Raw genomic sequence first — 56,834 nt, forward strand, 5'->3', positions numbered from 1 at the left:
TGATCACTGCCCAAGGCACAGAGTTCATCGCCAAAACCGAAAAACCACCACACCAAGCCAAAGGCGAAACCATCGGCTTCACAATCAAACCAAACCTCGCACACGCCTTCGATAAAGCAACAGGGTTAAGAATTACGGGGTGATCCGGTTTGGGGCCGGACGACACCGGCCCCTACGCTCTTGCGCGTTCCCTGCGTGGATCAACAAAGGGGACGTCGCACACGGTGCCGGTCAACCGTTTCATATGACCGCCCATTTGACCAATCTCGAGAAGCGTGCCGTTTTCTGCGTGCCCAGTGGAAATGCGGACCATTGCGATACCGGCTTCTAGCGTCGGGGACTGGGTCGCCGATGTGACGACGCCGATCTGGCGTTCGCCCGCATATATCGGTGCGCCATGTGGCGGCACATCGCGGCTATCTAGGATCATGCCTTTCAGGACACGGCGCGGATTTTCGGCATTTCGGGCTAGCACGTCCTTACCGATGAAACCGTCTTTCTTCAGATCAACAGCGAATCCCAATCCGGCCTCAAACGCATCGACATCTGGTGCAAATTCCGCACCTGCGGCCGCAAGACCCGCTTCAACCCGGATGATTTCAAGCGCATCACCGCCCATCGGTTTGATCCCATGTGTCTGTCCAGCCGCCATCACGGCATCCCACAAGGCGGGCGCATCCTTGGCGTCGCAGAACATTTCGTATCCCAATTCACCGGTGTAGCCAGAGCGCGACAGCATAAACGGTATCCCTTCGCGATCATGCAAACGGGCCATCGTCACGCCGAACCATTTCACGTCGTCGAGCGCAGGAACTTGGGGTTGGGTAAAGACGATGTCGCGTAACACATCGCGGGACTTTGGTCCTTGCAGCGCGAGGTTGGGTAGCGATGACTGCATATCGTGAATACGCACATCAAGGTCTTTGGCTTGTTCCAGCAAATGCCGCGCAGATTCTTCGTGGCCGCAACACCACCTGAAGGTTTGCGGTCCGATCCGGAACAGCGTGCCGTCATCAATCACCGCACCCTGTGCGTCACACATCAACGCGTAAGTGCCGCGCCAAAGTGCCAGCTTTGCGATGTTGCGGGTCATGCAGCGTTGCAAAAGCAGTTCCGCATCGGGCCCGAGGATATCGTATTTGCGCAGCCCGCTCATGTCTTGCAGCGTGCAGGCCTCGCGGCAGGCCCAATATTCGCCAATGGTGCCAATGCTCGGATAGCTTTGCGGCAGCCACAGGTTACGTGCAGGCGCATAGTTCTGGGTCAGTTTCGAGGTCGCCGGATGAAAAGCCGAATTCTGGCTTAGGGACATGCGTGCGTCTTCCTTTTCGCGGTGGGCAATGGCGCGTGGGATGGGCGCGTCGGGTTCGTAAATGCGGACATGGATATCCGTCGGGTTCCAGCCGTTGATGGGATCGACGTCATCGGGGCAGGCTGTCGTGACGCAAACCAGATTGTCCATCGCCTGCATCGCGACATAATCACCGGGACGCGACCACGATTCTTCTGACTGAAACAGGTTGTCGCCGTGGTCGATCCACGAATTGAAGAAGAAATTGATCGCAGGCCAGGCGCTACGCCGTTCGACACCATAAGGGTCCATGGCATCCGCGATATTGTCGCTGCAATTGACATGACCGGGGAACCCGCGTTCCTCGTATCCACGTGCGGTGCAGGCCAGCCCAAATGTATCGTGCCGCCCAACGGTATCTTGGACGACATTCAACAGCGGCCGCATGTCGCTATCGTAGAATTTGTCGAACAGGCCGGGGCCGGGGTAGGCGCTATGCACCATCGACCGCGTGACTGTGCTGTCGATCCGCTGCTCCGTCCCGCGATCCAGACCCGCTGTCCGGAAAGCCATGAAATCGGAACATTGCTGGCCATCCACGTCGATGATTTGTACGGTTTCGCCCTTGTTGAGGCGGTACGCTTGGGCGGTGGCGCGCGAGACGGTGAATTCATCACGAATTTTGCCAAGCGGGTCCGGCAGCAACATATTCGGCGCGGCGGCCTGTTTCAGGTTCACACGAAACGCGCCGGTGCCCGCGCCTGTGACATGGTCATCGCTGGTCGTCGGGTTGATCAGCCACAGGGTGCAAGCCGCGCGGGCAGATAACACGAGCAGCGGTTCATCGGATTGTATGGTGCAGGCGGGCAGGTCTTCGGCGTGTCCACCGTGTGATGCGGCCCAACCCACAAACGGGGCAGAGGCGAAATCGGCCAAACCAACCGACCCGTTTTTCAAAAGCCCGAGCGCTTGTAGCGCGTCGTCGCCTGCGTCATCCACCGCTACCAGCCGCACGATAGATGCGTTTTGCACCGATATTGTGTCACCAGCTTTGACTGTAATTTTTGTGGCACCGCGCGGATGAACCGTCCAATTCAGCGCAGGGTGCGGTGCGGACATGCCCGGAAATCGGCGCCCTTTTGGGGTCGATATTCCGTTCTGAAAAGACGTGAGAAGGTTCACCAGAAACCCTGCCTCTTGGTCTGTTGCGCATTATGTGCGTAAGGCAAATGTAAGCGGCAGCAACTGGCCTTAGTCAAGTCACATTGATGGGGCCAGTTTGTGAACGCGGCTCGGTCATGCGGATTTCGCCGCCCATGTTCTAAGAAAATGCGCGTCATACAGCGGCATCGGCATGACTTCGTCGCCGATGATCGTCGTCGCAGGTGACAAATGTCGCACGTTGCTCATTCGCGTGGCACATTTTTCACCCACGGCCAGTCCACCCGTGACAGGGCAACGCGCAATGATGTCGTCTGCAATCATCTGTTCGGTCAGCGGATCAAAGGTCGAATTCCGGCCGGACCCCGCGCAATTGATCACAAACCCCGTGTCATAGCTGGACACGTTGCCAGCGCGGTCTGTTGTCAAAACGCGCGCGCCATTTTCCGTCGTCTCGATCGCGCTGACGCGTCCGCTGATCGTGCGCGTAACGCCTTGATCCAGAAGGCGCTGAAAATCGAGGATGGTATCGCGCGTCCCACCTCTGAACCAATGAAACAAGGTGCGCGGCACGAGGCGGGCTTCGTCGATGTCGGGTAGGAAAGTCGATAACGGATTGTCGATGAAATAGGCGCGGAACCCCGCCCGAATTTCGCGCATCTGATCACCTGCGGCGCGGGCCGTTTGCATCGCTTGCCAAACGTCATCCAAGAAATCCTGCGCGGTTTTGTGTCCCGACTTTAGTTTCGGTTGCGTCAAATAACGCGGCATGCGGGGGATCAAGGGGGCGGGAATAGAACCGTCTGATGAACAGGCGACAAACCGCAATTTATCTTCAGCGACAACGGATTGGCACAACCGTAACGCATCCAGCATCGTGGCATTTGACCCAACGCAGAAAATCTCGGCACCTGCTTTGATGTGCTCTGCAATGCGAGCTTCGTTCCCGAAAAGGCGAGGGGCGCTGAACGGCCCGTCGTCCCCTTGCAACCGCTGTGTTGATGGGCCGCCGGGGGCGATATCGACATAATCGGCTGTATATTCTGCGCCAGAATCGGTTGTGATGGTGATCACGCCATCCAACTCCGCAATCGACACAGCCGTTTGGGCGACGAAATTGATCGTCACATCTTTGGCGCGCAAATCGGCAAAAACACGCGCCACGCGCTGTTCCATGTAATCGCCGTAAAACGCCCGGGGAATGTTCAAGCCAAAGGTGTCCCCGCTTGCCAACAGCGGCGACGCGGCTGCGATCCAATCGGGCTGACGTCCCTCCATTTTGCTGCGGATCACGTCCCAATTCTGCGTAATCCATTCGGCAAAATCGGGATCGATGTCGTCTGCAGGGGAATTCAGAAGGTAGGCATAGCGCCACGGCGTCTCTGCATCGTCGGCAGCATAGGCTACACCGCGTCCAAAGGCATGCACGTTTGGGCTGATGATGGTCAGGATCGATCCGTTGGGAAGGTCACTCGATTCAACAAACGCAGCTGCCGTAATACCATCACCCACAACAATCCGGTGAGAGGGACGGGTCAAAGGCGCAGCGTCGTTCATGTGGTGATGTCTCCGGTAAGCAGGCCGTGTATGTGCACGAATATGGGCCGAAAGACCACCCAAAAGACGCGATTTGGTCGCGCACACCGCCAATCACATCCACGTCATGCAGCCCTTGCATGCGCGGGGGGATGGCATAGGTTTCACAGCACACCGATACAGGCCACAAACCCAAGGATCACCATGACCCGATTGTTCGCCACTGCACTTGCGCTTTTGCTACCACTTGCCGCGACGGCCGAAGAAGCCGTCACCACGTTTACACTTGGTAACGGGATGGATGTTGTTGTGATCGAAGATCACCGCGCCCCTGTTGTCACCCATATGGTGTGGTACAAAACCGGATCGGCAGATGAACCCGTCGGCGCATCGGGCGTGGCGCATTTCTTGGAACATCTGCTGTTCAAAGGCACAGACGTGCTGGAACCGGGTGAGTTTTCGGCAACTGTTGCGGCGAATGGCGGCACGGATAATGCTTTCACCAGCTATGACTACACCGCCTATTTCCAACGCATCGCCGCTGATCGGTTAGAGTTGATGATGCAGATGGAAAGCAACCGGATGAATAATCTGGCGATAACCGAAGCCGATATTGAAACCGAACGGCAGGTGGTGCTGGAAGAACGGAACCAGCGGACTGAAAACAGTGCGGGTGCCTTGGCCCGCGAACAATTCACCGCTGCTTTGTATCAAAACCACCGGTACGGCGTGCCGATCATCGGGTGGAAACACGAAATGGAAGACTTGTCGCTGCAAGACGCGCTCGACTTTTATGACCTCTATTATTCCCCGAACAACGCGATCCTGATCGTCGCTGGCGACGTTTATCCGGACGACGTCCGCGTATTGGCCGAAACCTATTACGGTGTGATCCCGGCTGAACCTGAACTGCCGGAACGCATCCGCCCCGAAGAACCACCGCAGCGCGCCGAGCGTCGCATCACCTATGTCGATCCGCGTGTTTCGCAGCCCTATCTCGCACGCAGCTATCTGGCCCCCGAACGCGACGCGGGCGCACAAGAAGAAGCCGCCGCCTTGGTCTATCTGTCTGAATTGCTTGGCGGATCGTCATTTACATCCGTGCTGGGCACAGCCCTGCAGTTTGAAACGCAAAAAGCCGTTTACACAGGCACAGGTTACAGCGGATCGTCGCTGGACGACACGTCGTTCGGCATTTCAGTCGCCCCTGCAGAGGGCGTCAGCCTGTCGGAAGTCGAAGCCGCAATGGACGACGCCATCGCTGCATTCCTTGACGCCCCGATTAGTGAAGACCGCATGGAAAGCATCCGCACACAGTTGCGCGCGTCAGAGATTTACGCGCTTGATGACGTTGGCGGCATTGCACGGCGCTACGGCGCGGGTCTGACACAAGGCCTTACGGTCCAAGACATCCAAGACTGGCCCGAAATCCTGCAAAACGTGACCGCCGAAGACGTCAAAGCGGTCGCTGCAAAAGTCCTGAACCGTGACCAAGCCGTGACCGGTTGGGTCGTGTCCAGCCAAGAGGAGGCGCGCTAATGTTCCGCTTTATTATCACCGCGGTCTTTGCCGTCACTGCGTCTGTCGCCACCGCCGCCGTGGATATCAAAACCATCACGTCAGACGGCGGGATCAATGCGTGGGTTGTCGAAGAACCGTCAATCCCGTTTGTCGCGCTGGAAATCCGTATCCGTGGTGGTGCATCGCTCGACGTCGAAGGGAAACGCGGCGCTGTGAACCTGATGATGGGCCTGCTGGAAGAAGGGTCTGGCGACATGACCGCGCAGGAATTCCAAGCCAAACGCGAAAGCCTCGCGGCATCGTTTGGCTACCGCGCCTATGACGACACGATTTCATTGTCGGCAAAGTTTCTGACCGAAAATCAGGACGACGCACTGGCCCTGTTCAAGCAATCATTGGTCAGCCCGACTTTTGACCAAGACGCCATTGATCGTGTGCGCGCACAGGTCATTTCCGGCATCAACAGCGATGCCAAAAACCCGAACCGGATCGCGGGGGCTTTCTTTGACGAAGCAGCTTTTGGCGACCACCCCTATGGCAGCAGCATGGACGGGACTATTGAAAGCGTGACCGCGCTGACCCGTGACGACATGTTCGACGCCCACCGCAATGTCCTGACACGTGACCGGTTGTTCGTATCTGTCGTGGGCGATGTGACAGCAGACGCGGTGGGTCCAATGCTCGACGATTTGCTGGGGTCTCTGCCTGACGAAGGGCCCGCGTTACCCGACGACGTTGATTTTGGTCTCGCGGGTGGTGTCACTGTGATCGACTATGAAACGCCGCAATCCGTGGCCCTGTTTGGTCATGCAGGTATCGAACGTGACGACGACGATTTCTTTGCCGCATACATTATGAACCAGATCCTTGGGGCAGGCGGTTTTGAATCGCGCCTGATGAACGAAGTCCGCGAAAAGCGTGGCCTGACCTACGGGATCAGCACGTTCCTCGTGCCGAAATTCCACACCGAAATGATGCTGGGGCAGGTGGCTTCTGCAAATGAAACCATCGCCGAGGCAATCGAAGTCACGCGCAATGAATGGGCGCGCATGGCGAACGAAGGCGTCACAGCCGAGGAACTGGAAACCGCGAAAACCTTTCTGACGGGCGAATACCCGCTGCGGTTCGACGGTAATGGTGAAATCGCTGACATCATGGTCGGAATGCAAATGATCGGCCTGCCGCCCGAGTATGTCATCAACCGCAACGATTATATCGAAGCCGTGACGTTGGACGACATTAACCGTGTCGCGGGCGAATTGCTCGATCCAGAGGGGCTTCATTTTGTCGTTGTGGGCCAACCCGAAGGCCTAACAACAACTGAATAAACGCCATTTACCTTCACGGATTTTTCCGTGGATAACTCTGGCGGGCACCTCGCAGAATCAACGTGGGTCATGCTACACCTTGTGGCATGGCCCATATTGACCCCCAGATAAAGCCGCAGCCTGTTATCCGACAGCTGGATGATGCTGCAATCAACCGCATCGCGGCAGGCGAGGTGCTGGAACGTCCGGCCTCTGCCGTGAAAGAACTGGTTGAAAACGCTGTTGATGCGGGTGCCACGCGCATTGAGGTCGTGATCGCCGATGGTGGGAAAACCCTGATCCGCGTCACCGACGACGGCTGCGGGATCGCGGCACATGATCTACCGCTTGCTTTATCGCGTCATGCCACGTCGAAAATCGACGGCTCCGATCTGCTGAACATTCATTCTTTCGGGTTTCGGGGCGAGGCGTTGCCGTCGCTTGGCGCGGTTGGCCGCCTAACCATCACATCCCGCGTGCCGCCTGAAACCGCCGCCCGTATCGCGGTGGCTGGCGGCGTGACAGAACCGGTCGCACCCGCCGCGCTGAACAACGGCACCGTCGTCGAATTGCGCGACATGTTCTACGCGACACCTGCCCGCCTGAAATTCCTTCGGACCGATAGGGCAGAGGCGCAAGCCGTCGGCGACGTCATCAAACGTCTCGCGATGTCCGAACCGTTTATCACCTTTATCCTGCGGGATGCGTCCGGCGGTGATCAACGCACCACATTCCGCGCTGACGCGGAAACCGGTGATCTGTTCGGCGCGCTGCATGGGCGGCTACGGTCCGTCCTCGGCCGCGAGTTTGCCGAAAACGCTATCGCGATTGATGCGGAACGCGACGGTTTTCACCTGACGGGTTACGCCGCGCTGCCGACCTATTCGCGTGGTGCGGCCATCGCGCAATTCTTGTTCGTCAACGGGCGGCCAGTGCGGGATAAAATGCTGCTCGGCGCGTTGCGCGCCGCCTATATGGACGTGCTATCGCGTGACCGTCATCCGGTCGCCGCGTTGTTCGTCGATTGCGACCCGACGCTCGTCGACGTCAACGTGCACCCCGCGAAATCAGAGGTCCGTTTCCGCGATCCGGGCGCAGTACGTGGCTTGATTGTGTCTGGCCTACGTCACGCGCTCGCGGGGGCAGGGCATCGCGCATCAACAACGGTGGCAGGGGCCACCTTGGGCGCGATGCAACCCGAACAGGTCGAACCCCGCGTCTACCAAATGGACCGCCCGTCTTTCAGCGCACGGTCCATGACTTTCCAAGCGCAAGCGCCCCAACCGATGGCGGGGTTCGCCGAACCATCCGCGCGGTTCGAACCGGTGGAAGAGGTCGCGACACCAGTTCGCCAAGACCTACCGCTTGGCGCGGCGCGCGCACAGGTCCACGAAAACTACATCATTGCACAGACTGAAACCGGCATGGTCATTGTCGATCAACATGCTGCGCACGAACGGTTGGTCTATGAAAAACTGAAGACGCAAATGGCGGAAAACGGGGTCGCGGCGCAGGCGCTTTTGATCCCCGAGATTATCGAATTTTCAGATAACGAAGTCGCGACCCTGCTGGGCTTTGCCGAAGAGCTAACAAAAATGGGCCTCACTATTGAGGCCTTCGGCGGCAACGCCATCGCCGTGCGCGAAACGCCGGCAATCCTAGGCGAAATCAACGCGGGCAAACTGCTGCGCGATATTCTTGACGAACTTACCGATCAAGGCGACAGCACGCAGCTCAAATCGCGTATTGATGCCATACTGTCCCGTGTGTCATGTCACGGGTCTATCCGGTCGGGCCGCCGTATGCAGGCCGATGAAATGAACGCCCTGCTGCGCGAAATGGAAGCGACGCCCATGTCGGGGCAATGCAACCACGGCAGGCCGACCTATGTGGAGTTAAAGCTCAGTGATATTGAACGTCTGTTTGGCCGCACATGATTGAAATCGCAGGACAAAGTTACGCATTTGATGACCCACGGGTGATCGCTGCGATCATTGGTGTATTGATCATCGTTGCCGTGCTGTGGTTGCTGATTTCCTCAGCGCGTAAGGCCACGCAATCCACGTTGCTTGTGCAAGATGTGGCGGCCCACATCGGGCGTTTGTCCTACGATGTGAACGCGCTGGCGCAGGGGCAAAGCCAGCTGTCCGGCAATATCCAAACCGTCAGCGATGCACAGGCGAACGCGCAGGTCCGTGTGATCCAAACAATGGAAACACGGTTGGCAGAGGTACAAACGCAGGTCGCTGATCGGTTGGCCGAAAATGCACGACGCTCCGCGATGAGCCTCACCGAAATGCAAGAACGGATGAAAGAATCCCTTGCCGGATCGTCCGAGAAAACAACCGAAAACCTCGCCAAACTCCAAGAACGGCTCGCGACCATCGACAAGGCCCAGACCAACATCGAAAAACTGTCCGGCGACGTTTTGTCATTGCAAGATATCCTGTCCAACAAACAACGACGCGGCATGTTTGGCGAAATCCAACTGACCGACATCGTGTCAAAGGCCCTGCCGTCCGACGCCTACGCCCTCCAAGCGACCCTATCCAACGGGAAACGCGCGGATTGCCTTGTGCATCTGCCGAACCCACCGGGCCCCATCGTCATCGACGCGAAATTCCCGTTTGAAGCCTACGAAGCCTATGCCGCCGCCGAAACCAAACCGCAGCAGGAAGCAGCGCTGCGTGACCTCGGCAACGCGGTGAAGGTGCATATCAAAGCGATCTCGGAAAAGTATATCATCGAAGGCGAAACCGCTGACGGCGCGATTATGTTTCTCCCGTCAGAGGCGGTCTATGCAGAACTGCACGCCCGTCTGCCGCAGGTCGTGCGCGAAGGGTTCAACGCCCGCGTATGGATCGTATCGCCGACGACCTGCATGGCGACGCTGAACACGATGCGAGCGATCCTGAAAGATGCGCGGATGCGCGAACAGGCAGGCGAAATCCGCAAGGCGTTGCGTCACCTGCACCGTGATGTGGAAATCATCGGCGAAAAGGCAAGCAAGCTGGAAACCCATCTGCGGCAAGCGGGCGACGACGTGGCTGGCGTGCTGACGGCCGCGACCCGTGCTGGTAAACGCGCGGACAGGTTGGACAACTTTGACTTCGAAGAATTGGCACCAGACGCTGATCCAAAGGTGGTTCCTCTTGCGCCGCCTGATCCCTAGGGCCATTGTGCACGTAACGCTTGTAAAGGAACAGCCGCTATGATCCGTTTGATGCCCGCCGCATTGGCAACCGCGACGCTTGTTGCATGTACAGATGGACAGGCTTTGCCAGAACGAATTGATGTGCCGGCCCAAGCCAGCCGCACCTACGCAAAGCTTTTCCAAGACCAGCCGTTTGACACCGCATCTATCAGTGTAGTCGGGACCGAACGGGGCCGGTTTGGCCGCGATATCCTGCGGACGTTCGAATTGCGGCCTTGCCAGAACGGCGCGCACATCTGCGGCACAAGCACGGGATCGGTGCAACAAACGCCGGATTACTACGTGGTCACAGGGGCTTATCCTGGCCGCACATTCCACCTGTCACCGGGCGGTGACGGTTACATGCAATCAGCGGCAGGCACTGCTGTTGTTGCTTGGAACTAAGGCTTAAATACCGACGAAACGCTGGGCCAGCCGCGGCAAGAACCCGTTGAATTTCAACGGTGCGTCGCTTGCGGCAAGGCAGATACAGTCCATTCCGTCTTCGGCAACAGGCGTGTGATGCAGGTCTTCGTTCGCGACCTCGATATCACCTTTGCCAAAGCGGTCATGTTCGTCCTTGAACGCGCCCTGCAAAACAAGCGTCAGCTCCGTGCCGCGATGCCCGTGATCCGGAACAGCGGTGCCCGCAGGAATGCGCAGCAACCGGACCGATGCGTCTTTTGATGTCTTCAAAACAGCCTGACTGACGCCGCCGCCAATTTTGCGCCATTTCACGTCGTCGATATTGCCCGATATGTATTCTTGCAGCGGCGTTGGGAAAATGCTGCTGGTCCGCGGGGTAGGCACGTTGACAGGCGCGTCTGGTTTCGCGCTGATCTTTGCCATGACCGCAGCGAGGCTGTCTTCGGCCATGTCCACCGCATCCACGCTTTCCACCACAGCGCCACCCACAGCGTCAAAGCTGGCAAGACGCGCGCGGCATTCGTCGCAAAGTGAGATATGCGTCGCCACAACCACGTTGAAGGCTTCTGGCAAAGCACCAGCAGAATAACCCATCAACAGGTCATCCGTCAGGTGATGTTTAATCGTCGTCGTCATTACGTGTCCGTTCATCCTATGGCGTGGCGCAGGCGGTCCAGCGCTAGCCGTATACGTGATTTGATAGTGCCCAAAGGCAAGCCGGTTTGGGCGGCAATTTCGCTGTGCGTCAATTCGCCATAGTAAGCTTTTTCGATCAAAAGCCGTTGTTTGTCTGGCAGGTCCGCGATGGCCTTGCCCAAAATCTCTGTTTCTTGCTGAAGTGCTATGGCGTCAGCCTGATCAGGGTCCGCTTCGGGACCCCATGGGAGGTCTTCTGGTTCAACCCGCCGCTGTTTGCGTAACAGGTCGATCTTGCGGTTCCGCGCAATCGTAAAGATCCACGTCGACACGCTGGCCTTGGCTGGATCGAACAAATGCGCTTTGCGCCAAAGTGTGACCATGACTTCCTGTGCGCATTCTTCGGCCATGTCCGCACTGGCGCCAGACTTCATCAAGAACGATTTCACCCGCGGGCCAAAATGGGCAAACAATTCGGCGAATGCCGCTTTGTCCTGTTGATCACGCACTGCGATCAATTGCGGCACCCAAGCTGCGCGTTTTACGGCCTTTTCGTCTTGCACGTGTCTCGCTTTCGTCCTGATCGTCCGCGCAGAAACGACAGGCGTCGCCGCCGCAATAACTGCATCGTCAGGTTTGGCCGAGGGGGTGATCGTGGTCAACATATGATTATTACGACGGCGCGTTCAGTTTGGATCACAGGTCGGGACAATTTTTTCGCAGTCTCCTTTGGACAGTATAATCGGACCGTCTTTGCGCTATGGTCATCCGAAGTCGCACGAAAATCTGCGGGTCAACTGAAACTCATCCAGTTGCGCATTCGTGTCGTACTAAGACAAAGAAAACCCGCCGGGAGCACTATACACCAATGCCATTTGCAACTTCGACGACCACGCCACGGAAAATTGCCGTCATCGGCGCTGGCATTTCCGGAATGGGCGCGGCCCATGCGCTTGCGAAAAATCATCAAGTTGTCTTGTTCGAAGCAGAAAACCGGCTTGGCGGGCATGCGCGATCGAAAATGGCTGGCAGGCAGGGGGATCAGGCCGTTGATACGGGCTTCATCGTGTTCAACTACGCGAATTACCCAAATCTGACCGCGCTGTTTGACTATCTCGAAGTGCCGGTTGTGAAGAGCAACATGAGCTTCGGCGCGTCCTTCGGTGGCGGTCGCATGGAATACGGGCTGGCCAGCGCCAACGCGTTGTTCGCCACGCGATCCAACATCGTGAACCCAAAATTCCTACGCATGGTGCGCGATATCCTGAAGTTCAACAAAGACGGACTTGAGGCATCAAAAGAAGAAGGCCTAACAATCGGCGGTCTTCTCGTGAAACTTGGTTTGTCCGACTATTTCGCCGACCATTATCTGCTGCCGTTTTCGGGTGCGATTTGGTCGACACCCAAAGAAAAGATCATGGATTTCCCTGCGAAAACGATGATCCAGTTTTTCGACAACCACGCATTGATGTCCGCCAACGGGCAGCATCAATGGTACACGGTTGAAGGCGGCAGTCAGGAATACGTGCGTCGTTTGGGGGCATCTATGTTCTCGCGCGGGGTGGAAGTCCGCCTTGCATCGCCGATGCATGCTGTTCGCCGTACGCCCGTAGGCGTCGATGTGAAGGTCGTGGGTGGCGACTGGGAACACTTTGACGAAGTCGTCTTTGCCACGCATTCCGACGATACGCTCGCCATGCTGTCAGACGCGACAGAGATGGAACAAAAGACACTTGGCGCGGTGAAGTACCAGCCGAACAAGGTCGTTTTGCATTCAGACACCACCATCATGCCAAAGCGCCGCCAGACGTGGTCGTCGTGGATTTATTCCGAAGAAGCCGGCAAAACATCCGACCAGATCGACCTGACGTATTGGATGAATTCGCTGCAGCCGTGGCTGACCGAAGATCCGCTGATGGTGACGTTGAACACAACCCGTCAGATTGACGAAAGCCTGATCTGGGACGAGGTCACATTGCGTCATCCGGTCTATGATCTGGCTGCAATCGAAGCACAGAAACAAGCAGCCGCAATGAATGGATCAAACCGCACATGGTTCTGTGGGGCATGGATGAAAAACGGGTTCCACGAAGACGGGCTTGCCTCTGCCTATGATGTGGTCACGGCGCTGAACGCGATTGACCGCGCTCAGATCGCAGCAGAGTGACACGTATCGATCATATCGCAGGCGAAACCTACCATGGCAGGCGGGGCGCGGTGAAAAATGCGTTCCGTTATTCCATCGAATACGTGCTGGTGGATGCCGACGCGGCGATAAAGGGCCCTGCGCTGTTTGCGCGCAATGGCGCGAACCTGATGTCGCTGCAAGACAGCGACCATGGCGGGAAACCCAAGGCAGGCATTGGCGCAGATTGGGTGCGCGATGTGTTGGCGGCGCATAAGATTGACCTGACCGGACGCATCGACCTGCTCGCGCAGCCACGGCTGCTGGGGCATGTGTTCAATCCGGTGTCATTCTGGCTGTGCCACGATACGACAGGCGCCTTGCGGGTCGTGATCGCGGAAGTGTCCAACACCTTTGGTCAACGCCATTCCTACCTGTGCCATCACGACGACATGCGTGAAATCACGAAGGACGAAACGCTGTCAGCGACCAAGATTTTTCACGTGTCCCCGTTTCAGCCAATTGAAGGCGGCTACACCTTCCGGTTCGATATCACCGATGATCACGTCCATATCGTCATCGACTATACGCGGGGCAACGGCGGGCTGATCGCAACGCTCAAAGGGGATCGCAAACCGCTGACCAATGCATCCATCCTGAAATCTGCCATCCGTCGCCCGTTTGGATCGCGCCGCGTGCTGGCGCTAATCCATTGGCAAGCGATCAAACTGTGGTGGAAAAAAGCGACGTTTCGATCTTGCCCCGAACCGCTCGACCACGACATCAGCCAATGAACCGTCTGCCCGCCTACAGCCTGTTTGCTGCCGTAATCAACGCGGCTGGGTTACCGATCTATATCTACGCACCGAAGCTTTACGTCGATAACTACGGGGTGACGCTGGCTGCCCTTGGCACGATGTTATTCGCGCTGCGGCTGTTCGACGTGATCCAAGATCCGGTGCTGGGCTGGATCAGCGAACGCCTTGGCCGTGCCCGCCCCATCGCTGTCGCCTTTGCAGGGGCGGTCCTTGCGATTTCGATGATCGGGCTGTTCGCTGTCACACCACCGATTGCGCCGCTCTATTGGTTCGGCCTCACACTGCTTGGGCTGTTCTCGGCCTTCTCTTTCCTCACCATCAATTTCTACGCGCAAGGCATCGCGAAGGCAGGCAATGATCCCAAAGGTCACGTCAAACTCGCGGCTTGGCGGGAAACGGGGGCGCTCCTTGGTATCTGCGTCGCTGCCGTCGCTCCAACGGTTCTGATGGGCTACAGCTTCGATGCCTTCACGGCATTTGCATGGGGTTTCGCTGCTGCGACGGTCGCCGCGATCTTGTGGATGTGGCCCGAATGGTCGGGACGTGTGCAAACAGAACCCACACCGATCCGTACGATCTGGAACGATGCACAGGCACGGCGCCTGTTGTTGTTGGCGCTCGTAAACGCAACGCCGCTTGCGGTCTCGTCCACGCTCTTTCTGTTCTATGTAGAAAGCGCGCTGGGCGCTGTCGGCTGGGAAGGCGCGCTGCTTGTGCTATTCTTTCTTGCTGCCGCGTGTTCATCGCCGCTGTGGTCAAAACTGGCGGGGCGATACGGTGAAAAGCCCGTTCTACTGGCGGCAATGACCCTCGCAATCATTTCTTTTGGATATACTTACACTTTAAGCACCGGCGATGTGATCCCATTCGCGATTGTCTGCGTACTATCAGGAGCGACCATAGGTGCGGACCTCACATTGCTCCCTGCCATGTTCGCAAAACGAATGAGTGTGATCGCCCCGAACGGCGGCCAGGGCTTTGGGCTGTGGTCGTTGGTCAGCAAATTTACGTTGGCTTTTGCGGCAGTGGTTCTGCTGCCGTTGTTGGAAGGTGCGGGGTTCCAATCGGGTGGGCAAAACCAACCTGACGCGGCGATCAAGACGCTAGTAGTGCTCTATGCGCTGGTGCCGTCTACATTGAAACTGGTGGCAATCGCCTTGTTGGCGGCTACCAAACTGGAGGATTAAACGATGTCGTTTCTTCCCTACGTTCTAATCGGTGCGGGCCTCGTGTTGGCGGCCATGGTCCTGAAATCGCGGTACGTTTCATTTTGGGCGCAAAAGCCCGAAGACTATGCTGGTCATGGACCTCAGTTCGACATTCGCGAAACCCTGAACGGGCCAATTGTCTGCGAAGGCATGATTTACGGGCCAACGGGCAAGGTCACATCGCGCTTCACAGCTGACTTTGTGGCGTCTTGGGACGGCAATGTGGGCGTGATGAAAGAGGTGTTTCATTACGACAGCGGCAACGTCCAGAACCGTGAATGGAAACTGACCTTGGGCAACGACGGCGCGATCAAGGCGGAAGCCCCTGATCTTGTAGGTGCCGGACACGGGCAACAAAAGGGATCGGCGGTTTTGCTCAACTACCGGATCAAACTGTCCGAAGAGGCTGGCGGTCATGTTTTAGATACGACAGACTGGATGTATCTGATGGCGAACGGATCAATAATGAACCGGTCCCAGTTTCGTAAGTTTGGCATAAAGGTCGCGGAACTTGTCGCGACGATGCGTCCCGCAGATGGCGCACGACCAATGATTGCAGGAGAATAAGACGTGAGTGAGTGGCAGGGAAAACGGTATTGGCTGGTTGGCGCAAGCGAAGGGCTCGGGCGGGCCGTCGCACATAAATTAAGTGCAGCGGGCGCCGAGGTCATCGTCTCTGCCAGATCCGAAGATCGGCTAAAGTCACTTGTCGAAGAACTGCCTAGCAAAGCGTCCTATGTCACCGTCGACGTGTCAGACCGCGATGCCGTTGAAGCGGCGGCAAATCAGATCGGCGATATCGACGGCGTTGTCTATTTGGCTGGCGTTTATTGGCCGATGAAATCCGGCGAATGGGACAACGAAAAAGCCGACATGATGGGCGAAATCAACTACCTCGGCGCATCACGCGTCGTGGGCTCGGTCGTGAAAAACATGATGGCACGTGGTGCAGGCCATATTGTGCTGACGGGGTCTTTGTCAGGCTTTCGTGGTCAAGCAGGTGCAATCGGTTATTCCGCGTCAAAAGCGGGCGTTATGGCGTTGGCTGAAAGCATGCACGCCGATCTGCACAAAACGGGTGTGCGGGTCCAGCTTGTGAACCCCGGTTTCATCAAAACGCGCCTGACGGAAAAGAACGACTTCCACATGCCGTTTATCATGACGCCGGAAGAAGCCGCCGACGAAGTCTTCGATCACATGAATACTGATGGGTTCAAGAAAAGCTTCCCACTCCTGTTTTCATGGATCTTCCGCGGGTCACAGTTCCTACCCGATTGGATGTATTATCGTCTCTTTGGAGCGAAATAGGGCAAAAGATCACGAAACTAGCCATAATCGCGTCTCATTTACGGATCATTAACTAAGGGTGACGATTCTCGTCGCTGCATTGGGGAATGATGACATGACGCTACTTCGCAAGATTTCGAACGCCATTGGTTGTGCTGCAATTGCTTTGGCTTTGCCGATGTATGCAGGTGCAACCGGGCCGGTTGATGCGATTGTGGCTACAGACTTCGTAAGCTCTGGACGTGTCGTAAACCACGTGCCTGACATGTCAAAAGCAGATCAAGCGCAAGGGCGCGCCGCGATTTGGGCGCTGACAACGCAAAGCCATGCGCCTGCATGTGCAGACGACGATGCGTGTTTCGGCACATTCCAGACGGGCGCGCAGTAACGCGCGACACCGTCGGCGGTCACCTCAGCTTAACTGATGTTTTCGTCAAACGTGGCTTTCGCACGTCCCCAAACACCCTGACCCAGATCATCCAATCCCAACAGGTGCGGCAACAGCTGCCCCGCAAAATCTTCGCTACTTTCGCGCGGTAGCAGCGACGGCAGGTTATCAATCGCCATAACATCCAACGGTGGTTCGTCGTGCACGCGCAGGTTTGGCGCAGCCCAGGTCGTCGCTTGGTCGTAGACCTTGATCGGTGAAAAATCGCTGTCCGGATCGCAGGCAATATCGCCAATCACCGTCAGTTTACGTTCATCGGTCGGCGTTGTTGCTGGCACAAACACGGGTGTGCCGGGACGGGCCAGAATGCAATTCAGGAAAATGTCGTGCTGCAGGACTTCTGGGAACGGTCCGCCGCTTGCCGTTTCGGCCATGTCCCAACCGACAACGCGCAGGCCCAACGCATGACACAAATCGGCAGCGCCTGTCCCGACACGCCCCAGTGCCCCAATGATCAACGTCGATGGGGTGTGACCCGCAAGGGCCGGTTTGATCCGGTCCTGTAAATCTTGCGCATCCTTGACGCCCTGCACATCAACCTGAACGCCGCCATCTTGTTGCGCGGCCCATGCCAGCAACGACATCGCAGCACCCGCATAGCCTGCCCAATACCCAAACGCGGCAATCCGGCGACCGTCGGGATCAACAAGATACTCCAGATCAAAAAGCGTACCGCCACCCGCCTGAAACCGATCAAGCAGAACGCGACCGCTTGGCTGGCCCTTATAGGCATGACCAAACATGATGTGGCGATGACGCAGCGGCGTGCCGTCTTCGGGTAATTCTTTCAGGCCAAAGATGATCGCGTCATCAGGCGCGTCAGGCCAACTGCCTGCGGCGGCGGTTGCGCATCCTGCGGTCACATATTCAGCGGTAGGGATGCAGCGATCATCGCTGTCCTCGACCGTAATTTTATATCCCGCCGCAATCATCCGGGCAGCACCATCAGGCGTCAGACCAACGCGCGTTTCATGTGCGCGTGGTTCTGCGCGCAGCCAAATATGGGTCATAACATGCCTTTCGCGATGACGGCCTGAACGGACGGGCGGGTTTTCATCATATCGACGAAGGCAGACAGCTTTGGATAGGCCGCAAGGTCAACACCATCACCGGGCACCCAAGACAGCACCATAAACAGATACGGATCAGCAAGGCTAAAGTCCTTGGTCACAAACGGATCAAGCGTCAGCATCTCTTCAAGATATGCGCATGACGCGGCCATCGTTTCAGCCACCTTCGCGGTCATATCATCAAAACTGGACTGCTGATCGGCCCAACGGTGGCCCCGCATTTTATGGGCGTGGTTCACATGCATCGTCGACGCGAGATAGAACATCACTTCGCGCATTCGCGCTGTCGCCATCGGTGTATCAGGGATTAACTGACCGCTTGTTTCCGCGATGAATTCGAGGATCGCACCGGTTTCGGTCAACGTACCTGCACCGGTAACCAAGGCCGGCACACGGCCTTTAGGGTTCACGCTGAGGTACGGTTCTTTTGCCTGCGCGCCGCTTGCGAAATCGACGGCAACTGCGTCGTAGGCAAGACCCACTTCCTCAAGCGTAATTGCCACAGCGATTGATATCGTTTTGGGGGCGTAGTGTAGCGTCAACATGGGCGGTCCAATCAATAATGGGTGCGGGCAGTCAATCGGTCAGCGTGATCCAGATGCGGTGAACTGTTAAAGGTGGATACCAACGGCCCATGATCCGTCACATGAATGCGGTGCACAGATGTGTTCAGGATCGGCAATGCGATGCGGGCCATTTGCGGAATATCCAGACCCAGAATGCGGGACACCGACTGGGCAATGATCCCGCCAGATGTGACGCACAAAATACGACGACCGGGTTGTGCAGCCATATCCATTACGGCCTGCACGCGATCGGTAAAGTCTTGATAAGTCTCGGTTCCCTTGATGTGGCCGTCTTTCCAAGCGGACAGTGTCGCAGGGAAATGGGTCACGAAATCTTCGGGCGATGTACGGGTGGTTTCGGGTTGGTGGGCGGCCATTTCGTCGGTCAGATCGTAATAGGCGATCTCGTTCAGCCGCTCGTCTACAGTAACGTCAGTAAACCCCATACCGGCGGCCGTTTCTTTCTGACGGCGCAGCGATCCGCTGAAGATGGCGTCAAAGGGACCATCATGCGCGTGGATCCATTCACCCAGCCATTTGGCCTGCTGGTGACCCAATTCCGACAGTTTATCGTAGTCGATTTCATTGTCCGCAGCAGAGTTCGCCTGCCCGTGACGCACCAGTGTAATTTCGCCCATAACAATCCCTCTTTGTCGCAAGGCCAGAGGTAGGGGGTCTGACCTAACTTGGCAATGTGTGTGGTGACCTTAGGCTTTGGTGTCAGGGTAGGGGCGCACGAAAACCCATTTATCGCCTTCAGACAGGTCCGGATCAAAGGCATATCCGCCCGTCGTGAAATCCTTCACTTGTTCGGCGTCGGTGGCGCGTTCTTCGGTCAGAAAACGGGCCATGGCTCCGCGTGCGCGTTTGGCAAAGAAAGACACGATGCGGGGCTTGTCGTCTTTCACTTCCATGAATTGAGGGGTGATCACCCGCAGCTTCAGCGCCTTGCGGTCGGCAGCCCCGAAATATTCCTGCGATGCGCAATTGACCAACGTGTCTGTGTCCAACGCATCCGCCTGCGCATTCAGCGCCTTTGCGATGTCGTCACCCCAGTAGTCGTACAAAGACTTGCCGCGCCGCGTTTTCAAACGGCTACCCATTTCCAGACGGTACGGTTGGATCGCATCCAGTGGGCGCAACAACCCGTACAGACCGGACAAAATCCGCAAATGATCTTGGGCCCAATTCAGATCGTCGGGTTCAAGCGTTTTCGCCTCTAACCCCTGATATGTATCGCCGTTGAACGCCAATGCAGCAGGCTTTGTCATGTCCGGCGTAGGCTCTGCTGCGAAGGCGCGAAAACGGTCGCGATTCAGGCGGGCCAGGTCGTCAGAGATGCTCATCAGATCGCGCAAACCGCCCAATGTCAGGTTCTTGGCGGTCCTGGACAACCGCACGGCGTCCGCCTGAAAATCCGGTTGCGTGGCCGTAATGTCGACGGGATCCATGTCCAATGACTTGGCGGGCGAAATGACGGTCAACATGGCGCATGATCCTTTGGCAGCGGGCGTTGGCGTAGATGTATCACGCAGGTTCGCGTTGACCAGTCCAGCGGTTCAATTCGGCCAGCGTTGCAATTTACGTTTAGGTCACATTTGTTAATGCGGGTGCGACAGAACTGCGGTATCCCTAAGGTCTGTACCCTGCAGCCGAAGCGACCAAAGGCCCGCAACCCTATGAACCGATTAGAAATTGAAACCCTGATCAGCAGCGTCGCCCTTGGCGACCGTAAAGCATTTAATGCGCTTTATGATGCCACCAGCGCGAAACTTTTGGGGGTGTGCCTGCGTATCTTACATGACCGCGCCGCAGCAGAGGACGCCATGCAGGACACGTTTATCAAAGTCTGGAAAAATGCCGACCGCTTTGCGGTGAACGGCTATAGCCCGATGACGTGGTTGATCACGATTGCGCGCAATACGGCCATTGACCGGTTGCGGGCGAACAAACCATCTGTCGACATCGAAGATTATACAGACACGATCGCATCATCTGGCCCCACCGCGGAAGGACAAGTAATCGCATCGGCAGAGGCACGGCGCATCACGAAATGCTTTGGCGAATTGGAACCAACACGCAGCGCTGCTATCAAAGCAGCCTACCTAGACGGTTTGCCATATGCCGACCTTGCCACGAAATTTAACGTACCTCTGAACACCATGCGCACATGGTTACGGCGCGGCCTCATCGCACTGCGGGAGTGTATGTCACAATGAGCAAACAAGCAGACATGACCCCCAACGACACCGAATTTGCAGCCGAATACGTTTTGCGCGTGTTGCCTGACGACGCCCATCGGGCGGCGGCGGCCCGCGCGGCGTCTGATCCCGAATTCGCCGCACAAGTGCGCGAATGGGAAGACAGGCTTGCACCGCTGACCGACGAAATCATGCCCGTGACGCCGTCCGGCATCGCAAAATCCGACCTGATGGAGCGCCTGTTTGGTGTCGATCCGGCACCGGGCCTTCTGGGTCGGGTCGGGTTCTGGAAAGGTCTGACCGTCGTCTTGTCGGGTGCGGCAATCGCGTCATCACTGATCTTGTTTGGGCCAACGGAACCGGTTGTCGTAGGGCCGACCTATGTGTCCGAACTTGCGACTGAAAACGACGATCTGCGTATCTTGGCGGTGTACGATGTTGGCGCTGAAAATATTCAGATCACACGGACATCTGGTGCCGCAAATGATGGTCGTAGCCTGCAGCTTTGGTGTCTTGTCGACGGTGTCGAACCGCGCCCTGTGGGTGTTTTGACCGATGATCCGACGGCAACGATCGGCTTGCCCGCTGCGTGGCTCGATGGTGTCGATAGCTGGAGCCTTGCCGTCAGTGACGAACCACTAGGTGGGTCGCCGACCGGTTTGCCAACTGGTGACGTCTTGGCTGTCGCGGAAATGACGCGTCTTTAACGCTTAAGCGCTTTCGAGCACTTCAAGGAACGCATCGCCAAAGCGTTCGGCGTATTTTTCGCCGATTAGCTTTTCGATCATCGTACTATCCGCGCCTCGCAGTTGTGCGACTTTGGCCAGCAACGACGCATTCAGGCTCATCGGTTTATCCGCACCATGCGGGCCACGTTGCAGGTCAGTCTGGACAGCCAGCAACCGATCATAAACGTCGCCTTCATTGCGACCAGCCAGCTTGCGACGTTGGGGATGCAGTTGTTCAGCCTCGCCCGCGATCACTTCAAGAAACGCATTGCCGTAACTTTCCAGTTTCTTCGCGCCCACACCGCCGATACGGGCCATATCGTCTAGCGTCATGGGACGCTTTTCAGCCATTTCGATCAACGTGCGATCGTTGAAAATGATATAGGCGGGGGCATTTGCCTGTTCGGCCAGATAACGGCGCTTTGCTTTCAACGCGGACAACAACGGCGCATCCTCTTCGCTGACCATCTGGCGGACTTTCGGGCCCGTACCTTTTGCCGCGCGGATCGTATCACGGCGTAGTTCAATCGACGCTTCGCCCTTCAAAATCGGGATCGCACCGTCGGTCATCCGCAACGCACCATGCCGCGCGGGATCAGGCCGCATCAGATCATGACCCATCATTTGCCGGAAAATCGCTTGCCATTGGCGGCGGTCGAATTCCTTCCCGACACCATAAGTCGGCAGACTGTCATGACCACGCTGGCGTATTTTGTCCGTATTTGCGCCAAGCAGAATGTCGATCAGATGACCCGACCCGAACCATTCTTCTGTCCGCAAAGCGGCTGACAGGGCCATGCGCACAGGCGTGGTCGCATCGAAAATCTCGGCGGGTTTATCGCACAGATCACATTTGCCGCAGGGCTCTGGATTTTCGCCAAAGTAACGCAGCAGATTCACCCGCCGACACCGCAGCGCCTCTGCCAACCCAAGCAACGCATTCAACCGCCCATGATCCGCAGCACGGCGTTCGGGCGGCGCAATCCCTTCGTCGATCTGCTGGCGGCGATAACGGATATCGTCGGGGCCAAACAACGTCAGCGTTTCAGCTGGATCACCATCCCGACCGGCACGACCGATTTCTTGGTAATACGCCTCAATGGATTTCGGCAGATCAGCATGGGCGACCCAGCGGATATCAGGCTTATCAATCCCCATTCCGAAGGCGACGGTCGCAACCACAATTAACCCGTCTTCTTGCTGAAAACGGCGTTCCACATCGCGGCGTTCTTCGGCGTCCATCCCGCCATGGTAATAACAGGCGGAATGTCCGACCTCGCGCAGCGCACCCGCCAGCGTTTCGGTTTTCGCACGGGTGCCACAATAGACGATGCCTGACTGTCCATTGCGCGCACTCGCAAAGTTCAGGATCTGGGCGCGGGGCCCGTCCTTCACTTGAAACGCGAGGTGGATATTCGGGCGGTCAAAACCATACAAAAACGTCGCGGGTTTTTCGCCGTCGAACAGTTTGCGAATGATCTCTTCTTGGGTCTCGGCATCTGCCGTGGCGGTAAAGGCGGCCAATGGCACATCCAGCGTCGCCCGCAGTTCGCCAATCCGCAGGTAATCAGGGCGGAAATCGTGCCCCCACTGGGAAACACAATGCGCCTCGTCGACCGCAATCATACTGACACCCGCACGGCGCAGCATATTAATCGTCCCGCTCGATGACAGACGTTCAGGGGCCATATACAGCAGCTTCAGCGTACCGGCCTCAAGCCCGCGCCAGACGGCGTCGGTCTCTTCATCCGTATTGCCGGACGTCAGCGCACCGGCCTCAACCCCCGCTTCGCGAAGGCCCCGCACCTGATCGCGCATCAACGCAATCAGCGGAGAAATCACAACAGTGACACCATCGCGGACCAATGCCGGCAATTGAAAACATAAGGATTTGCCGCCACCCGTTGGCATGATCGCCAGGGTATTGCGCCCATCAACAACAGCTTCGACAATGTCTTGTTGGCCGGGCCGGAAGGCATCGAATCCAAACACATCACGAAGTAGCGTGGCAGCGCCCATCGGGGAAATCCTGTTGTTTTTTGTTATCTGCTCGTTTGCCTAACAGTCTCATATGAATGCCCTCTAAACAAGGGCGAAGGATGCAGTGATACGCCGCCGCACCGCTTCTTTTGGCCTTAAATATCCTCGCCGAAGGCATCGCATTTTGCAAAAATGCGACACCGCATGCGCCAACCCCCGAACGAGACATTTACGGGGCTACCCCCCAAACGCCCAGAGTTTTTACGGTCAGATGAAATTCAGAGCCGCTCAATTGCGAGCGCAATGCCCTGACCGCCACCGATGCACATCGTAATCAAAGCGCGTTTGCCTTGGATGCGTTCCAGTTCGTACATCGCCTTCACCGTGATGATCGCACCTGTCGCGCCAACTGGATGGCCAAGCGCAATCGCACCACCATTCGGGTTGACCTTCGTGGGGTCCAGTTCAAGGGCGCGATTAACCGCGATGGCCTGCGCGGCAAAGGCTTCGTTGGATTCAATCACATCGAAATCGGACGCCTTTAGGCCGATTTTCTTCAGCAGGTTTTGCACAGCAGGCACCGGACCGATGCCCATAACCTCTGGTCGCACACCTGCGTGGGCGTAGCCCAAAACGCGGAACGCCGGCGTCAGGCCAGCCGCGGCGGCTGCCGCTTCTGTCGCCATAACAACCGCAGCCGCACCGTCGTTCAGGCCAGATGCGTTGCCAGCCGTGACGCTGCCGTCTTTCTGGAACGCAGGACGCAAGCCTGCGAGTGCATCCAGTGTTGTGGCCTTCGGATGCTCATCCGTCGCAAATTCAACCGTGTCGCGGCGTTTGCGCACCTCGACCGGAACGATCTGGTCGTCAAAACGGCCTGCTGCAATCGCGGCGGCCGCACGTGTCTGGCTTTCCATCGCAAAGGCGTCTTGATCTTCGCGTGTGATGCTGTGTTCACCCGCCACGTTCTCTGCCGTCACGCCCATATGGCCTGTCCCGAACGGGCAGTTCAACGCGCCGAGCATCATGTCCTGGGACTTGATATCACCCATCTTCGCGCCCCAGCGGGCATCGGTCATGATGTAGGGTGACCGCGACATGTTTTCAGTCCCGCCCGCCAACGCGAAATCGGCGTCACCCAATGAAAGCGCTTGGAACATCGACACAATCGCCTGCACACCGGACCCGCATAGACGGTTCACGTTCATCGCAGGTACGGTATCCGGCACGCCCGCTTGAATCGCGGCGACGCGGCTGACGTACATGTCTTTGGGTTCTGTGTTGATCACGTGCCCGAATGCGACTTGGCCGATTTGATCCGCTGCAATACCCGCACGGCTGATCGCCGCCTGTGCGACGGTCGTGCCAAGCGTGATCGGCGTCGTTCCCGCCAATGACCCGCCAAAGCCGCCGATCGCTGTCCGTGCGCCGCCCAAAATTACGATATCTGTCATGGTAATTCCTCCCGTTTGGTCCTGCTTATCGCAAACACAGGCCAGCGCGAGGTGGGACGTTGGGTCATAAATCTGCACAACGCCCGCGACCTGCGCTTTCCTCTCGCCTCTGGCGTGTTAGGTCTGGACCAAAGGAAGATGCCGATGCTGCTGAACGCGACCAATATTCACAAGACATTTCATACCGCTGATGGGCCGTTCGCGGTGCTGCGCGGTGTCGATCTGACATTAGACGCTGGCGAAAGCCTCGCGTTAACTGGTGAAAGTGGCAGCGGGAAAAGCACGCTGCTCCATCTGATTGGCGGTCTTGATACGCCTGATCAGGGGCAGATCATGATTGACGGCGCGGACATTGCCGCGATGGATGACACGGGGCGTGCGACGTTGCGGCGTGGCACCGTTGGCGTCGTCTTTCAGCAGTTCAACCTGATCCCAAGCCTGCGGGTCGCGGACAATATCGCGTTTCAGGCCCGTCTTGCCGGAACGAACGACACCGCATGGAACGCGCATCTCGCTGATAGCATGGGCCTGACCCCGCATCTGCGTAAATACCCCGAACAACTGTCCGGTGGGCAGCAACAGCGGGTGGCCATCGCTCGCACGCTGGCCCCACGGCCCAAACTGGTGCTGGCGGATGAACCTACTGGTAATCTGGACGAGGCAACAGCGGACGACGTCATGTCCCTGATGCTGGCGCTGGTTGCCGATACGGGCGCGGGTCTGCTGATGGTCACGCATTCCGACGCGCTAGCGGGGCGTCTCGCGCGGCGCGTTCATCTGCGGGCAGGGCAGGTCGCGTGACGCGGGCCGCCCTTTCTGCACTCCTGTCGCACTGGCGGCGCAATCCCTTGCAATTGTTCACTTTGCTGGCGGGACTGGCGCTGGCCACCGCACTGTGGTCCGGCGTGCAGGCCGTGAACGCAGAGGCGCGCGCAAGCTACGACAATGCCGCCGCGACCTTGGGTGAAGCCAGTTTTGATCAACTCGTGTCCAGCGACGACGCACCGATTACCCAAACCGATTATGTCGCACTGCGCCGCGCGGGCTGGCTGGTCAGTCCCGTTGTCGAAGGGCAGATCAACGGCGTCCGTTTGATCGGGATCGACCCGCTGACTGCACCTGGTGGTCTTGGTCCCGTTGATCTTGCGGCGGGCGCGGACATTGGCGCATTTCTATTGGGCAACGGCCAAATCTTCGGCACAGCTGACACGATTGCGGCCTTGGGCGCGTTGGACGTCGACGGCGTCATCACACCGGAAACCGCCCCGAATGTTGCCTATACCGACATCGGCGTTGCGCAGCGTCTTCTCAACCGGCCCGATCAAATTGATCTGCTTGTCGTCGAAGCTGACCAGCCCATCGTGCAAACACCACTGCCAGAGATCGCCCCAAACCTGATCCGTCGGACCGCCCAAGCCGGATCTGATGTGGCGAAGCTGACCGATAGCTTCCATCTTAACCTCACCGCATTTGGGCTGCTGTCCTTTGCCGTCGGCATTTTCATCGTGAACGGGGCGATTGGCCTTGCGTTTGAACAGCGCAGACCCGTTGTCCGCACGTTGCGGGCGCTGGGCGTGCCGTTGAACCGTTTGATCGGGCTGATTGCGGTCGAACTGATGCTCATGGCGCTGGTCGCGGGCATCATCGGGGTGGCACTTGGCTATGTAATCGCGGGGCTTCTGTTGCCAGGGGTCGCCGCGACGTTGAACGGACTTTACGGGGCTGAAGTGGCAGGCACCCTGCAACTGCGCCCCAGTTGGTGGCTGTCAGGTCTGGCGATTGCGCTGGGCGGCACAGCCATCGCAGCGGCAGGGGCACTATGGAAACTCAGCCGGATGCCATTGCTCGCCGCGGCACAACCCCGCGCCATGGCGATGGCGGCAGGACGCCGCGCGCAGGTGCAAGGCATATTGGCGGCGGTTCTAATCGGCACGGCAGTCATCTTGGCACTGACTGCACAGGGACTGGTCGCAGGTTTCGCCATGCTCGCGGCCCTTTTGATCGGCGCGGCGCTTGGTCTGCCAGTGATCCTCAGCGGTTGTCTGGCCGTCGGGGCTAACCGCGCCAAAGGCGTCATCGCGCAATGGTTCTGGGCAGATACGCGGCAGCAATTGCCGGGCTTATCGCTCGCTCTCATGGCCTTGTTGCTTGCGATGGCGGCAAATGTGGGCGTGTCGACGATGGTCAGCAGTTTCCGCCTGACATTCGTCGGTTTCCTTGATCAACGCCTCGCGTCGGAACTGTACGTCACGGCCATCGACACCGCACAAGCTGATGCCATAATCGACAGGATCGCACCCGAGGTGGACATCATCCTGCCCATCATGGCGGCCACGATCCCGCTGGAAGGCATCCAGACCGAAGTCTACGGCACCCGCATTCACAGCACCTATCGCGACAACTGGATTTTATTGGAAAGCGGCGACGCGCCGTGGGACCGCGTTGAGGCGGGCGAGGCAATCTTGATCAACGAACAATTGTTCCGGCGGGCGGATTTGCGGGTCGGCGATACGCTTGACGTCGACGGCGAACCGCTGGTGATCACGGGTGTGTATGGGGATTACGGCAACCCGATCGGGCAGGCTGTGATTGGCGAAGATATCTTCGAACGGATGTACCCCGACATCAGCCCGCTGCGGTTTGGCCTACGGATCACCGACGGCGATGTGGGTCGCGTACGAACGGTCCTAAATGAAGAGGTCGGCATCCCAGAGGCGAACATGATCAACCAAGCGGGAATCAAAGCGTTTTCGCTCGACGTCTTTGACCGGACCTTCATCGTCACAACAGCATTGAATGTGCTGACGCTCGCCGTCGCTGGTTTCGCGATCCTGATGAGCTTGCTGACATTGGCCACCATGCGCGTCCCACAGCTTGCCCCTGCTTGGGCGGTGGGCGTGACGCGCAAACAACTGGGAAGGCTCGAATTATTGCGTGCAATCTTGCTTGCGTTGCTTACTGCAGTCATCGCCTTGCCGCTGGGCCTTGGGCTAGCGTGGGCACTACTAGCGGTCGTGAACGTCGCGGCCTTCGGGTGGGAACTGCCGATGTATTTCTTCCCGTGGGATTACGTGCGGCTGTTCGGCTTTGCAGTCCTCGCAGCTGCCGTCGCAGCCCTTTGGCCCGCCATCAGGCTGGCCCGCACCCCGCCTGCTGCTCTGCTGAAGGTGTTTTCCCATGAACGTTAAAACCATCCTATTCGCGCTATGCCCGATCATGGCGCAGGCCCAAGGGTTTGCCGGCCTCGGCGGTGACGCGGACGGGTTCAGCGTACCGACGCCGGATCCTGTGTTTGATTTCCCCACAGACCACGGCCCGCACAACGACTACCGCATCGAATGGTGGTATCTGACGGCGAACTTGCAAGCCGAAGGCGGCACCAATTATGGCCTGCAATGGACGTTGTTCCGGTCCGCTTTGGCCCCCGAAGCAGGCGCAGGCTGGACCGCGCCGCAACTGTGGATGGGCCACGCGGCTGTCACCACGCCAACCGACCACTACGTCACCGAACGGATCGGGCGCGGCGGGATCGGGCAGGCGGGTGTGACGGCGGACCCGTTTGAAGCATGGATCGACGATTGGACACTGGCGGGGGACTGGACGACGCTGGACATGACCGCCAGCGGCCCTGATTTCGCCTACGACATGGACCTGACCGCGCAAGGCCCGCTGATCTTTCACGGCGACGGGGGCTATTCGGTTAAATCGGCGGGCGGGCAGGCGTCTTATTACTATTCTCAACCCTATTTCGACATCGCAGGTACGCTAATCCTGCCTGACGGGCAGGTCGCGGTCACGGGCAGCGCATGGCTCGACCGCGAATGGTCATCGCAACCGTTGGCCGCGGATCAAACTGGCTGGGACTGGTTTTCGCTTTCGTTCGATGACGGGACCAAGATGATGGGCTTCCTGCTGCGCCAATCCGATGGCAGCGCCTATTCGTCGGCCACTTGGATCGGCAGCGACGGGACAACAACCGCCTACCCAGACGGTGCGTTTCAGGCCGAACCGCTGGTTATCTCAGACACCAGCGGCGCAACAGTTCCGACGACATGGCGGGTCCAATTGGCGGACAAGGGCGTCGATGCAACGGTGACGGCGATCAATACAGACGCATGGATGACAACGTCGGTGCCCTATTGGGAAGGACCGGTGCGGATCACAGGTAGCCACACAGGTCGCGGATATTTGGAGATGACAGGATATGAATAACTGGTGGGAAACGCTCGACGGGACACAGGCGCAGGTCTGGGATCGGCTAACGCAAGGGGCGGACAAGCGGACGCATGTGGCATTAGGGACCGTCAGCATCGACGGCCAGCCAGAGGTGCGGACCGTGGTGCTGCGTGACGTCGATCCGAAAACACGCAGGTTGGAGCTCTACACCGATCTGCAGTCCGACAAAATCACCAGCCTGCGTAACAATCCAAAGGCGGCGATCCACCTTTGGGACGCTGACCTCGCGCTGCAAATCCGCGTGCAAGCCGACGTCACGATTCTAACCGGTGATGCGGTCATGGATCGTTGGAACGCCGTGCCGGATCATTCCAGAAACAGCTACGGGATCACGCCGGCACCCGGCCTGCCAATCCTTGAAAGCACCGCCTACACCAAGAAACCCGATCCCGCTGTCTTTGCCGTTCTGTCCTGTCAGGCGACCCATATTGACGCGGTATATCTCGGTGACATCCATCGTCGTGCGGCTTTCTCACAGGTCGGTGACTGGACCGGAAAGTGGCTAGCGCCGTAACAATCGCGCCGCTATCAAACGAGGCATGAATACACAGCTCCCCCAAACCCGTGATCTTGTTCTTGTTGGCGGTGGCCACACCCATGCGCTTGTGCTGCGATCATGGGCGATGAAACCGCTACCCGGCGTGCGTCTAACGGTCATCAATCCGGGGCCAACGGCACCCTATTCCGGCATGCTACCGGGGTTCGTTGCAGGGCATTACACGCGGGACGAACTGGACATTGATCTGGTGCAGCTTGGCCGCTTTGCGGGCGCGCGGGTTATCCTTGGGGCGGTTGATCATATCGACGTTGCAGCCAAAACCATCAGCGTGCCGGGGCGTCCGTCGATTGCCTATGACGTGACCGCCGTTGATGTGGGGATCACATCGACAATGCCGTCGCTGAAAGGCTTCACCGACCACGCCATTCCAGCCAAGCCCTTGGGCGTATTCGCAAGCCGCTGGGACGCCTTCCGTGCAACAGCAAAGAACCCGCATATCGCGATCATCGGTGGCGGCGTTGCGGGGGCAGAGCTTGCGATGGCGATGGCGCATGCCCTACGCCGCGACGGGTCTGACGCCGCCGTGGTCCAGCTTGTGGATCGGGGCAGCGTTTTGAAAGACCTTGGGTCCGTGGCCAAAGGTAAGGTGCTTGCCGCGTTGGAAACCCAAGGCGTCACGCTCATTGAAAACGCAGACGTTGCTGAAATTGCAGCGCATGGCGTGATCCTGACGGACGGCACGCTGATCAAATCCGACTTCACCACCGGTGCGGCGGGCGCAAAACCGCATGACTGGGTGGCGGGGCTTGATCTGGACATTCACGAAGGCTTCATCACCGTTAATGACAAGCTGCAATCCAGCAATCCGGACGTTTTTGCGGTCGGCGATTGTGCGCACCTTAGCTTCGATCCGCGTCCAAAGGCGGGCGTCTATGCAGTCCGCGAAGCACCGGTTTTGTTCGATAACCTTCAGGCGCATTTGTCTGGTCGTGATCTGCGGGCCTATAAACCGCAAAAGGATTACCTAAAACTGGTCTCGCTTGGCGGGAAATCAGCGCTCGCTGAAAAGTTCGGAACGGCACGACAGGGGCCGCTGTTGTGGAAGCTTAAGAACCACATCGACCGGACCTTTATGAACCAGTTCGACGGGCTCAACCCGATGGCATTGCCTGATGTGCCGGAAACGGTCGCGCTGGGCGTGCGTGAAACGCTGGGTGACAAACCCATGTGTGGCGGCTGCGGGTCAAAGGTCGGGCGCGGGGCGTTGCGAAACGTGCTGTCTGACCTGCCACGCACGCAAAGGGACGACATCCAATCCGTCGCGGGCGATGATGCTGCAATTCTGCAAACAGGTGACGCGACCCAAGTCATGTCGACGGACCACCTGCGCGCCATGATCGACGATCCGGTCATGATGACGCGTATCGCAGCCGTTCACGCGCTGGGCGATATCTGGGCGATGGGGGCGCAGCCACAAGCCGCGACCGCAACGATCATCCTACCGCGCACGTCAGAGATATTGCAGGAACGCGCCTTGGCCGAAATCATGACCACCGCGCATGACGTTTTCACCGATGCAGGTGCCGCCATCGTCGGCGGGCACACGTCGCAAGGTGACGCGCTGACCATCGGTTTCACGGTCACGGGGCTGGTGGACGGACAGCCGATCACGCTGAAAGGTGCCAAAAAGGGCGACGCGCTGATCATAACAAAACCCATCGGGTCCGGCGTGATCATGGCGGCAGAAATGCAATGCAAAGCGGCAGGCGCAGACGTCGCAGCCGCATTGCAACAGATGGTGCAAGGGCAGGCGGACGCGGCGGCAGTGTTACACGACGCACATGCGATGACCGACGTCACAGGCTTCGGGCTCGCGGGGCATTTGGCGGGTATCTGCGAGGCGTCTGGCGTTGGTGCAGATGTCACCCTAACGGATGTGCCGCTTATGCAGGGCGCGCGCACATTGGCAGAGGCGGGACAGCGGTCCTCATTGTTCGATTCCAACAAAGCGGGTGTGGCAGGTGTCGAATGCACGAACTCCGCGCTGTCTGACCTGATGTTCGACCCGCAAACCGCAGGTGGATTGCTCGCAGTTGTTGATCCGTCACAAGCTGCTGATGTCATCGCAAAGCTGGAACAAGCCGGATATCCAGCCGCGCAGATCGGGACGATCACAGATCAGGTCGGGCGGATCATTCTGCGCGATTAATCAACGCGGCGATTTGATCTGCGGTGCGCCGTAATCCGTCGAAATCAAGCGTTTCGGCGGTGACATGCCCCAGCAATTGATGCTCTTGCAGCGCGCGCGCCTTGTCATAGGCGGGGTCGTAATGCGTTTCCATCAGCGACGCCGCGAAGTTTTGCAGATCACCAGACACCAGTGCCGCCTGCCAAGCATCTACAACGGCGTGCCCACGAATATAGCGCATCGGTTGCAGGCGATCAGACAGCGCTGTCAAATCCGTTGATACATCCGCGTATGCCTTGGCCAAGTATGCCGCACGCGTCGCAACAGAGGCTGCGATCATCACACGCGGGGCGGCGCACATGGCTGACCAAACAGACGGAGGCAGGTTAATCCGACCAATCTTGCTGCTTTCGGCCTCGATCACGACGGGCATTGATGGATCACAGGCGACAAACGCCTGCGCTAGTGCGGTTTCAAATGCTTTCTGGGCTGGTTGCGGGGCATTAATAGCCCCTAAAAGCGACCCGCGATGGGCGGCAAGGGCTTCCAGATCAATCGTCTGTATGCCGCGGTCCCTGAGATGGGCCAGCACAGCGGTTTTGCCAGTGCCGGTGTTCCCGTCCAGCAGAACAATCCGGTGCGGCAACGGCGCCTCATACAGATAGTCATGCACCAACCGGCGGTAGCTTTGATACCCACCTGCAATCGTTTCGGCACGCCACCCGATTTGCTGCAGGATCGACGCAAACGACCCTGACCGCTGACCACCCCGCCAGCAATAGACCAACGGCTGCCAACCGCCGTCGTGATTGCGCAAAGATCCGTCAAGATGATCGGCAACATTGCGGGCCACCATCGCAGCCCCACGTTTGCGGGCGCGAAAGGCACTGTCACGGACATACATTGTGCCAATCTCGGCACGTTGATCGTTGCTGAGGGCGGGCAGATTGATCGCGCCAGGGACATGATCTTGCGCGAATTCCGCAGGTGAACGGACATCAATAATCGTGTCCGCATTGTGGGCTGCAATATCGTGAAGGGTCGCGAATTTGACGGGCATGGTGGCCTTAATCGGCTGGGATCAATGGCACCCTGCCAGTCTCGGTTAAGATATAACAGTCCCGACCGACAAACACGGCGGGGATCAACGGGCGGCCATAACCTGCGCCTGCGTCCAGATCGACGCGATTGCCGAAATGGGTCGGTGCCTCTAGCGCTGTGTGGCCGTGCACGACAAGTTTGCCGTGATCGGTGGCGTCATCCAAGAACCCTTCGCGGATCCAAAGCAGGTCTTCGGGGTCTTGATCGGCCAGTGCGACGCCCGGCATGATGCCTGCGTGCACGAAAAGCAGATCGTCCGTTTCAACGGTCAGCGGCAACGCATTGATGAAATCGATATGGGCCTGCGGAACAGCCTTTGCTGCGGCCTGCTGAACCTGATCAGGTGTCAACGCACCAGCATCGGTTTGATAATGCAGCAGTATTTCCTGTTCGCCACGGGTATGTGCCGCAAAAATGGCTTCGCCTTTAACACCGTAGGACGCGATCGTATTGGTCCCGCCCAGACGTGGGTTCAGCCAGTTGATGCCAGACGCGACACGTGGATCGTGCTGTTTGCCCATCGTGACAAAGTTGGCAAAGAACCTGTCGTGATTGCCCATGATGAAGCGCCAGTTTTTACCAGCCTTTTGACCTGCAATCAGGCGGTCAATAACTGCGCAAGAATTCAGGCCACGGTCAGTATAATCACCCAAGAACACGATTTCCGCGTCCGGACCACCATCCTGTTCTATAAGGTCAAGCGCATGGTCGAGCATTTCGATCTGACCGTGAATGTCACCAATTGCGTAGATCATAAGGTGTGTCCTGAAATTGTAAGTTACACGCGCGGATAGTGCGGGAGCCTCCGGCGGGGATTTGGAAGACGTCAAAGAAGCAAAAGGGCCGCTCAATCAATGAGCGGCCCGCTTGGCTTACACCTCGAATTTGAGGGTTTTGATTTTCTGGAACAATCCGGTGTCTGCTAACGCCTTCAGCGCATCGGCTGGCACAGGTTCGTCGACGTAAAGCATCGCGATGGCCTGCTCTTTGGCGGCGGACCGGCCAAGGGTAAAGTTCGCGATGTTGACGTCATGCGCACCAAGCGTTTGACCCAAGGACCCGATGATGCCCGGCACGTCTTTGTTGGTCGTGTAGAGCATATGTTCACCGATCTCGGCGTCGATGTTGATGCCTTTGATCTGGATAAAGCGCGGCTTACCGTCGCTAAACACGGTGCCCGCGATGGACCGTTCCATTTCGTCAGTCACAACGGTCACCTTCACGTAGCCGTCGAATGTGCCGGACTGATCCTGCTTTGTTGTAGACACCTGAATGCCGCGTTCTTTTGCGATCACAGGGGCGGAGACCATGTTCGTGTCCGGGTTCACCTTTTTCATGATGCCCGCGATGACAGCAGCTGTCAGCGCTTTGAGGTTCATGTCGGAGGCTTCACCGTCGAACAGGATGTTGATCGCTTTGATCGGCTCGTCAGTGACCTGACCGGCAAAGTTACCAAGGTGGCCGGACAATTTGATCCATGGGCCCATGATCTTAGCTTCTTCTGCCGTGACGGATGGCATGTTCAGCGCGTTGGACACCGCACCTGTCAGCAGGTAGTCGGACATCTGTTCTGCGACCTGCAGGGCCACGTTTTCTTGGGCTTCGGTTGTTGCAGCACCAAGGTGCGGCGTGCAGACAACGTTCGGCAGGTTGAACAGCGGGCTGTCTGTGGCAGGCTCTACCGCGAATACGTCAAAGGCCGCACCAGCAACGTGGCCGGATTTCAATGCTTCAGCCAGTGCTTCTTCATCGACCAGACCACCACGGGCACAGTTGACGATGCGCACGCCTTTTTTGGTCTTGGCGATGTTTTCTTTCGACAGGATGTTCGCCGTCTGATCTGTGAATGGCACGTGCAGCGTGATGAAATCAGCGTTTGCCAGCAGTTCGTCGAGTTCGACCTTTTTCACGCCCATTTCAGCGGCTTTTTCTTCGCCAAGGAACGGATCGTAGGCCATGACTTTCATGGACAGACCTTTCGCGCGATCACACACGATCCCGCCGATGTTGCCTGCGCCGATGACGCCAAGCGTTTTGCCTGTCAGCTCAACACCCATAAACTTGGACTTTTCCCATTTACCCGCGTGGGTAGATGCGGATGCCTCCGGGATTTGACGCGCAACAGCGAACATCATTGCAATAGCATGTTCAGCCGTTGTGATCATGTTGCCGAATGGCGTGTTCATCACGATGATACCGGCCTTAGACGCGGCTTCTTTGTCGATATTGTCGGTGCCGATACCCGCGCGCCCGATGACCTTCAGGTTCGTTGCGGCTTCGATGATTTTTTGCGTTGCTTTGGTGGCGGAGCGGATCGCAAGACCGTCGTAATGCGGGATCGCAGCCAGCAGCAGGTCCTTGTCTTTGCCAAGGTCAGGCTGGAAATCAACGTCGATGCCACGGTCTTTGAAAATCTGAACAGCGGCAGCAGAGAGTTTGTCGGAAATCAGTACTTTAGGAGCGGCCATTGGAATGGTCCTTCAACTTAAGGGGAATGTGCCACCCCATCAGCGGGGTGGCGAATTTTCTGGAAAATTCGGGCTTTACGCCGCGATTTCAGCTTCGAACGCCCACGCGAGCCATGGCAGCATGGCTGCGATGTCGGATGTTTCCACAGTCGCACCACACCAGATCCGCAGACCAGCAGGGGCATCGCGATACGCACCGATGTCCAAAGCGACGTCTTCGTCAGCCAGACGTTTTGCGACGGCTTTGGCGAATGCTGCCCCGTCTGTGATCCGGTCATCCGTGAACTTCAGGCAAACAGATGTGTTCGACCGTGTCGCATCATCTTCGGCGAGGTTCGCGATCCAGTCGTTCGCATCGCAGAAATCAAAGATCGCCTGCGCGTTGGCGTTGGCGCGATCTTGCAGGGCTTTCAGACCACCGATGTCTTGCGCCCACTTCAGCGCAACAAGGTAATCCTCAACAGCCAGCATGGATGGCGTGTTGATGGTTTCACCGCGGAAGATGCCTTCGATCAGTTTGCCACCTTTGGTCAGGCGGAAAATTTTCGGCAGTGGCCACGCAGGTGTGTAGTTTTCCAAACGCTCAACAGCGCGTGGGGACAGGATCAGCATGCCGTGTGCCGCTTCGCCGCCCATGACTTTCTGCCAAGAGAACGTCGTCACATCCAGCTTGTCCCATGGCAGGTCTTGGGCAAACGCAGCAGATGTCGCGTCGCACAATGTCAGACCCGCGCGGTCCGCAGGGATCGCGTCGCCGTTTGGCATCCGCACGCCGGATGTTGTGCCGTTCCACGTAAAGCAGACGTCGTTGTCATAGTTCAACGCAGCCATATCAACGATGTGACCGTAGTCTGCGGTATGTGTTTTGGCTTCGATCTTCAGCTGCTTGACCACGTCAGTGACCCAGCCAGCGCCGAATGATTCCCAGGCGACCATTTCAGCCGGACGTTCGCCCAGCATAGACCACATCGCCATTTCAAAAGCGCCAGTGTCGGATGCAGGCACGATCCCGATGCGGTAATCGGCAGGAATGCCAAGAATCTCGCGTGTCAGGTCAATGGCTTCTGCCAGTTTGGATTTGCCAATAGCGGCACGGTGCGAGCGACCCAAAGGCGCGTCAGCAAGCTTGTCCAATGAAAAAACGGGGGGTTTGGCACATGGGCCAGAAGAAAAACGTGCGTTCGCCGGGCGCACAGCCGGTGGTGTCGTGACCATTACTGGTATCCTCACAGATATATGCCCTTCGTTGGGGAAGGGTGTCCCGCTGACCGAGATAGGGCCAAGCCGCCGCCACGACAACAGGGAAAATGACGCGGCTGCCGATTCTTTTGTCGGTTTTGATCGATAACTGGTGCGGATCGGAAACTTGGTGCTTGGCGTTGCTGGTCGTGCTGTTTGCGTTTATTTGGCGAAGGGAAGCAGGCAGACCGCACTGTAGAATAGACGGCGTAAGGACTTTGAAATGTTTGTAGCAACCTTTTTGTGCAACCCGGCGCGCCCGACATTGGACCCCGCATTGGTCGAAAGCTTACGGAACGCTTGGGGCGGCGGTGATGTAGTCTGGTTGGCCGCTGATGAAGCCGCTGAATTTTCGCTGCAAACGATGCCGGAAAACGCAGATGAGGTCTGGCAGGTGTGTCAGGATCAATCCGTTGACCTGATCATTCAAACCGCTGATGGTCGCCGCAAAAAGATGCTGATCGCAGACATGGACAGCACGATGATCCAGCAGGAATGTATCGACGAATTGGCGGCAGAGGCTGGTGTCGGCGACCGTGTTGCGGGGATTACCGCGCGCGCGATGAATGGCGAGTTGGATTTTGAAGAAGCGATCGATGAACGCGTCGGACTACTGGCTGATCTGCCCGAAACGATCATTGACCACGTCCTGAACACCCGCATCACATACATGCCCGGTGGTGCGACACTGCTGAAAACGATGCGCGGGCAGGGGGCCTATGCGGCGCTTGTGTCCGGCGGGTTCACGGCGTTTACCGCGCGCGTCGCATCTGAATTAGGCTTTAACGAAAACCGTGCCAATACGCTCGAATTCGCGGATGGTAAGCTGACTGGTAAAGTCGTGCGTCCGATCCTTGGTCAGGATGCGAAGTTAGAGGCGCTGAACGGGATTACCGCCACGCTCGGGATCACGCCTGCTGATGCAATTGCTGTGGGCGACGGGATGAACGACCTGCTGATGCTTGAAAACGCGGGCACAGGTGTCGCATTACATGGCAAACCTGCGCTGCAGGAAAAGGTGTCGGTCCGCGTAAATCACGGTGATCTGACGGCCCTGCTCTACATGCAAGGCTACGCCAAATCGGAATTTGTCACATGAAACGTGATCTGAAACCCGCCACCATTGCCGCGCATGCTGCGGGTGCCGTCGATAAGCAAAGCGCAGGTGTCGTGCCACCGATCCAGACGTCCACGACCTTCATGCGCGATGAAACCTACGCGCTGATCCGCCCCGACAACATCTATTCCCGCGATGACAGCGACACGGTCCGAACCGCAGAGCAGGTGATCACGAAGCTGGAACAGGCCGAGGACACGCTTTTGTTCCCCGCAGGGATGGCCGCGATTGCGGGTGTCTTCCGGACGCTTTTGGCAGGCGATACTGCGCTAGTGCAATCCGGTATCTACTGGGGCACAACAAAGTGGATCCGCGATTTTTGCGCCCGTCGTGACGTGACATTGCACGAAGTCGAGGCAAGCGATGCCGCGGCTCTGAAAACAGCCTGCCAGGCGCATCGCCCCACATTAGTGTTCATTGAAACGCCATCAAATCCGTGGCTACGGACCGTTGATGTGGCGGCTGCGGCACAGGCAACCCATGCCGTTGCTGGGACCTTGGTCGTGGACGCGACAGCAGCGACGCCCATCTTGATGAAGCCGCTCGCGCTGGGCGCGGACATCGTCATGCATTCCGCGACAAAGGCTATCAACGGACACTCGGATGTCTTGGCGGGTGTTCTCTCCACGAACGCCCCAACTGATCCGATCTGGGAAGCGATCAAAATGGATCGCCACGATGCGGGCGCGGTTTTGGGACCGTTCGAAGCATGGCTGTTGATCCGCGCAATGCGAACGCTGCCGCTGCGGGTGGAACGCATGACCGAAAACGCGGTGACGCTGGCGCAGTACCTGCACAACCACCCACAGGTCGAAGACGTCTTCTACCCCGGTCTGCCCCATCATCCGGGACATGAGGTCGCGAAGCAGCAGATGAGCGGCTACGGCAGCCTGCTATCCGTTCTGGTCAAAGGTGGACGGGCCGAGGCGCTAAAGGTGGTCGGCAAGCTGCAGCTATTCCTGCGGGCCACGTCTTTAGGCGGGGTCGAAAGCCTTGTGGAACATCGCCACACAATCGAACCGCACACAGGCATCCCCGAAAACCTGATCCGTGTTTCTGTGGGGATCGAACATATCGACGACCTGAAAGACGACTGGGAACAGGCGCTGTCATAAATGGAAGTTGCCGTTGAACTGGTCATCTTGTTGGTGGCCGCAGCCTTTGCCGCGGGCATTGTGGATGCGATTGCGGGGGGCGGCGGGCTGATCACGCTTCCTGCGCTCGTCTTGGCAGGGGCACCTCCGGTAACAGCAATCGCAACAAACAAAGTGCAGGGCGTGTTCGGCGCTGGCATGGCCGCATGGACCTACGGGCGGGCAGGGCATGTCGATCTGCGCGCGCAATTGGGGCCAGCGGTCATCGCCTTTGTCGCGGCCATCATCGGTGCGTTTCTGACCGCACAACTGCCGACAGATGTGATCCGCTACGGCCTACCCGTGCTTTTGATCGCCATCGCTTTGTTCTTCGCATTGAAACCCGGACTGGACGATCTGGACCGGACCCGCAAAATCAGCGCAGGCGTGTTTGTTGTGACCATCGTGCCGCTTGTCGCGTTCTACGACGGGCTGATCGGGCCGGGGGCTGGGGCGTTCTACATGATCGGCTTTGTGGCCTTCGCGGGCTTCGGCGTCTTGAAAGCAACGGCGCATACAAAATTGCTGAACTTTGCGTCAAACGCAGGTGGCATCGCGGCTTATGCGCTTGTGGCGGAACCATGGTGGATGGTCGGGCTGGCAATGGCTGCGGCGCAAATTGCGGGTGCGGCTGTAGGGGCGCGACTGGCGATGCGTGTGGGGGCCAAACTGATCAAACCCGTTGTGGTGATCGCGGCAACGGCGCTGGCGCTGCGTCTGCTCTGGGACATGATCTAGAAAAAAGCCCGGACCAAAAGGCCCGGGCAAGTCCAACAGGGAGGTGGTGATATAACCCGATCACCAGCGGGCTTCGGTATAGGAACCAGTGAACGTCACAATGGTTCCCACATTTTTCAAACTTTATGCGACGAGGCGATAACCACCTGATTCCGTAACCAAAAGACGGGCATTGGATGGATCAGGTTCGATCTTCTGACGCAAGCGGTAGATGTGCGTTTCCAGCGTATGCGTGGTCACACCGGCGTTGTAACCCCAGACTTCGTGCAGCAGCACGTCGCGGGCGACCACGCCTTCGGTGGCACGGTACAGGAACTTCAGGATGTTGGTTTCTTTCTCGGTCAGACGTACTTTTTTGTCGTCCTCCGTGACCAACAATTTCTGCGCAGGCTGGAACGTATATGGCCCAAGCTGGAAAACAGCGTCTTCGGATTGTTCATGTGTGCGCAACTGGGACCGGATGCGGGCCAGCAGAACGGGAAACTTGAACGGCTTGGATACATAGTCATTTGCGCCAGCATCCAGACCGTAGATCGTGTCGGCATCGCTATCTTGGGCGGTCAGCATCACAATCGGGCACTTCACGCCTTGCTTGCGCATCAGGCGGCACAATTCACGACCATCTGTGTCTGGCAGACCAACATCAAGGATCACCAGATCGTAGATGCTTTCCTTCGCCTTCACCATCGCGCTTGCGCCGTCGTCGGCTTCAAACACGTCGAAATCTTCAGTCATAATCAACTGCTCACCCAGCGCTTCGCGCAGGTCGTCATCATCGTCGACAAGCAGGATTTTCTTCAATTGGGCCATCGGGACTTTCCTTCGTTGTTACGCTAGAAGTGATCGCAAATTGATCATCAGGCAAGAACGAGAGGGTGCGCCTCACACGGACGTGTGCTTTGATACAGCTAATGTTTCACTTTCGCCCTAAAACGGCTATCGGCTGAAACAATTGAAAGGGATTTCGGCGTGAGCTTCATACCAACTATTACAGAACGACTGGCGCGCGCGCGGGCGGATTTACGCATGGGTGTGCCTGTTGTGGTGACAGATGGCAGCGAATCCGGCGGACTTTTGGTGCTGGCGGCGGAAACACTGGACAAGGCACGGCTAGACGATTTGCGCGGATTGGGCGGAACGCCGGTGATCGCCGTGACGGGACGACGGGCCGAAACGCTGAAAGCGCGCGCATATGATGGCGACATCGCACGGGTGTTATTGCCTGCAGATGCGACCCTGAAATGGGTGCAATCCATCGCTGATCCCGCAGACGACATGCGATCGCCAATGAAAGGCCCGCTTGCGACCGCCAGAGAAGGTGACGCAGATGCGCACCGCGCGGCGATTACATTGATCAAAGCGGCACGGTTGTTACCCGCCGGTGTGTGTCTTGCGGTCGATAGCGCATTTGCCAAACAAAACGACCTGACCGCTATTCCTGCAAGCGCGATCATGGACACGCGGCTATCGCCGTCATTACCAATCGTCGCAGCGCGCCTGCCGATGGAAGCATCAGAGGCGGGACGCCTACACATTTTCCGACCCGATGACGGGGCCGAAGAACATTACGCCATTGAAATCGGCAAGCCAGACCGGTCAAAACCCGTGCTCGCGCGGCTGCATTCGGCGTGTTTCACCGGCGACGTGCTGGGATCGCTGAAATGCGACTGCGGCCCACAGCTTCACGGGGCACTGGCGGCCATGGGTGAAAATGGTCAGGGGGTTCTGCTGTACCTGAATCAAGAAGGACGCGGGATCGGGCTTGCGAACAAAATGCGAGCGTATTCGTTGCAGGATCAGGGGTTCGATACTGTTGAAGCCAACCATCGCCTTGGGTTTGAAGACGACGAACGCGATTTCCGGATCGGGGCGGACATCCTCAAAAAGATGGGCTTCAGCGCTGTGCGACTGATGACCAACAACCCAAATAAAATCGCGCGGATGGAAGGCGAAGGCATCGCCGTGACGGAACGCGTGCCGCTGAAGATTGGCGAAAACAGGTTCAACACGGCTTATCTTGCGACCAAGGCCACAAAGTCCGGACACCTGTTGTGAGGGCGGGAGCCTCCGGGGGGTTGTTCAAGCCGTCTTGCAAACGATCCGGGGGATCGTTTGAGGCGCAGAACGGGCAGAGCCCAGAAAACGTCAAAGAAACGAAGGACTGCGCATGAAGGCGAGCGATCTTGTTGTGACGCCGTCTGGTGTACGGTTTATGGGGCGACGGTTTCCGCGCACAATTGGGCGTGGTGGGCTGACCGACCGCAAGGCAGAAGGCGATATGGCGACACCGCGCGGCGTGCACCGGATCGTGGGGATGCTGTACAGACCTGACCGGATCGCGAAACCCGCGGATTGGGCGCTGCCAATTGGACCGAGTGATCTTTGGTCGGATGATGTGCGCGACGAAGACTACAATATGATGTTACGTGCGCCACACGCATTTAGCCACGAACACCTCCGCCGCGCCGACCCGATGTACGACCTGATCCTGATCACCGATTGGAATTGGCCCTATGCGGTCAAAGGCCGCGGATCGGCCATCTTTATCCATCAATGGCGTGGCAAAGGACGGCCCACAGCAGGCTGCGTTGCCTTCCGGCGGGACCATTTACAGTGGATTGTACCCCGTATTCGGCCAGATAGCCGACTTGTTATCGCATAACCACTGGACCTTGACCCATATTCCGGTCCAAACGGACAAGGAATTTGAGATATGAAACACCAAGGCCTTTTTATGACCCCCGACCAGATCGCCCAGCTTCCCTATCGCCCATGTGTTGGCATCATGCTTGCTAACCCGCGCGGCCATATCTTTGTGGGGCAGCGCATGGATCGGGACCAAGACGCTTGGCAAATGCCGCAGGGTGGCGTCGACAAAGGCGAAACCACACGCGATGCCGCAATTCGCGAATTGTGGGAAGAAACAGGTGTGCCGGAAAAGCTGGTAACGATCGAAGCGGAAAGCGCTGGTTTGATCCCCTACGATCTGCCGCACGCGATTGTCCCGAATATCTGGAAGGGCAAATATCGCGGGCAGGAACAGAAATGGTTCTTGATGCGGTATCATGGCACGGACGCCGATATTAATATCGCAACCGAACATCCGGAATTTTCCGAATGGAAATGGATGCCGAAGGATCAGCTTGTCGCAAACATCGTGCCGTTCAAGCGTGAAGTTTACGAAAAAGTTCTGGCTGAATTTTCCGCAAAACTTTGACCTAACGTCAAAAAAACAGTTTCCCTTTGGTGCGGACCAACTAAGGTCCGCCTCATGGGGAATACAAAATTTGATAGTCGGTCCGTTGGCCTCGATATTGGCCTGTCTTTTTCGCGCTGGCTGACGGGTCGCGAAAATCTGCATTACGGGATTTGGGACGGATTGGACGTTTGCGCGGGCAATGTCGGTGCCGCTCAAGAAGCATATACCGCAAAACTGTTCGAACTATTGCCAGACGGGCCACTGCGCATTTTGGATATCGGTGGCGGCGCTGGCGAGACGGCGAAAAAACTGGTTGCCCTTGGGCACGACGTCGAAATTGTTGTGCCAAGCGCGTTTCTGGCAGAACGGTGTCGTGCCAATGCGCCCACTGCCGTTGTACACGAAGCGATGTTTGAAGACGCCGAACTCAGCGGCCTGTTCGATCTTTGCCTGTTTTCCGAAAGCTATCAATACATCCCGCTTGATCAGGGCATACCCAAATGCCTGACGCTGCTAAAACCGAACGGCCATATTCTGATCGCGGATTGTTTTCGCAGCGAAGGCTTTTCGCCCGACAAAGTCCAAGCCACAGTTGGTGGCGGTCATCCCATCCAGAAATTCCATGCCTTTCTGGCCGACCAGCCGCTAGACCTTTTGTCATCCGAAGACATCACGCAAAGCGTTGCACCGTCGATTGATGTCGAACAGGGGCTGTTTAATGTCGTGGGCTACGGGATGGGGCGCGTGGACGAACAGATGGCGGTCCAACGACCTAAGACACGGTCTGTCGTGCATTGGATTATCCGGCGTCTGCTTAGCCCGCGCAAACGCGCCCGTCTTGATCAACGGTTGAACCAGCAAACACGGACCGCCGCGCATTTTTCGGCGAACAACACCTATCTTTTGCTTAAGCTACAGGTCCGTGCCGCTTAACCTTTTCAGCGACGTCCGCGCGAATTTTGGCTAGCGCATCTTGCAGCATCGGGATGCGTCGTGGCCGGAAACTGTCGCCTGTCACAACCAAATCACGCATCCGGTCTAGCCTGAACACGCGACTGTCGCCGCGCAAATGGCACCAGCCGATCACGCAATGCCTGTCCTGCAAAAACACGATCCCAAGCGGATCAATCGTCCGTTCCGTCTGCGCGCCTTGACCGTCCTCGTATCCGAACGCGACTGAATATTCGTCCCATGTCGCCCGTCGCAATGCGGCAACGTCGATGCTGGGCTTGGGCGGGGGTACGATCCGGTTCACGGCCAGCACGGCATGTTTTAACCGATGCGCTTGGGCGCTGGGCAAGCGGGCCTGCAATTTCGTCAGCGCATTTCCTGCGGCTTTGGCCAATGCCGGATCAGCAATCGCTTGAACATCGCGCAACCCCAGAACCAAGGCCTCAATCTCTTCGTCGTTGAACATCATGGGCGGCAACGCGGGATCTTCGGTCAGCGCATAGCCATATCCCGCGGTGCTATCAATCACGGCGCCCAACCCCCGCAACGCTTCGATATCGCGGTACAGCGTCCGTTCGGACACCCCCGTTTCCTGCGCGAGCAGGGCTGCCGTCACGGGTGGGCGATGGTTGCGCAGGGCTTGCATCAGTTGGAACAGGCGATTTGTGCGGGTCATGCCCCATCATATCACACATCCTGACAAAAATTGACAGGAGGCTGAGCTATCACGGGGGCAACCGCATCAGGAGCACCCCATGTACGACCTCATCACCTTTCAGGCCGGTTTCGGCAACGTCAGCTATAGCCCGTTCTGCGTCAAAGCCGTGTGGATGCTGAACCACGCAGGCGTGGATTGGCAGCGCGAAGACTGCCTTGACCCGCGAAAATTTGCGCACGGCAAGCTGCCCGTGCTGCGTGCGCATGGAAACCTCATTCACGACAGTGACGACATCCGCTTGTTTCTGGAACGTGAAGGGGCGGATTTTTGGGGCGAGACACCGATGCGCGATCAGGCGATGGGCCGTGCATTAATCCGCATGGCCGAGGATCATCTCTATTTCCATGTCGTTATGGACCGTTGGATGAACGATGATGTATGGCCGCATGTCAAAGCAGCTTATTTCACCGGTATCCCGAAACTGATCCGTGGGCCAGTGACCAACGGGTTGCGCAAAGCGTTGCGTAAGGGGCTCCACGCCCAAGGTATCCTGCGTCTGTCAGACGACGAACGCCTGCGCCGTCTGGATCAGGACCTTGACGCCATCCGAACGCTTTTGGGCCCACACGCTTTCATGCTATCAGACACACCGACATTGCCGGACTTCTCAGTTGCGGCCGTCCTGTCGAACATCGCGGCCAGTCCGGTCGCCACGCCCACATCCTTGCGTGTGGCCGATGATCCGGTTTTGATGGGCTACGTCGCCCGCATGAAGGAGATGTTCGATTGACCCCGTTTCAAGATGACGCCGTGAAAGCCGCCTTCGATGCGATGCCGCAAGGGCCGCGTGACGGTCTGCTGCAATTGCGCGAACTTGTCTTTGCAATCGCGGACGACCTGCCAGAGGTGCCGCGCGTGACAGAAGGTCTGCGTTGGGGGCAACCCGCGTATCTGACACCATCTCGCATCGGGTCCACCATCAGGCTTGGCCTGCCGAAATCCGGCGGCTTCGCGATCTATGCGAACTGCAATTCCAGCATCATCAGCGATTTTGCGGCGGCCTATCCCAATTGGGATGTGATCGAAGGGAATCGCGCCGTGATATTCACGAAAGCCAAACAGATCGACCCCGTGCGGCACGGGGCGTTGATCAAATCAGCACTGACCTATCACCTGCGCAAATAACTACTTGCGGGTGCGTTTGATCTTACGCTTCGTCTTTGCGGCTTTCTTCTTGGCGGATCCCGCACGACGACGCACAGGCGCACCCCGTCTGCCACCACGCGATCCACGGGGCAGGGCTTTGCCTTCGATCTCGAGCAATTCAACGATCAGACCGCCTGTCACAGGCGTGGCCTCTGCCAAGGTGACTTTCACCTTCTGGCCCAGTCCAATCACCAGCCCAGAATCCGACCCCATCAAGGTCTGGCTATCTTGGTCGTAATGAAAGAATTCATTGCCCAAGCTGCGCATCGGAACCATGCCATCGGCGCCAGTTTCATCCAGCTTCACAAACACGCCAAACTTCGCGATCCCGCTAATACGACCGGGCATTTCCGCACCAATCCGTTCGGACAGGAAGGCGGCAAGATAGCGATCCGTGGTATCGCGTTCCGCAATCATCGACCGGCGTTCGGTGTCCGAAATCGATTTTGCGGTCTCGTCCAAACGCTCCACATCCGTCGGCGACAAACCATCATCGCCCCAGCCATGCGACGACACCAATGCACGGTGTACGATCAAATCAGCATAGCGACGGATGGGCGACGTAAAGTGGGCATAGGCCTTCAACGCCAGCCCAAAATGGCCAAAATTCTCGGCATTATAATAGGCCTGCGTCATCGACCGCAGGGTCGCGATGTTCACCAGTTCAGCGTCATCGGTGCCACGCGCTTGGTTCAGCAGCCGGTTCAGGTGGGCGGTCTGCAAAACTTGCCCCTTCGCCAGCGTCAGGCCAGAGGCATGAACAACCTCGCGCAGCGCATCCAGCTTATCGGGGTTCGGTTCTTCGTGGACACGGAACAACAGCGGGGATTGCTTGGCGATCAAGGTCTCGGCGGCGGCAGCATTGGCCAGCACCATGAATTCCTCGATCAGCTTATGGGCATCAAGACGGTCCTTGAAATTGACCGACGTCACCTCGCCTTCATCGCTCAGCTCAATCCGGCGTTCGGGCAGGTCCAGTTCCAGCGGTTGACGGCGTTCGCGTGCCTTCAACAGGGCAGCATAAGCAGCGTAAAGCGGCTTCAGCACGTCATCCATCATGGGCGCTGTGCGCTCATTCGGATTACCGTCGATGGCATCCTGCACTTCTTCGTAATGCAACGACGCGGCGGACCGCATCAAGGCGCGGTGGAACGTCTGGCCGGTCTTGTTACCTTCAGCATCAATGGTCATCGCAACCGCCAGACACGCGCGATCGACACCTTCGTGCAAGGAGCACAAATCGCCCGATAGAACGTCCGGCAACATCGGCACAACACGATCAGGGAAATACGTCGAATTGCCACGCTTGCGGGCCTCGCGGTCCAGTTCTGACCCCGGCGTGACGTAGTAGGCCACATCAGCAATAGCGACCCAGATCGTAAATGTGCCATTGTCATGCGCTTCGACATAACAGGCATCATCGTGATCACGGGCATCAGACGGGTCGATCGTGACAAGCGGCAAGTCACGCAGATCTTTGCGTTTGCCAAGCGGCGCACCCGTTTTGGCATCAGCCTCAGCAATCACAGCGTCAGGAAAATGATCGGGAATACCGTGCTGTTGAATGGCAATCAACGACACAGCACGTGGGGCAGTCGGATCACCAAGGCGGGCAATCACGCGGGCCTTCGGCAAACCCATGCGGCCTTTTGGGCCTGCCTGTTCGGCTTCAATCAATTCACCGTCTTGGGCGTCACCGGTCAGACCTGCGGGAATGATCCATTCCTTAGTTGAACCTTTATCAACGGGGATCAAACGCCCCCCTTCGGCACCTTTACGGAACACACCCAACAGACGGATCGGGTTATCGCCGATCAAACGAATGATGCGGGCGGTGTGGGTGTAATCCTCGCCCGGAACTTCGGTCAGACGACCCAGAAAACGATTGCCCTTGCCCATCGCAGGATCGCTGTCGCGCAGCGTCATCAGAATACGGGGCACATCGCCATCGCCCGACCATTCCAACGGACGCGCATAAAGGTCGCCATCGGCGTCTGGTCCAGTGACTTCACACACGGTCACGGGGGGCAGCACATTGGCGTCACGATAGGAACTGCGGCGCTTGGATAACTTCCCTTCCGCCTCAAGCTCTTTGAGGAGGCGCTTAAGATCAATACGGGCGGCACCCTTAATCCCAAAGGCTTTCGCGATGTCGCGTTTGGCAGCTTTGGTAGGGTGGTCAGAAATCCATGCAAGAATTTCGGCTTTTGAAGGAATGCGTGTCATAGAATGGCCCTACCACGCGACCCTGCGTGGGGGCCAGCCCCCACTCCCCCGAGATATTTAAGACCAAAAGAACTGGGACAGCCCGCTTGGCTTCTTTGACGTCTTCTGGGCTCCGCCTGAGGCTTCCGCGGTCAAGCCCGGACATGTCCGCTCACAGGTCGCGGATCATATCCTGATGCGGAATACCCGCGTCGTCGTAGAATGGTCCGTAACCCACAAACCCGAGTTTTTCGTAAAACCCAATCGCGTGGTCCTGCGATCCAAGCTTGGCCCGCTTGATGTTCGGTAACGTGCGCAGATGATCCATCGCCGCCTCTACGATCCGCGCGCCCAGACCAGTCCCGCGATAGTCGGACAAAACACAGATACGGCCAATCTTGCCAATTTCATCTTGCAGCAATAAACGCGCCGTGCCTGCGGGTTGTCCGTCCACGGTTGCAAGCATGTGGATCGCACTTTCGTCCAGATCGTCCATCTCTTCGGCTTCGGAAATGCCCTGTTCTTCGATGAACACCGCACGGCGCAATGCAATGCAAGGCGCGTAGTCGTCAACAACAGTAATCATGCGAAATAGTCCTTCAAAATCCGCCCATAGATGGCTTTGAGCTTGATCACTTCATCCACCATCACCCGTTCGTCGACTTGGTGCATGGTTTTGCCTGCAAGGCCAAACTCCACAACGGGGCAATGGCTTTTCACGAAGCGGGCATCGGATGTACCACCCGACGTGGACAATTCTGGATCACGGCCGATTTCGGCTTTTACCGCAGCGCCCACCAGATCAGACAAAGGACCAGGTGGCGTGATGAAGCTTTCGCCGGATATTTTGATCTTCATATCGATGCTTAGATCAAATGCAGCGGCGACTTTGTCAGCCTCCGCTTGGATCCAAGCGGTCAAACCTGCTCCGGTATGCGTGTCGTTGAACCGGATGTTGACCGTTGCCGTACATTGACCGGGGATCACGTTGGTCGTGCCATTCCCGGTGTCGATACTGACGACTTGCAGACTGGACGCATCGAAATGCTCGGTTCCTTGATCCAGCTCGTGCGAGGCCAGCACATCCATCAACCGCGCCATCGCGTGCACGGGGTTTTTCGCGCGGTGCGGGTAGGCCGCGTGGCCTTGCACACCTGTCACCGTAAACCACACCGTCATCGACCCGCGTCGTCCGATTTTCATCGCGTCGCCAATTGCATCAGGGCAAGTAGGCTCCCCAACAAGACAGACCGACATCGCCTCGTTCTGTGCGTCCATCCAGTCAAGCAGGGCGACAGTGCCGTGTTCAGCGACATCTTCTTCGTCGCCCGTAATCGCAAGAACCACAGCCCCGTCCGGTGGCGTATCAGCCACAAAATCAATCGCAGCGGCAGCAAACGCAGCAACGCCGGATTTCATATCAGTCGCACCGCGCCCATACAGATAGCCGTCCTTGATTTCAGCGCCGAACGGATCAACCGTCCATGCATCCGGATCACCCAAGGGGACAACATCCGTATGGCCATTAAACCCGAACGTCCGGTTCGCACCCTTACGGCCCCAGCGGGCGTATAGATTGCAAATACCGCCGCGATCCACGCGGGTGCAGTCAAACCCACCGTCAGTCAGCAGCTTTTCCAGCAGAACAAGCGCGCCGCCCTCAGCAGGGGTAATCGAATTGCAACGGACCAGATCAGCAGTCAGGGCGACGGGATCAATCGGCATTTTTGTCATCCCCTTCGAAGAACGGTGTCATCTGGGCGATGATCACAGAATTCTCGTCCAAGGCCCGCTGCATTAATGCGCGTTCCTCGTCGTTGATGTCGTGCCCTTCGGCCAAACGTTCGTCCAAGGTGCCGTAGCCGGACACATCCAGCGGGGCCAGATCGGCCTGTTTCAGGATCGCAACGGTTTCGCGCACAGCTTCGGCTTCGTCCACGCCGGATGCGTAACACATCAATGCGCCACCAGTGGCACCTTCGGGTAATCCGTCGTCGGCATTGCGGCCAACCTCAACCAGAAGGGTATATACCTGCTGTCTGGACACCTTTTTAGCTTTTTGCTTGGTCATGAGCGTGGCCTTTGCGCAATGGTTTTGTGTTACTGACGTCTCAAACTCTGACCGGAAGGGCAAGAGGCTTGTCATCATCAGTCCAGCGGCTAAGGGTATATGCTTGGGACATGGGGACTGCCGCGGAATGCGTATCGTAATATTTTTGACTGGGATTTGGATGTCCCTTTTGACAGGCGTGGCCACTGCGCAAACGCCAAATCAGGCGATCACAATCGCCACGGTGACGCGCGCGCCGTTTTCGTTTGAAATTGACGGGGCACATGCGGGCTTCAGCATTGATCTATTGAATGCGGCAAGCGAAGAAATCGGGCTTCCGATCCAATATCAAAGGTTTGACAGCTTCGGCGGGATGTTGGCCGCTGTCCAAAACGGTGAAGCAGACGCTGCAATCGCCAACATTACAATCACCGCCGAACGCGAACGTCTGATGGACTTTACGCAGCCGATTTTTGACGGCGGCGTTCAGGTTATGCTCAAGGCCGAAGCCGGCGCAGGGCAAAGCATTCTGTCCGTCATTTTCACACGCGACGTTGGTCTCTTGGTCCTTGGGGCGGTGCTGTTATTGCTGGCGGGCGGTATGATTATGTACGTCTTTGAACGACGCCATCAGCCGTATTTTGACCACGCACCCAAAGACGCTGTGTTTCCAGCCTTTTGGTGGGCGTTGAACCTTGTTGTGAATGGCGGGTTCGAAGAACGGATGCCGCAATCCCGCTTTGGTAGGGCGTTTGGCGTGTTCTTGGTCATTGGCAGCTTGTTCTTTGTGTCGATCTTCGTGGCGCAGATCACAGCTGCACTGACCGTGAACGCGATTCAGGACAATATTGATTCACTCGCTGATTTGGACGGGCGCAAAGTAGGCACAATCGAAGCGTCTACCACCGCGGCTTTCTTGGATAACCGCGGTTTGTCGCATGCGACCTTTGCAGGGCTTGATGACCTTCTGACCGCGTTTGAAACAGACGAAATCGAAGCTGTGGTCTTCGATGGTCCGATCCTTGCCTATTACGTCGAAAACCAAGCGCAGGGCGAAGCGCGTCTGCTCGACCGCGTTTACCGGTCCGAAAAGTACGGGATGGTTTTCAGCAACGAAAGCCTCTACCGCGAAGCCGTCGATCAGGCATTCCTACGTCTGCGTGAAGACGGGACTTACGATAGTCTGATGACCAAATGGTTCGGGGCGCGATACGGCAACCGTTAAACGCGGCCGCCGACCAGCAAAAAGGGCCGCATCTGATCCAGATGCGGCCCTTTTGTATTGTGACGATAGATGCGGATTTAGTCGCGCAGCAGATCGTTGATGCCCGTCTTGGACCGTGTCTTTTCGTCGACGCGTTTCACGATGACCGCACAATACAGGCTGACGTTGTTCTTGGATGGCATCGTGCCTGCGACAACCACAGAATATGGGGGAACTTCGCCGTAAGTGACTTCACCGGTTTCGCGATCAACGATCTTTGTGGATTGGCCGATAAAGACGCCCATTCCCAGAACAGACCCTTCGCGCACGATGCAGCCTTCGACAACTTCGGACCGCGCCCCGATAAAGCAGTTATCTTCGATGATGGTCGGACCAGCCTGCATTGGTTCCAGAACACCGCCGATGCCAACGCCACCTGACAGGTGTACGTTTTTACCGATTTGGGCGCATGACCCAACCGTGGCCCAGCCGTCAACCATCGTGCCTTCGTCAACATAAGCGCCGAGGTTCACAAACGATGGCATCAGCACAACGCCCGGGGCGATGTAGGCGGAACGACGGACAATAGAACCGGGAACAGCACGGAAACCCGCGTCTTTCCACTGGTTTTCACCCCAACCTGCGAACTTGGACGGAACCTTGTCCCACCATGTTGTGTCGCCGTTGCCGCCGTTGATCGCTTCCATGTCGTTCAGACGGAATGATAGCAAAACGGCCTTCTTGGCCCACTGATTTACGAACCAGTTGCCGTCGTCTTGCTTTTCAGCAACGCGCAACTTGCCGCTGTCCAAAGCGTTCATCGTATCTTCGATGGCTTCGCGTGTTTCGCCTTTGGTGGCGGCTGTGATCGTGTCACGGGCCTCCCATGCGGCTTCGATTGCGGTCTCAAGGGCAGCGTTCGACATATGTCCGGTCCTTTGGTCTGAAAAAGAGTCTCAGCGGCTATAAAGCGGGCGGGCTTTGGGTGCAATCTATGCGAGGTCAGTGGATTGTCGCTTTGCCAATGCTTTTTGTGTGCGTACCTGCTGGATCGCGAGATGTGCCAAAAACATCGATAAGGCGACACACAGGACGCCGGGCAAACCAAAAAGTACACGCGCGCTCTGGCCGGATTCCATGAGAATATCGTTAGCACCCATAGGGATGAGGATAAGCGCGGGAATGAGGAAAAGACCGGATAGGATGAACAGCGCGGCCGCCCGTGGTGATCGTGGCGCTTTATTTTGCATGATCCGGTTCAAATACCGCGCAGCCCAGAACGGTAGAACAGTTAGGCCAAGCAAAAAGGTATATGCGGCCAACAGGGCCACAGGGTGTGCGGCATCCCAACTGACGATGACAGGAAGCAAAAACACCGAAACAAAGAGGAAAAGCATCGGTGCGATGGATGCCACAACGATGCACAACACAAATGCGATGCGCATCCTTCCCGACGTTTGTAGCGCGGTGTCAAAGGGTATCTGCTTGGACGCGGTGGGTTGATTTGGCAGTGTCACGACCACTTAATTGAACAACCCATCGATGGCGTCTGCTTTTCTGGCCCAAAACCGGTCTCGGCAATCTGTGTCATGCCAGTGACCAATTCGGGGACACGCCCCTTCGCATCGCCGCGCATCGGGACGTTATCCAGCCGCCCGCGATATTGCAGACCATTCTCGGGATGGTAGCCAAAGAAATCGGGGGTGCAGACGGCACCATAGGCCTTGGCGACACTTTGATCTTCGTCCACCAGATAGGGGGCCGTCAGGCCGTAAACTTGGGCGAATTCGACCATCCGTTCAGGACTATCGGCAGGATAATCGTCGTAATCATTCGACATGATACAGGCGATCCCGATCCCGGCGGCGCGCAGCGCGATCATATCCCCGACCAACCGCGGCATCATGTCGATAACATAGGGGCAATGGTTGCAAATGAACGCAAGCAACAGCCCGTTTTTCCCCATCAGATCGTCCCGACTGTAGGCGGTGCCATCGGGAGTCATCAACGTAAACTCAGGGGCAGGCATCCCAAATTCGCAAACGGCGGTTTTCAACAACATCTTGGTCTTCCTTTGTTCGTCATCAACTTAAAGTCACTGTGCGAAAAAACAAAGGGGTCAGCGATTGCATCCGCGGGCACTTCCAGCAACTCTGGCGCAAACAAAAGAAAGAGACGACCAATGGACCACCGCAAACACACATTCCGCGACAGCGGCCAAGACCGTGAAGCCGTATCGCACACGCCAGTGACGCCGCAAACGCAGGCACCGTCCTACAAATTGGCCTTCGCAGACGACGACTTTCTGTGCCGCGAAGATTTGCGGCCCGTGCGGTTGCAGTTGGAACTGCTGAAACCTGAATTGCTGATGGACGAAGCAGGCATCGAATCCACAATCGTTCTGTTCGGTGGGGCGCGTATTCCAGAGCCATCAAAAAAGGACACAGCGCGGACCAAAACGCTGGCTGAATTGTCGAAATACTACGAAGAAGCGCGCCGTTTTTCCGAACTGATGACACGTAAGTCCTTGGAAACAGGCGGTCATGAGAATGTCGTCGTCACAGGTGGCGGACCGGGCGTGATGGAAGCAGGCAACCGCGGTGCGCTCGATGCGGGCGGTAAATCAATCGGCCTGAACATCGTGCTGCCGTTCGAACAGGCGCCAAACGAATACGTGACGCCTGAATTGTGCTTTAACTTCCACTACTTCGCGATCCGCAAGATGCACTTCTTGATGCGCGCCGCCGCGATCACCGTTTTCCCGGGCGGGTTCGGAACGCTGGATGAGACGTTCGAGGCATTGACGCTGATCCAAACCGGCCGCATGGCACGGGTTCCATTCCTGTTGTTTGGCAAAGACTTCTGGGAAAGCATCATCAATTGGGACGCACTGGCCGATGCCGGAACGATTTCCGCAGATGATCTTGAACTTTTCCGCTTTGTAGAGACCGCAGAAGAAGCAGTCGAAGCGCTGGAGAACTGGGAAGGCAAAGGCGAAAAGCGCGGCGAAATTCCGGGGCGCTAAGGCCTGTTCACAGATTTCTTCGTGAACTGAAACGAATTTTCAATAAATCACCGTCAAAAGGGCCTCATGAACTTGGGGCCCTTTTTGTATGAACATTAGACGCTGTGTCGTGACGTTGATTGTGTTGCTCGTGATGGCGGTGAACGCGCGGGCAGAGGTGACGCCGCTGATTGGCGGACTTAACACAGGGCCGCTTGTGCAAGTGAATCGCGCATCAGCTCCGTCGTCGGGTGGGTCTAGTCTATTCATCGGACAAAGCGGTAGCAGTCTTTTCGCGCCATACCCACGACGTCAAAAAGCGCCGATCAGAGGGATACTGACGTCACAAGCACCGCCAGAAGCGCGGTTGTTGACACTCATCGCGTCTGCAGAGGCGGGACCGGATGGCTACGATGCGGTGCAGCATGGCGCATCCCGCCGCCCGTCAAAACGCCCGACAGACATGACGATAGGTGAAATCTACGACTGGATCACGGCAACGCCGGGCCAACCTCATGCGATTGGACGGTATCAGTTCATCCCACCCACATTGCGAACACTCACGCGGCAGGCCGGTTTCAACCGTCAAACACCGTTCACACCTGCCGTGCAGGACGAACTGGCCGGAATCCTGTTGCAGGACGCAGGTCTTGCGCAATTCCAAGCAGGCGGAATCAGCCGCCACGCGTTCATGAACAACCTCGCCAAAATATGGGCAGGGCTGCCAACATCGTCGGGGCGGTCATATTATCATGGCTACGCAGGCAATAGCGCGACCATGACATGGGCACGCTATGACGCTGAAATGACGCGGATTTATCCCGGTTAATCCAGTGTCGCGACCAGCGCCATTGCGTAGTCGACGGCCCATTTCGCATCGATGCCGACAGCGACATCCACCTGCGGGCGGCTTGCATCTGCGACCGTATCGCCGATGTCATCACCGGACAGCGCGACCTTTATGCCGGATTTCTCAAACGTGAACTTTTCCGGAAACAGACAGGCCAGCAGGGCGGTCGAATCGTGCATAGGACAGCCGTCAAACACACCGACTGACCGGTAGAAACCCAGATAAAAGTTCGAAATATCGCGGACAAACCCACCAACTTTCGGCGACGTCACAGCCATCGCGTCAAAATCTTCAGGTGTCAGCAACGTTTGCATCGTCGCATCAAGGCCGACCATGACAATTGGTATCTCGGTCGCGAAGACAACGTCGGCGGCAGCGGCGTCGTGGTAAATATTGGCCTCTGCGTGTGGTGTGATGTTTCCGGGGACGGCATACGCGCCGCCCATAATCACGAGGCTTTTGATATTGGTGGCAAACGCCGGATCAAGCGCCAATGCATCCGCGATATTGGTCAGCGGCCCGATGGCACAAACAACCAATTCGCCCGCGTTTTCGGCAGCCATGCGCACCAAAAATGCGGCAGCAGTTTCGTCGATATTCTTGCCGATTTCCGGCACAGTTGTCAGCGCGCCCAGCCCTTCGTCACCATGCACATTCGCTGACGGGGTGTAGTCCGACGCGCCATATGGCAATGCGGCCCCTTCGGCCACGGGGCAGTCGTAGCCCAGAAAATCCAACAAATACCGCGCGTTGCGGCTGGATTGTTTCACAAACGTATTGCCGAAAATGGCAGTCAGACCCAGCAGCTCGACCTCGGGGATCGCAACGGCCAGTGCAATCGCGAGTGTGTCATCAACGCCGGGATCTGTATCAATAATAAGTTTCATAAATCGTGCCTTGCCTCAGAAGCGAATTCGGCAGGATAGATCACAGAGAATGGCGCGCTTCAAATCACAAAGTTAGCGACCTTGCGGCACTTCAAGATATTGCATCGGCGGGGCTGCCGGATCCTGAATTGCCTTGATGGCGGCCCTCGCAAGAAATTCGCCCGCCGTACCAACAGCTTCTGACAACGTTATGATCTCCGAACGGAACAATTTCAGGAATGGAATCGCCTCTTTTGCGATGACATCAATGTCGGTGCCCAGCACCCGCTGGTTCTGTTCCAAACCCGATACTGCTGCCATCGCCGCCGTCGTAGACGCGGTTGCAATGGCGTCGATCGTCGGGTCGCCGACAAGGGCTGCGTGAACGGCCGCAACGATCTTGGGAATGTCGTTATCGCTCGTCGCGCCTTCCACAACCGTCAGCTTGATGTCGAATCTTTCAGCGCAGGATCGCAAACCTGTCACCAGATGCTGGGCGTAGCTTTGGGCCAACGGCGGTGCGACAACGATCACGTTCCGGCGCCCACGGGCATGCAGCGCTTCCATCGCCTGATACCCGAATGCGTGGTTATCAAAGTCGTAATACGCGTGTTTATCGGCCCATTTACTGCGTCCATGCGTGGCAAACGGGAACCGTTTTTCCATCAAATAGGCCACACGCGGGTCGTTTGGTTCGATCTGGTTCAGAATCACCGCGTCGGCGGAAGCGGTTTCAACGATATAGCGCACAGGCTTCATAAAATCGTCTTGGGGAAAGTACGGCATCACGTTCAAATGATACCGCGTGCCCTGCAATCCACCGGCCACAGACGAAATCAAACGCGCCGTGTGATTGTCATGTTCAGTCGACATAACAAGGCTGATCACGTTTGTGCGGCCCGTCCGCAGGCGCACGCCGGCACGGTTCGGGACATACCCAATTTCGGCTGCAATTTTACGGACTAA

General features: G+C 57.4%; 55 protein-coding genes (1 of these 55 running past the window's edge). 30 read left to right on the forward strand and 25 right to left on the reverse strand.

The window, feature by feature from the left end:
* Positions 1 to 172: 172 nt before the first annotated feature.
* Together MWU61_RS14870 and MWU61_RS14875 are read right to left on the reverse strand one after the other, a co-directional pair.
* Entirely contained in the window at positions 173 to 2,410 is a 2,238-nt protein-coding gene (locus MWU61_RS14870; protein ID WP_247129178.1) for an aminomethyltransferase family protein, read from the reverse strand.
* 177 nt (positions 2,411 to 2,587) lie between these two features.
* Entirely contained in the window at positions 2,588 to 4,009 is a 1,422-nt protein-coding gene (locus MWU61_RS14875) for an FAD/NAD(P)-binding protein (RefSeq protein WP_247129179.1), read from the reverse strand.
* A 183-nt stretch (positions 4,010 to 4,192) separates the two neighbouring features.
* On the opposite strand from MWU61_RS14875, the gene MWU61_RS14880 reads away from it, so the two are divergent.
* The 5 genes from MWU61_RS14880 to MWU61_RS14900 all read left to right on the forward strand — a co-directional run bounded on the left by MWU61_RS14880 (position 4,193) and on the right by MWU61_RS14900 (position 10,414).
* Positions 4,193 to 5,527, forward strand: a complete 1,335-nt coding sequence (locus MWU61_RS14880; protein WP_247129181.1) for a pitrilysin family protein — start codon at positions 4,193 to 4,195, stop codon at positions 5,525 to 5,527.
* A complete protein-coding gene (locus MWU61_RS14885) occupies positions 5,527 to 6,837 on the forward strand; it encodes a pitrilysin family protein (protein ID WP_247129182.1) in 1,311 nt (436 codons plus the stop codon). Before MWU61_RS14880 ends, MWU61_RS14885 begins: the two co-directional genes overlap by 1 nt.
* A gap of 86 nt (positions 6,838 to 6,923) precedes the next feature.
* Positions 6,924 to 8,753, forward strand: coding sequence for a DNA mismatch repair endonuclease MutL (gene mutL / locus MWU61_RS14890; RefSeq protein ID WP_247129183.1), 1,830 nt, complete (start codon positions 6,924 to 6,926; stop codon positions 8,751 to 8,753).
* Positions 8,750 to 9,988, forward strand: coding sequence for a DNA recombination protein RmuC (rmuC, locus tag MWU61_RS14895; protein WP_247129184.1), 1,239 nt, complete (start codon positions 8,750 to 8,752; stop codon positions 9,986 to 9,988). Before mutL ends, rmuC begins: the two co-directional genes overlap by 4 nt.
* Positions 9,989 to 10,027: 39 nt before the next feature.
* Positions 10,028 to 10,414 carry a hypothetical protein gene (locus MWU61_RS14900; RefSeq protein ID WP_247129185.1) on the forward strand — a complete coding sequence of 129 codons (387 nt, stop codon included), beginning with the start codon at positions 10,028 to 10,030 and terminating at the stop codon, positions 10,412 to 10,414.
* Positions 10,415 to 10,417: 3 nt separating this feature from the next.
* On the opposite strand, the gene MWU61_RS14905 is transcribed toward MWU61_RS14900, so the two are convergent.
* Positions 10,418 to 11,071, reverse strand: a complete 654-nt coding sequence (locus MWU61_RS14905) for a ChrR family anti-sigma-E factor (protein WP_247129186.1) — start codon at positions 11,069 to 11,071, stop codon at positions 10,418 to 10,420.
* An 11-nt stretch (positions 11,072 to 11,082) separates the two neighbouring features.
* A complete protein-coding gene (locus MWU61_RS14910) occupies positions 11,083 to 11,736 on the reverse strand; it encodes a sigma-70 family RNA polymerase sigma factor (protein ID WP_247129187.1) in 654 nt (217 codons plus the stop codon).
* 203 nt (positions 11,737 to 11,939) lie between these two features.
* On the opposite strand from MWU61_RS14910, the gene MWU61_RS14915 reads away from it, so the two are divergent.
* The 6 genes from MWU61_RS14915 to MWU61_RS14940 all read left to right on the forward strand — a co-directional run bounded on the left by MWU61_RS14915 (position 11,940) and on the right by MWU61_RS14940 (position 16,897).
* Positions 11,940 to 13,238, forward strand: coding sequence for an FAD-dependent oxidoreductase (locus MWU61_RS14915; RefSeq protein ID WP_247129188.1), 1,299 nt, complete (start codon positions 11,940 to 11,942; stop codon positions 13,236 to 13,238).
* Entirely contained in the window at positions 13,235 to 13,990 is a 756-nt protein-coding gene (locus MWU61_RS14920; protein ID WP_247129189.1) for a DUF1365 domain-containing protein, read from the forward strand. Before MWU61_RS14915 ends, MWU61_RS14920 begins: the two co-directional genes overlap by 4 nt.
* A complete protein-coding gene (locus tag MWU61_RS14925; RefSeq protein ID WP_247129190.1) occupies positions 13,987 to 15,201 on the forward strand; it encodes an MFS transporter in 1,215 nt (404 codons plus the stop codon). The genes MWU61_RS14920 and MWU61_RS14925 overlap by 4 nt, the downstream gene beginning before the upstream one ends.
* 3 nt (positions 15,202 to 15,204) lie before the next feature.
* Positions 15,205 to 15,789: a DUF3833 domain-containing protein gene (locus MWU61_RS14930; protein ID WP_247129191.1), complete on the forward strand. Its 585-nt coding sequence runs from the start codon at positions 15,205 to 15,207 to the stop codon at positions 15,787 to 15,789.
* Positions 15,790 to 15,792: 3 nt separating this feature from the next.
* Positions 15,793 to 16,530 carry an SDR family NAD(P)-dependent oxidoreductase gene (locus tag MWU61_RS14935; RefSeq protein WP_247129192.1) on the forward strand — a complete coding sequence of 246 codons (738 nt, stop codon included), beginning with the start codon at positions 15,793 to 15,795 and terminating at the stop codon, positions 16,528 to 16,530.
* A 94-nt stretch (positions 16,531 to 16,624) separates the two neighbouring features.
* Positions 16,625 to 16,897, forward strand: a complete 273-nt coding sequence (locus MWU61_RS14940; protein WP_247129193.1) for a hypothetical protein — start codon at positions 16,625 to 16,627, stop codon at positions 16,895 to 16,897.
* Between the two features lie 29 nt (positions 16,898 to 16,926).
* Here MWU61_RS14940 and MWU61_RS14945 read toward each other — a convergent pair whose 3' ends face one another.
* From MWU61_RS14945 to yaaA, 4 genes are all read right to left on the reverse strand, one after another.
* Positions 16,927 to 17,967, reverse strand: coding sequence for a saccharopine dehydrogenase (locus MWU61_RS14945; RefSeq protein ID WP_247129194.1), 1,041 nt, complete (start codon positions 17,965 to 17,967; stop codon positions 16,927 to 16,929).
* Positions 17,964 to 18,572, reverse strand: coding sequence for a glutathione S-transferase family protein (locus MWU61_RS14950; RefSeq protein ID WP_247129195.1), 609 nt, complete (start codon positions 18,570 to 18,572; stop codon positions 17,964 to 17,966). The genes MWU61_RS14945 and MWU61_RS14950 overlap by 4 nt, the downstream gene beginning before the upstream one ends.
* Positions 18,573 to 18,583: 11 nt before the next feature.
* Positions 18,584 to 19,231, reverse strand: coding sequence for a histidine phosphatase family protein (locus tag MWU61_RS14955; RefSeq protein WP_247129196.1), 648 nt, complete (start codon positions 19,229 to 19,231; stop codon positions 18,584 to 18,586).
* 69 nt (positions 19,232 to 19,300) lie between these two features.
* On the reverse strand, positions 19,301 to 20,080 hold the full coding sequence (gene yaaA, locus MWU61_RS14960) for a peroxide stress protein YaaA (RefSeq protein WP_247129197.1): 780 nt from the start codon (positions 20,078 to 20,080) through the stop codon (positions 19,301 to 19,303).
* Between the two features lie 192 nt (positions 20,081 to 20,272).
* On the opposite strand from yaaA, the gene MWU61_RS14965 reads away from it, so the two are divergent.
* Together MWU61_RS14965 and MWU61_RS14970 are read left to right on the forward strand one after the other, a co-directional pair.
* Positions 20,273 to 20,812 carry a sigma-70 family RNA polymerase sigma factor gene (locus tag MWU61_RS14965; RefSeq protein ID WP_247129198.1) on the forward strand — a complete coding sequence of 180 codons (540 nt, stop codon included), beginning with the start codon at positions 20,273 to 20,275 and terminating at the stop codon, positions 20,810 to 20,812.
* Entirely contained in the window at positions 20,809 to 21,501 is a 693-nt protein-coding gene (locus MWU61_RS14970; RefSeq protein ID WP_247129199.1) for an anti-sigma factor, read from the forward strand. The genes MWU61_RS14965 and MWU61_RS14970 overlap by 4 nt, the downstream gene beginning before the upstream one ends.
* Positions 21,502 to 21,504: 3 nt before the next feature.
* On the opposite strand, the gene recQ is transcribed toward MWU61_RS14970, so the two are convergent.
* Together recQ and bktB are read right to left on the reverse strand one after the other, a co-directional pair.
* Positions 21,505 to 23,541: a DNA helicase RecQ gene (gene recQ, locus MWU61_RS14975; protein WP_247129200.1), complete on the reverse strand. Its 2,037-nt coding sequence runs from the start codon at positions 23,539 to 23,541 to the stop codon at positions 21,505 to 21,507.
* Between the two features lie 239 nt (positions 23,542 to 23,780).
* Positions 23,781 to 24,956 (reverse strand): beta-ketothiolase BktB, encoded by a 1,176-nt coding sequence (gene bktB / locus MWU61_RS14980; RefSeq protein ID WP_247129201.1) that lies wholly within the window; start codon positions 24,954 to 24,956, stop codon positions 23,781 to 23,783.
* A gap of 144 nt (positions 24,957 to 25,100) precedes the next feature.
* Between bktB and MWU61_RS14985 the strand changes: the two genes are divergently transcribed.
* The 5 genes from MWU61_RS14985 to selD are packed head-to-tail and all read left to right on the forward strand — an operon-like array spanning position 25,101 to position 31,900.
* The gene (locus tag MWU61_RS14985; protein ID WP_247129202.1) at positions 25,101 to 25,757 is read left to right on the forward strand and encodes an ABC transporter ATP-binding protein; all 657 of its coding nucleotides are present in this window, start codon (positions 25,101 to 25,103) and stop codon (positions 25,755 to 25,757) included.
* Complete coding sequence (locus tag MWU61_RS14990) at positions 25,754 to 28,144, forward strand: FtsX-like permease family protein (RefSeq protein WP_247129203.1); 2,391 nt, start codon at positions 25,754 to 25,756, stop codon at positions 28,142 to 28,144. Before MWU61_RS14985 ends, MWU61_RS14990 begins: the two co-directional genes overlap by 4 nt.
* Positions 28,134 to 29,168, forward strand: coding sequence for a lipocalin-like domain-containing protein (locus tag MWU61_RS14995; protein WP_247129204.1), 1,035 nt, complete (start codon positions 28,134 to 28,136; stop codon positions 29,166 to 29,168). Before MWU61_RS14990 ends, MWU61_RS14995 begins: the two co-directional genes overlap by 11 nt.
* A complete protein-coding gene (locus tag MWU61_RS15000) occupies positions 29,161 to 29,706 on the forward strand; it encodes a pyridoxamine 5'-phosphate oxidase family protein (RefSeq protein WP_247129205.1) in 546 nt (181 codons plus the stop codon). The genes MWU61_RS14995 and MWU61_RS15000 overlap by 8 nt, the downstream gene beginning before the upstream one ends.
* A 25-nt stretch (positions 29,707 to 29,731) precedes the next feature.
* Entirely contained in the window at positions 29,732 to 31,900 is a 2,169-nt protein-coding gene (gene selD / locus MWU61_RS15005) for a selenide, water dikinase SelD (RefSeq protein ID WP_247129206.1), read from the forward strand.
* Here the strand turns inward: selD and mnmH are convergent.
* The 4 genes from mnmH to MWU61_RS15025 form a co-directional block, all read right to left on the reverse strand.
* Entirely contained in the window at positions 31,884 to 32,939 is a 1,056-nt protein-coding gene (gene mnmH / locus MWU61_RS15010; protein WP_247129207.1) for a tRNA 2-selenouridine(34) synthase MnmH, read from the reverse strand. The genes selD and mnmH overlap by 17 nt on opposite strands.
* A 7-nt stretch (positions 32,940 to 32,946) precedes the next feature.
* Positions 32,947 to 33,735 carry a metallophosphoesterase family protein gene (locus MWU61_RS15015; RefSeq protein WP_247129208.1) on the reverse strand — a complete coding sequence of 263 codons (789 nt, stop codon included), beginning with the start codon at positions 33,733 to 33,735 and terminating at the stop codon, positions 32,947 to 32,949.
* A gap of 117 nt (positions 33,736 to 33,852) precedes the next feature.
* A complete protein-coding gene (gene serA / locus MWU61_RS15020; RefSeq protein WP_247129209.1) occupies positions 33,853 to 35,448 on the reverse strand; it encodes a phosphoglycerate dehydrogenase in 1,596 nt (531 codons plus the stop codon).
* Between the two features lie 75 nt (positions 35,449 to 35,523).
* Positions 35,524 to 36,663 carry a phosphoserine transaminase gene (locus MWU61_RS15025; protein WP_247129210.1) on the reverse strand — a complete coding sequence of 380 codons (1,140 nt, stop codon included), beginning with the start codon at positions 36,661 to 36,663 and terminating at the stop codon, positions 35,524 to 35,526.
* 247 nt (positions 36,664 to 36,910) lie between these two features.
* Between MWU61_RS15025 and serB the strand changes: the two genes are divergently transcribed.
* The 3 genes from serB to MWU61_RS15040 are packed head-to-tail and all read left to right on the forward strand — an operon-like array spanning position 36,911 to position 39,675.
* Positions 36,911 to 37,786, forward strand: a complete 876-nt coding sequence (serB, locus tag MWU61_RS15030) for a phosphoserine phosphatase SerB (protein WP_247129211.1) — start codon at positions 36,911 to 36,913, stop codon at positions 37,784 to 37,786.
* Positions 37,783 to 38,919, forward strand: a complete 1,137-nt coding sequence (locus tag MWU61_RS15035; RefSeq protein WP_247129212.1) for an aminotransferase class I/II-fold pyridoxal phosphate-dependent enzyme — start codon at positions 37,783 to 37,785, stop codon at positions 38,917 to 38,919. Before serB ends, MWU61_RS15035 begins: the two co-directional genes overlap by 4 nt.
* Positions 38,920 to 39,675: a TSUP family transporter gene (locus tag MWU61_RS15040; protein WP_247129213.1), complete on the forward strand. Its 756-nt coding sequence runs from the start codon at positions 38,920 to 38,922 to the stop codon at positions 39,673 to 39,675. It abuts the gene before it with no gap.
* A 123-nt stretch (positions 39,676 to 39,798) separates the two neighbouring features.
* Here the strand turns inward: MWU61_RS15040 and MWU61_RS15045 are convergent, their stop codons facing one another.
* A complete protein-coding gene (locus MWU61_RS15045; RefSeq protein ID WP_247129214.1) occupies positions 39,799 to 40,485 on the reverse strand; it encodes a response regulator transcription factor in 687 nt (228 codons plus the stop codon).
* A 159-nt stretch (positions 40,486 to 40,644) separates the two neighbouring features.
* On the opposite strand from MWU61_RS15045, the gene ribA reads away from it, so the two are divergent.
* The 4 genes from ribA (at position 40,645) to MWU61_RS15065 (ending at position 43,807) form a co-directional block, all read left to right on the forward strand.
* The gene (gene ribA, locus MWU61_RS15050; RefSeq protein ID WP_247129215.1) at positions 40,645 to 41,730 is read left to right on the forward strand and encodes a GTP cyclohydrolase II; all 1,086 of its coding nucleotides are present in this window, start codon (positions 40,645 to 40,647) and stop codon (positions 41,728 to 41,730) included.
* A gap of 112 nt (positions 41,731 to 41,842) precedes the next feature.
* On the forward strand, positions 41,843 to 42,337 hold the full coding sequence (locus MWU61_RS15055) for a L,D-transpeptidase family protein (protein ID WP_247129217.1): 495 nt from the start codon (positions 41,843 to 41,845) through the stop codon (positions 42,335 to 42,337).
* 72 nt (positions 42,338 to 42,409) lie between these two features.
* The gene (locus tag MWU61_RS15060) at positions 42,410 to 42,892 is read left to right on the forward strand and encodes an RNA pyrophosphohydrolase (protein ID WP_247129351.1); all 483 of its coding nucleotides are present in this window, start codon (positions 42,410 to 42,412) and stop codon (positions 42,890 to 42,892) included.
* A gap of 54 nt (positions 42,893 to 42,946) precedes the next feature.
* The gene (locus MWU61_RS15065; protein ID WP_247129219.1) at positions 42,947 to 43,807 is read left to right on the forward strand and encodes a class I SAM-dependent methyltransferase; all 861 of its coding nucleotides are present in this window, start codon (positions 42,947 to 42,949) and stop codon (positions 43,805 to 43,807) included.
* Here the strand turns inward: MWU61_RS15065 and MWU61_RS15070 are convergent.
* Entirely contained in the window at positions 43,782 to 44,501 is a 720-nt protein-coding gene (locus MWU61_RS15070; protein WP_247129220.1) for a YafY family protein, read from the reverse strand. The two genes, MWU61_RS15065 and MWU61_RS15070, sit on opposite strands and share 26 nt — an antisense overlap.
* 79 nt (positions 44,502 to 44,580) lie before the next feature.
* Here MWU61_RS15070 and MWU61_RS15075 point away from each other — a divergent pair, with 79 nt between their 5' ends.
* Together MWU61_RS15075 and MWU61_RS15080 are read left to right on the forward strand one after the other, a co-directional pair.
* A complete protein-coding gene (locus MWU61_RS15075; RefSeq protein ID WP_247129222.1) occupies positions 44,581 to 45,273 on the forward strand; it encodes a glutathione S-transferase family protein in 693 nt (230 codons plus the stop codon).
* On the forward strand, positions 45,270 to 45,668 hold the full coding sequence (locus MWU61_RS15080; RefSeq protein ID WP_247129223.1) for a DUF1801 domain-containing protein: 399 nt from the start codon (positions 45,270 to 45,272) through the stop codon (positions 45,666 to 45,668). The genes MWU61_RS15075 and MWU61_RS15080 overlap by 4 nt, the downstream gene beginning before the upstream one ends.
* Here the strand turns inward: MWU61_RS15080 and rnr are convergent, their stop codons facing one another.
* From rnr to MWU61_RS15100, 4 genes are all read right to left on the reverse strand, one after another.
* A complete protein-coding gene (gene rnr / locus MWU61_RS15085; RefSeq protein ID WP_247129225.1) occupies positions 45,669 to 47,915 on the reverse strand; it encodes a ribonuclease R in 2,247 nt (748 codons plus the stop codon). It lies immediately after the preceding gene.
* Between the two features lie 151 nt (positions 47,916 to 48,066).
* Positions 48,067 to 48,480, reverse strand: coding sequence for a GNAT family N-acetyltransferase (locus MWU61_RS15090; protein WP_247129227.1), 414 nt, complete (start codon positions 48,478 to 48,480; stop codon positions 48,067 to 48,069).
* Positions 48,477 to 49,619, reverse strand: a complete 1,143-nt coding sequence (gene dapE, locus MWU61_RS15095; protein WP_247129229.1) for a succinyl-diaminopimelate desuccinylase — start codon at positions 49,617 to 49,619, stop codon at positions 48,477 to 48,479. The genes MWU61_RS15090 and dapE overlap by 4 nt, the downstream gene beginning before the upstream one ends.
* Positions 49,609 to 49,965 carry a hypothetical protein gene (locus tag MWU61_RS15100; RefSeq protein ID WP_247129231.1) on the reverse strand — a complete coding sequence of 119 codons (357 nt, stop codon included), beginning with the start codon at positions 49,963 to 49,965 and terminating at the stop codon, positions 49,609 to 49,611. Before MWU61_RS15100 ends, dapE begins: the two co-directional genes overlap by 11 nt.
* A gap of 160 nt (positions 49,966 to 50,125) precedes the next feature.
* Between MWU61_RS15100 and MWU61_RS15105 the strand changes: the two genes are divergently transcribed.
* Positions 50,126 to 51,169 (forward strand): transporter substrate-binding domain-containing protein, encoded by a 1,044-nt coding sequence (locus tag MWU61_RS15105; RefSeq protein WP_247129232.1) that lies wholly within the window; start codon positions 50,126 to 50,128, stop codon positions 51,167 to 51,169.
* 77 nt (positions 51,170 to 51,246) lie between these two features.
* Here MWU61_RS15105 and dapD read toward each other — a convergent pair whose 3' ends face one another.
* The 3 genes from dapD to MWU61_RS15120 form a co-directional block, all read right to left on the reverse strand.
* Positions 51,247 to 52,074, reverse strand: coding sequence for a 2,3,4,5-tetrahydropyridine-2,6-dicarboxylate N-succinyltransferase (gene dapD / locus MWU61_RS15110; protein WP_247129233.1), 828 nt, complete (start codon positions 52,072 to 52,074; stop codon positions 51,247 to 51,249).
* A 66-nt stretch (positions 52,075 to 52,140) separates the two neighbouring features.
* Complete coding sequence (locus MWU61_RS15115; protein ID WP_247129234.1) at positions 52,141 to 52,593, reverse strand: hypothetical protein; 453 nt, start codon at positions 52,591 to 52,593, stop codon at positions 52,141 to 52,143.
* Between the two features lie 68 nt (positions 52,594 to 52,661).
* Positions 52,662 to 53,210 carry a thioredoxin family protein gene (locus MWU61_RS15120; protein ID WP_247129235.1) on the reverse strand — a complete coding sequence of 183 codons (549 nt, stop codon included), beginning with the start codon at positions 53,208 to 53,210 and terminating at the stop codon, positions 52,662 to 52,664.
* 120 nt (positions 53,211 to 53,330) lie between these two features.
* Here MWU61_RS15120 and MWU61_RS15125 point away from each other — a divergent pair, with 120 nt between their 5' ends.
* Both MWU61_RS15125 and MWU61_RS15130 read left to right on the forward strand, forming a co-directional pair.
* Entirely contained in the window at positions 53,331 to 54,173 is an 843-nt protein-coding gene (locus tag MWU61_RS15125; protein WP_247129236.1) for an LOG family protein, read from the forward strand.
* An 88-nt stretch (positions 54,174 to 54,261) separates the two neighbouring features.
* The gene (locus MWU61_RS15130; RefSeq protein ID WP_247129237.1) at positions 54,262 to 54,981 is read left to right on the forward strand and encodes a hypothetical protein; all 720 of its coding nucleotides are present in this window, start codon (positions 54,262 to 54,264) and stop codon (positions 54,979 to 54,981) included.
* Here the strand turns inward: MWU61_RS15130 and MWU61_RS15135 are convergent.
* Positions 54,978 to 55,889, reverse strand: coding sequence for a nucleoside hydrolase (locus MWU61_RS15135; RefSeq protein WP_247129238.1), 912 nt, complete (start codon positions 55,887 to 55,889; stop codon positions 54,978 to 54,980). The genes MWU61_RS15130 and MWU61_RS15135 overlap by 4 nt on opposite strands.
* A gap of 72 nt (positions 55,890 to 55,961) precedes the next feature.
* Positions 55,962 to 56,834, reverse strand: the 3' portion of a protein-coding gene (locus tag MWU61_RS15140; RefSeq protein WP_247129239.1) for a LacI family transcriptional regulator. It continues 156 nt past the right edge of the window; the window shows 873 of its 1,029 coding nt (coding positions 157-1,029); its start codon lies beyond the right edge, outside the window; it ends in the stop codon at positions 55,962 to 55,964.

Source organism: Loktanella sp. F6476L (assembly GCF_023015725.1).
In the GTDB taxonomy this organism is placed as follows: domain Bacteria; phylum Pseudomonadota; class Alphaproteobacteria; order Rhodobacterales; family Rhodobacteraceae; genus Yoonia.

Coding starts and splice junctions, on each gene's coding strand:
- MWU61_RS15130 (WP_247129237.1), top strand. CDS start 54,262: ATGAACATTAGACGCTGTGTCGTGACGTTGATTGTGTTGCTCGTGATG.
- recQ (WP_247129200.1), bottom strand. CDS start 23,541: ATGGGCGCTGCCACGCTACTTCGTGATGTGTTTGGATTCGATGCCTTC.
- MWU61_RS15055 (WP_247129217.1), top strand. CDS start 41,843: ATGAAGGCGAGCGATCTTGTTGTGACGCCGTCTGGTGTACGGTTTATG.
- bktB (WP_247129201.1), bottom strand. CDS start 24,956: ATGACAGATATCGTAATTTTGGGCGGCGCACGGACAGCGATCGGCGGC.
- MWU61_RS15045 (WP_247129214.1), bottom strand. CDS start 40,485: ATGGCCCAATTGAAGAAAATCCTGCTTGTCGACGATGATGACGACCTG.
- MWU61_RS14950 (WP_247129195.1), bottom strand. CDS start 18,572: ATGTTGACGCTACACTACGCCCCCAAAACGATATCAATCGCTGTGGCA.
- MWU61_RS14970 (WP_247129199.1), top strand. CDS start 20,809: ATGAGCAAACAAGCAGACATGACCCCCAACGACACCGAATTTGCAGCC.
- MWU61_RS14875 (WP_247129179.1), bottom strand. CDS start 4,009: ATGAACGACGCTGCGCCTTTGACCCGTCCCTCTCACCGGATTGTTGTG.
- yaaA (WP_247129197.1), bottom strand. CDS start 20,080: ATGTTGACCGTCATTTCGCCCGCCAAGTCATTGGACATGGATCCCGTC.
- MWU61_RS14945 (WP_247129194.1), bottom strand. CDS start 17,967: ATGACCCATATTTGGCTGCGCGCAGAACCACGCGCACATGAAACGCGC.
- rmuC (WP_247129184.1), top strand. CDS start 8,750: ATGATTGAAATCGCAGGACAAAGTTACGCATTTGATGACCCACGGGTG.
- MWU61_RS15075 (WP_247129222.1), top strand. CDS start 44,581: ATGTACGACCTCATCACCTTTCAGGCCGGTTTCGGCAACGTCAGCTAT.
- MWU61_RS15000 (WP_247129205.1), top strand. CDS start 29,161: ATGAATAACTGGTGGGAAACGCTCGACGGGACACAGGCGCAGGTCTGG.
- serA (WP_247129209.1), bottom strand. CDS start 35,448: ATGGCCGCTCCTAAAGTACTGATTTCCGACAAACTCTCTGCTGCCGCT.
- MWU61_RS14940 (WP_247129193.1), top strand. CDS start 16,625: ATGACGCTACTTCGCAAGATTTCGAACGCCATTGGTTGTGCTGCAATT.
- mutL (WP_247129183.1), top strand. CDS start 6,924: ATGGCCCATATTGACCCCCAGATAAAGCCGCAGCCTGTTATCCGACAG.
- MWU61_RS15125 (WP_247129236.1), top strand. CDS start 53,331: ATGGACCACCGCAAACACACATTCCGCGACAGCGGCCAAGACCGTGAA.
- MWU61_RS14900 (WP_247129185.1), top strand. CDS start 10,028: ATGATCCGTTTGATGCCCGCCGCATTGGCAACCGCGACGCTTGTTGCA.
- MWU61_RS15100 (WP_247129231.1), bottom strand. CDS start 49,965: ATGACCAAGCAAAAAGCTAAAAAGGTGTCCAGACAGCAGGTATATACC.
- MWU61_RS15120 (WP_247129235.1), bottom strand. CDS start 53,210: ATGTTGTTGAAAACCGCCGTTTGCGAATTTGGGATGCCTGCCCCTGAG.
- MWU61_RS14925 (WP_247129190.1), top strand. CDS start 13,987: ATGAACCGTCTGCCCGCCTACAGCCTGTTTGCTGCCGTAATCAACGCG.
- MWU61_RS14915 (WP_247129188.1), top strand. CDS start 11,940: ATGCCATTTGCAACTTCGACGACCACGCCACGGAAAATTGCCGTCATC.
- MWU61_RS14880 (WP_247129181.1), top strand. CDS start 4,193: ATGACCCGATTGTTCGCCACTGCACTTGCGCTTTTGCTACCACTTGCC.
- MWU61_RS14870 (WP_247129178.1), bottom strand. CDS start 2,410: ATGTCCGCACCGCACCCTGCGCTGAATTGGACGGTTCATCCGCGCGGT.
- MWU61_RS15035 (WP_247129212.1), top strand. CDS start 37,783: ATGAAACGTGATCTGAAACCCGCCACCATTGCCGCGCATGCTGCGGGT.
- MWU61_RS14985 (WP_247129202.1), top strand. CDS start 25,101: ATGCTGCTGAACGCGACCAATATTCACAAGACATTTCATACCGCTGAT.
- MWU61_RS15040 (WP_247129213.1), top strand. CDS start 38,920: ATGGAAGTTGCCGTTGAACTGGTCATCTTGTTGGTGGCCGCAGCCTTT.
- MWU61_RS14885 (WP_247129182.1), top strand. CDS start 5,527: ATGTTCCGCTTTATTATCACCGCGGTCTTTGCCGTCACTGCGTCTGTC.
- mnmH (WP_247129207.1), bottom strand. CDS start 32,939: ATGCCCGTCAAATTCGCGACCCTTCACGATATTGCAGCCCACAATGCG.
- MWU61_RS14930 (WP_247129191.1), top strand. CDS start 15,205: ATGTCGTTTCTTCCCTACGTTCTAATCGGTGCGGGCCTCGTGTTGGCG.
- MWU61_RS15025 (WP_247129210.1), bottom strand. CDS start 36,663: ATGGTCACGACACCACCGGCTGTGCGCCCGGCGAACGCACGTTTTTCT.
- MWU61_RS15135 (WP_247129238.1), bottom strand. CDS start 55,889: ATGAAACTTATTATTGATACAGATCCCGGCGTTGATGACACACTCGCG.
- MWU61_RS15060 (WP_247129351.1), top strand. CDS start 42,410: ATGACCCCCGACCAGATCGCCCAGCTTCCCTATCGCCCATGTGTTGGC.
- MWU61_RS14995 (WP_247129204.1), top strand. CDS start 28,134: ATGAACGTTAAAACCATCCTATTCGCGCTATGCCCGATCATGGCGCAG.
- MWU61_RS15065 (WP_247129219.1), top strand. CDS start 42,947: ATGGGGAATACAAAATTTGATAGTCGGTCCGTTGGCCTCGATATTGGC.
- MWU61_RS15070 (WP_247129220.1), bottom strand. CDS start 44,501: ATGACCCGCACAAATCGCCTGTTCCAACTGATGCAAGCCCTGCGCAAC.
- MWU61_RS14955 (WP_247129196.1), bottom strand. CDS start 19,231: ATGGGCGAAATTACACTGGTGCGTCACGGGCAGGCGAACTCTGCTGCG.
- serB (WP_247129211.1), top strand. CDS start 36,911: ATGTTTGTAGCAACCTTTTTGTGCAACCCGGCGCGCCCGACATTGGAC.
- MWU61_RS14965 (WP_247129198.1), top strand. CDS start 20,273: ATGAACCGATTAGAAATTGAAACCCTGATCAGCAGCGTCGCCCTTGGC.
- MWU61_RS15090 (WP_247129227.1), bottom strand. CDS start 48,480: ATGATTACTGTTGTTGACGACTACGCGCCTTGCATTGCATTGCGCCGT.
- MWU61_RS15105 (WP_247129232.1), top strand. CDS start 50,126: ATGTCCCTTTTGACAGGCGTGGCCACTGCGCAAACGCCAAATCAGGCG.
- rnr (WP_247129225.1), bottom strand. CDS start 47,915: ATGACACGCATTCCTTCAAAAGCCGAAATTCTTGCATGGATTTCTGAC.
- dapE (WP_247129229.1), bottom strand. CDS start 49,619: ATGCCGATTGATCCCGTCGCCCTGACTGCTGATCTGGTCCGTTGCAAT.
- MWU61_RS15015 (WP_247129208.1), bottom strand. CDS start 33,735: ATGATCTACGCAATTGGTGACATTCACGGTCAGATCGAAATGCTCGAC.
- MWU61_RS14910 (WP_247129187.1), bottom strand. CDS start 11,736: ATGTTGACCACGATCACCCCCTCGGCCAAACCTGACGATGCAGTTATT.
- MWU61_RS14905 (WP_247129186.1), bottom strand. CDS start 11,071: ATGACGACGACGATTAAACATCACCTGACGGATGACCTGTTGATGGGT.
- dapD (WP_247129233.1), bottom strand. CDS start 52,074: ATGTCGAACGCTGCCCTTGAGACCGCAATCGAAGCCGCATGGGAGGCC.
- MWU61_RS15115 (WP_247129234.1), bottom strand. CDS start 52,593: ATGCGCATCGCATTTGTGTTGTGCATCGTTGTGGCATCCATCGCACCG.
- selD (WP_247129206.1), top strand. CDS start 29,732: ATGAATACACAGCTCCCCCAAACCCGTGATCTTGTTCTTGTTGGCGGT.